Origin of the sequence: Glutamicibacter soli, assembly GCF_003309065.1 — a bacterium.
Classification (GTDB): domain Bacteria; phylum Actinomycetota; class Actinomycetes; order Actinomycetales; family Micrococcaceae; genus Glutamicibacter; species Glutamicibacter soli.
This window is the reverse complement of the sequence record NZ_POAF01000014.1, coordinates 1-42384: the sequence shown is the minus strand read 5'-3', so window position 1 is coordinate 42384 and position 42384 is coordinate 1. Positions and strand designations below refer to the sequence as shown.

The following is a 42384-nucleotide window of genomic DNA, read 5'->3' as shown; positions in this document are numbered from 1 at the left end:
GGGTCTCGATGACGTCGACCTCTTCGCAGCCGCCGTAGTAGCGGCGGCCCGGGTAGCCCTCGGCGTACTTGTTGGTCAGCACCGAACCCTGCGCCTGCATCACGGCCTGGGCCGTGTGGTTTTCCGAGGCGATCATTTCCAGGCCGCGCTGCTGGCGGGCCAGCTCGGCATCGATACGCTGCGCGACCTCTGGATCCAGCTCGGCCAGGGACTGGGTCAGCGATGCCGGTGCCAGTGATTCATAAGTCTTGTTGCTCATTACTCGACGTTTCCACCGTTCGCGCTTGCGTAGTCGGCTGCGGAAAGCAGCGGGCCTTCGGACTCGACCTCGACGGTGAACAGCCAGCCTGCGCCGTATGGATCCTCGTTCAGGATGGCAGGGTTGTCCGCTGCTTCCTGGTTGACCTCGACGATGGTGCCGGTGACCGGCGAGTACAGGTCGGAGACCGACTTGGTGGACTCGACTTCGCCGCAGGTCTCGCCGGCGGTGACGGTGTCGCCGACCTCTGGCAGGTCTACGTAGACAACGTCGCCCAGCGCGTCGGCAGCAATCTGGGTGATGCCGATCTTGGCTGGGGACGATGCGTCGATCCACTCGTGCTCGGCCGAGTAGCGCAACGATGACAGAACTTTACTCACGATTTTTCCTCTCCCAAGGGGAAATAGGGGGCGTTAGGCTATGCCCTCTTTGTTTAACGTTACTTGGCGCGCGTGTAGAACGGCAGTTCCACGACAACAAATGGCAAAGTCTTACCTCGCAGGTCGACTTCCAGCTCGGTGCCCACTTCGCTGAAGGCCGCATCGACGTAGCCCAGGCCGACCGGGTAGCCCAGGGTCGGCGAAGGTTGACCGGAGGTGATCTCTCCGATGACGGCGCCGTCTTTGACGATGGCGTAGCCGCCGCGGCCTGCGCGCTTGCCCAGGCCCTTCAGGCCCACCAGCTTGCGGGCAGGGGTCTGCTCGCGCACTGCCTCCAGCGCGGAGCGGCCGACGAAGTCCTCTTCCTTCTTGAAGGAGACCACCGCGCCGAGGCCCGCGTCGAACGGGGTGCGCTCCAGCGAGAGCTCGTTGCCGTACAGCGGCATGCCGGCTTCCAGGCGCAGCGAGTCGCGTGCGGCCAGGCCGCACGGAACCAGCTCATGGTCCTTGCCGATCTCCACGATGGTGTCCCACAGGCCGGCGGCGTCGGCGTTCTTGATGATCAGCTCGAAGCCATCCTCGCCGGTGTAGCCGGTGCGGGCCAGGATGGCGTCCACCCCGCCGAGCTTCGTGTAGGCGGCCGAGTAGTACTTCATCTCGGTGACGATAGCTGCGCCGGCCTCGTCGGCGGCGAGCTTGGCCACGATGGCCTCGGCGTTCGGTCCCTGGACCGCGATCAGCGATTCATCAGCGGAAGCGTCCTGCACCTGCGCGTCGAAGCCCTCGGCGCGCTTGGCCAGCTCGGCGGCGACCACCGGGGCGTTGCCGGCGTTCGGCACCACCAGGTACTTTTCGTCTTCCATGCGGTAGACGATCAGGTCGTCGATGATCTTGCCGGCTTCGTTCAGGATCAGCGAGTACTTGGCCTTGCCGACCTTCATCAGGGCGAAGTTGCCGGCCAGCGCGGTGTTCAGCGCGCTGGCTGCCTGCGGGCCGGAAACCCAGACCTCGCCCATGTGGGACAGGTCGAACAGGCCCGCGGTGGAGCGCACCGCCTTGTGCTCTGCCAGTTCCGAACCGTACTTCAGCGGCATGTCCCAGCCGCCGAAGTCGGTGAAGCTCGCGCCCAGGGCTTCGTGCTTGCCGTGCAGCGCGGTGTGCTTGGTGATGGTTTCAGTCATTGCGATGTTCCTAGTCTTCGAAGGCTTCTGGAGCAGGGCAGGAGCAGATGAGGTTGCGGTCGCCGCCGGCGCCGTCGATGCGGCCCACCGCAGGGAAGTACTTGTCCACCTTGAGGCTGGCGACCGGGAAGGCTGCCTGCTCGACGGTGTACTTGCGGTCCCAACCACTGTTGACCACTGCCGCCACGGTGTGCGGGGCACGGCGCAGCGGGGATTCGGCCAGCTCGTAGACGCCGGCCAGCACTTCTTCCATTTCCTGGCGGATGGTGATCATGGCTTCGATGAAGCGCTCGATCTCTGCCAGGTCCTCCGACTCCGTCGGCTCCACCATCAGGGTGCCGGCGACCGGGAAAGCCAGGGTCGGTGCGTGGAAGCCGAAGTCGATCAGTCGCTTGGCCACGTCTTCTGCGGTGACGCCGGTCTTGGCGGTGACTTCGCGCAGGTCCAGGATGCACTCGTGCGCAACCAGTTCCTTGTTGCCGGTAAACAGGATCGGGAAGTGCTCATTCAGGCGCTTGGCGATGTAGTTCGCGTTCAAGATCGCGTGCTTGGTGGCGCTGGTCAGGCCCTCGCCGCCCATCATCGCGATGTAGGCCCAGGAGATCGGCAGCACACCGGCCGAGCCGAAGGCGGTGGCGACCACTGGCACGCCGTCGCGCTCGGAGTAGGTGCCCGAGGCGTCGCCCGGCAGGAACGGCACCAGGTGCTCGCCCACGCCGATCGGGCCGACGCCCGGACCGCCGCCGCCGTGCGGGATGCAGAAGGTCTTGTGCAGGTTCAGGTGCGAGACGTCGCCGCCGAACTTGCCCGGCTGGGCGAGACCCACCAGGGCGTTCATGTTCGCGCCGTCGATGTAGACCTGTCCCCCGGCGTCGTGGATCTTGCCGCAGACCTCGCGCACGTCGGCGTCGTACACGCCGTGGGTGGACGGGTAGGTGATCATGATCGCGGCCAGCACGTCCTTGTTGGCCTCGATCTTGGCATCCAGGTCGCCGGCGTCGATGGTGCCGTCGGCTGCGGTCTTGACGACCACAACCTTCATGCCGGCCAGCACTGCCGAGGCGGCGTTGGTGCCGTGGGCCGAGGCGGGGATCAAGCAGACGTTGCGCTGCGACTCGCCGCGCGAAGCATGGTAGTCGGAGATCGCCAGCAGGCCTGCGTACTCGCCCTGGGACCCGGCGTTCGGCTGGATGGAGACGCCGGCGTAGCCGGTGATCGCGGTCAGGCGGCCTTCCAGGTCGGTGATCAGCTCGCGCCAGCCGGCGGTCTGCGCTGCCGGGGCGTACGGGTGGATGGAGGCGAACTCAGGCCAGGTGATGGATTCCATCTCGGCGGCCGAGTTCAGCTTCATGGTGCACGAGCCCAGCGGGATCATGGTGCGGTCCAGGGCCAGGTCGCGGTCCGAGAGGCGGCGCAGGTAGCGCATCATCTGGGTCTCGGAGGAGATGGTGTTGAAGATCGGGTGGGTCAGGTAGGCGCTGGTGCGCACCTGGCCCTCGGGGATCTCGAAGCCTTCCGGTGCTGACAGTTCCACGCCGAAGACGCCGGCCAGGGCCTTGACGGTGGCGGAGGTGGTGGTCTCGTCGGTGGAGATGCCGACCTGGGTGCCGGAGACCTTGCGCAGGTTGATGCCTGCATCGTTGGCCTTGGCAATGACTTCCTCGGCGTCCTTGACGGTCACGACCACGGTGTCGAAGAAGGCCTGCGATGCCAGTTCGAAGCCGCCGGCGACCAGGGAGCTGGCCAGCACGCGGGCGTGGTTGTGGGCGCGGGTGGCGATCTGCTTCAGGCCTGCAGGGCCGTGGTAGACGGCGTACATCGAGGCGCAGATGGCCAGCAGCGCCTGGGCGGTGCAGATGTTGGAGGTGGCCTTCTCGCGGCGGATGTGCTGCTCGCGGGTCTGCAGGGCCAGGCGATAGGCGTTGGTGCCGGCGTCGTCGGTGGAGACACCCACCAGGCGGCCCGGCATGGAACGCTCAAGTCCCTTGGCCACGGCCATGTAGGCGGCGTGCGGGCCGCCGAAGAACAGCGGCACGCCGAAGCGCTGGGTGTTGCCGACCGCGATGTCGGCTCCCTGCTCGCCCGGGGCGGCGATCATGGTCAGCGAGAGCAGGTCGGCGATCACGGTGACCATCGCGCCGGCGGCCTTGGCGGCGGCGATGACCTCGGCGTGGTCGGCGATCGAGCCGTCGTTGCCCGGCTGCTGCAGCACGATGCCCGAGATGTCGCCTTCCGGCAAGCCCGCGGACAGGTCGGCGACCTCGACCTCGAAGCCCAGCGCATCGGCACGGCCCTGCACGACCTTGATGGTCTGCGGGAAGATGTTGGAGTCCAGCACGGTCTTGCCGTTGGACTTCTTCTTGTTGGCGCGGCGCATCATCAGCACGGCTTCGGCGGCGGCGGAGGATTCGTCCAGCAGCGAGGCGTTGGCGATCGGCATGCCGGTCAAGTCCATGACCATGGTCTGGAAGTTCAGCAGGGCTTCGAGGCGGCCCTGGGAGATCTCAGGCTGGTACGGGGTGTAGGCGGTGTACCAGGCCGGGTTCTCGACGATGTTGCGGCGGATGACTGCCGGGGTGATGGTGTCGTAGAAACCCTGGCCGATCATCTGGGTCTTCATGACGTTCTTGGAGGCCAGCTCACGCAGGTGGGCCAGTGCCTCGGTCTCGGTCAGTGCATCCGGGATGTCCAGAGCGGCATCTTGGCGGATGTCGGCGGGAACTGCCGTGTCGATCAGCTCGTCCAGGCTGTTGTAGCCAAGGGTCTGGAGCATGGTCTCGACGTCGGACTGACGCGGGCCGATATGGCGGGACACGAATTCGCTGTTCGTGTTAGCAGAAGTCTGCGTGATGGTCATGGTGCAGGTGTCTCCATGGGGATCTGTCTTGGCGCATGCCAAAGGAAGGTCGCTGTCCCTCCCCATCCCTGTTGCACAACCTGAGAGTTTTACGCAGCCGGCCTACCAAACCGGTTGCTTGCACCTTCGGTGAACCGGAACAGGCCGGTTACTTTCCAGAGTTGCCTCTTGATGGCGGTACGGGTGCCTGAGAGTTTCCTGGGGAGGAATTGCTCCTACGGCGCCCGTCCATGGTGTGAACGGGACTCTCCCGCCATCCTTCTATGGCGTCGGTTGCGGGCCAATGACCCACAACACACCTCCCATGGTACCCGCCCCGGGGCCAACTGCAAACAATCTTTCGGCCCCGGAGCCCCTGCATGACGCGCGCTAGCTGCTTTCCGCGCCCAGCCGGATGTAGTCCGGGTATTTTGCGCTCAGGCTGTCCCCCGAGGAAGTGCCTGTCAGGCGGCGTTTGACCCATGGAGCCAGGTATTCCCGGGCCCAGCCGAGGTCCTGGCGCAGCTTCTGACCGCGGGCGTTCACCGCAGCCGCTGGCAGCACCGGAACTTCGATGTCGGAGGACCAATTGCCCTCGGTGACGCCATGGGTTCCGAGCACGTCCAGCACCTTGGCGGCCATGAGCGTGTGGCCGGCGGTGCCCATGTGCAGGCGGTCCACGGCCCAGTAGCGCACGTCCGAGAATTCGCGCCAACGCCAGTAGTCGGCGACCAGCGTGTTGTAGCGGTCGGCGATCTCGCGCACCTTTTCGTTGTAGATCGCGGTCCGCGGGCGGGTCTTGGAGAACAGCGGCGAGTCGACGGTGTCGAAGCCGGTGAACAGCAGCACGGTGATCCCGGCATCGGCGAAGCGCTTGACCATGCTGTCGTAGCTGCGCATCAGCGCCTCGAGGTCGGCCTTGGGCCGCAGGATGTCGTTGCCGCCGGCGTAGAGGGAGACCACGTCGGGCTTCATGGACAGCGCCTGGTCCATCTGCTGGTTGATCACCTGCCCGATCTTCTTGCCGCGGATCGCGAGGTTCGCGTATTCCCAGTCGCCGCGGGCGCACAGCACCTCGGCCACCCGGTCCGCCCAGCCGCGCACCTGGTTGGGGCGCAGCGGATCGTCGTCGCCAACGCCTTCGGTGAAGGAGTCCCCCATTGCCAGAAACTTTGCCATGCTCTTCCTCCTAGCCCTTGGCCTGCATCATTTTGCCGATAACCACCTGGCGCGCCAGCTGGCTGAGCTGCACGCCCGTGGAAATGCTCTTCTCGCCCTCGTTGCGCGACGGAATGTAGGCGAAGCCGAGCTGGTAGGCCGGATCGGCGAAGGCCAGCGAGGAGTTCGCCCCGTCATGGCCGTAGGCGAAGATCGAACCATAGTCGTTGCGGGCGGTGGCCTTCATGAATCCCAGGGCAAAGGCCTGGAGCAGCCCGTTGGTGCGGTCGTGCCCGTAGACGAGCTCCGCGGATACCCGGGACCAGGTGTCCTCGCTCAGGAACCCCCGGGCGGCGCCAAGTGAGGGCACCGGGCCGAAGGAGGCCGCGTAGATGGCCGCCAGCGACTGGGCATCGGCGACGCCGCCCATGGAGGCCGGGCCGAGCCTGCGGACCTGCCGGGAGTTGGCCAGCTCGTGCCAGTTGTAGACCGGACCGCTGTCCAGCGCGAACCCGGAGGCCGAGTTGACTGCCAGGCCTGCCGGGGAGAAGGGGTCGAAGAATGCCGGTTCGGCCGGGGCGGCGGGGAGCACGTCACGGTAGCGCGGTTCCAGCGAGTCGTCCTGCCCGATATACGCGTCCACGCCCAGGGGCTTGCGGATGCGTTCCTCGAAGACCTCTTTCAGCTCTTTGCCGGTGACCCGGCGGACCAGTTCCTCCATGAGCACACCCATGGTGATGGCGTGGTAGCCCACGATGTTCTGGCCCAGCGGCCAGATGCTCGGCATGGTGGCGAGGATCTTGGCATATTCCGAGGAGTTCAGCAACACCTGACTGGGCACCCCGCCGGGGACGCCCAGCACTCCGGCCTGGTGGCTGAGCACTTCCCCGACGCTCAGTTTGCCCTTGCCGTGGGTGCCGAATTCGGGCCAGTAGTCGGTGATCGGGGCGACCGGATCGATCAGCCCGTCCTGGACCAGCAGGGCGATGACCAGTGCGCTGAGCCCTTTGGTGCAGGAGAACACGCAGGTGAGCGCATCCCCCGAAAGGTGCTCCCCCACGCTGTGGCTCAACACCAGGGCGCCGCGGTGGTACACGGCCAGCTGCGCCGAGTAGCCGTCCTCCACTGCGGCACGGTCCTGCAGCGCCTGCGCGAGCGGGGCAAAGTCGTCAGTTATGACCGATTCCATCTAAATCCTTCGAAAGCATGTCTCTTTGCAACTAACACTAGTAGCCGCAGCGGAAATTCGCGTTCTCCGGCGAAATCACGCCTGAACCATAAGTTCCTCAAAAAGCCATTCTCAATAAACGGAGGAATAACCTCCGAAAAAGGCCGGAACGACAAGCATTTATTGCTGTTAGCATAGTGATCGATTTCGCCCATTGAATAGACGACGACAAAATATGTCGCATTCTTCAGCTCGAATCGAAGATTGGAAAGGCTCATCCGCCTATGACTGCAACCCGAGAAGACTCAACTCCAGGCGGACAACCCGCCGAACTCAAGCGGGTCATCGGCCCCAAACTCCTGATGTTCCTCATCATCGGCGACATCATCGGCGCAGGCATCTTCGCGATCACCGGCAAGGTCGCCGGACAGGTCGGCGGCGCCGCCTGGCTGCCGTTCCTGATCGCCTTCGCCATTGCGACGCTGACCGCCTTCAGCTACATGGAGCTGGTCACCAAGTATCCTCACGCGGCGGGCGCTGCTTTGTATATTCACAAGGCCTTCGGCATCCATTTCGTCACCTTTCTGGTGGCCTTCACGGTGGCCTGCTCCGGCATCACCAGCGCCGCGACCTCGGCCACCCTGGTTGGGCAGAACCTGCTGATCGGCTTCGGCCAATTCATCGAGGGCGTGCCGACCACACCCGAAGCCGGTATGTTCGCCGCCATCGCGATCATCGTGATCCTGGCCCTGATCAACCTGCGCGGCGTCGGGGAATCGGTCAAGTTCAACATGGTGCTCACGGTGATCTCCCTGGGCATCATGGCAGTGATCATCTCCATCGGCATCGGCGCCATCGCCAGCGGCCACGGCGACATCAGCCGACTGGTGGTCTTCGAGGCCCCCGAGGACCGCAGCCTGTTCGCAGCGGTCACCATGGGCACCGCCATCGCGTTCTTCGCGATGGTCGGCTTCGAGGATTCGGTGAATCTGGTCGAGGAAACCAAGAACCCCAACAAGACCTTCCCGCGCATCATGCTCATCAGCCTGGGCATCTGCGCCGTGATCTACATGCTCGTCGCGGTCACCATCATCATGGTGATCCCCACCGGCGACCTGCTGAACCCGAAGAATCCTGACGCGGGCATCCTGCTCGATGTCGTGCGCATCGGCGCCCCGGGCCTGCCGGTGGACGCGATCTTCCCGTTCCTGACGGTCTTCGCCGTGGTCAACACCGCCTTGATGAACATGCTCATGGCCAGCCGCCTGCTCTACGGCATGGCCCGCCAGGGTGTGCTGCCGCAGGTGCTGGGCAAGGTGCATTCCAAGCGTCGCACCCCGACGCTATCGATCATCTTCACCACGCTGCTGGCCATCGCGCTGGTGGTCTACGTGAACCTGGATACCGAAAGCGGGATCGTCGGCTCGCTCGGCGGCACCACCGCCCTGTTGCTGCTGGTGGTCTTCACGATGGTCAATATCGCACTACTGGTGCTGCGCCGCGACAAGGCGCCGGAGGATTCCTTCCGCGCACCGACGATCATCCCGATCCTCGGCGCCGCCACCAGCGCTTTCCTGATCGGGCCATGGGCCCGCTCGCGCGCGGACTGGGTGCAGTATGAGATTGCGGGGCTGCTGCTGGCCCTTGGCGTCGCGCTCTGGGCGGTCAACTGGCTGGCCAACCGCATCAACTACAAAAAGGGCAACATCTCCTCGGGGCACTTCTAGCAATCCGCCCCGGCAAAACGGCAAAGGCACGAACCGTGCGGGGTTCGTGCCTTCGCCGTTTGGGGCGGGATGCCCATCGCCTTGCGGCTACTGCTGGACGGTTTCCTGGCGGAAGCGCAGCTTCCAGCCGCTCTCGGTGCGCTGCCACCATGAGGAGACCACGAGGATCGTCGAGCCCTCGACCTTCATGCGGTAGGCCAGCAGGGCCAGATCCCTGTCGACCTCGCGGGCGGTGAGCACCTGCACCTCGCCGGTGGCAGGCAGCTGCGCCCCGGCTTCGAGCTGGGTGCGCACCGTGGCGACATCCAGCAGCCCGCCACCGCGGGTGACTTCCTGGTATCCCGGATGCAGGAAATCGCTCAGCTCGGCGAAGCTGGTGCGGATCTGCGGGTCGAGGAAGCCCAGTTCAAGTTCATAGATCGTGGCAGCCGTATCCTGGGCGGACTTGGGAGCGGTTGCTTCAGCGGGGGCGGCAGGGGCTGCGGTGGAAGCTGCCGCGGCAGATGCCGCTCCGGCGGTGTAACCGGGGCCCGGGTCCGGCGCAGTGCCTTGCTGGTGCGCGGTGGCGGCGGCACGGGCACGGTCGTCGGCAGCTTCGTTCAGGTCATGCCCGGCGTGGCCCTTGACCCATTCAAAGGTGTACTTGCGGTCCTTGATCGCCGCATCCAATTCCTTGAGGATCTCCTGGTTCAGCACCGGTTTGCCGTCGGCCTTTTTCCAGCCGCGCTTTTTCCATCCCGGCATCCACTTGCTGATGCAGTTGATGGCGTACTGGGAGTCGCACAGGATCTTCAGTTCCTGCTCCGGGTACTGGGCGGTGGCGCGGAAGAGTTCGAGGACCGCCTGCAGCTCGCCCATGTTGTTGGTTCCATGGTCCCAGCCGCCGGAGGCCCAGTTCGCCTCGTCGATGTACCAGGCCCAGCCTGCCGGGCCGGGGTTTCCTAGGGCTGATCCGTCTGCCGCTGCGGTGATCGTCATGGCTTTAATCCTGCCACCTGACCTCCCCCGCCGCCTAAAGAGACGTGCGAAGGCTCCGGAGTCCTTGCGCCGCGCCAACGCCGCGGCGCTGGCGATGGTCCGTAGGATGGTGAACTGTGAAAAAGATTCTGCCGCTCCTCGTTGTTGCGACCCTGGGCCTGGCCGCCTGCTCGGGTCCGTCGCCCGACGACCTGCGCCGCAGCGATCCCGAGGGCAGCACCGCGTGCATCCACTACGGCGGCAGCCTGACCGCCCCGGGCGATATCGGGCAGACGAATCGGCAAAAGGCCGCCGAGCATGGCTCGGCGGCCTCCACCGATTCGATCCGCAACGCGGTATCGACAGATGCATCAGGTCAGCCCGTGATCACCGACGACGAGGCGTTTGCCGCGGCGTGCGAGCAGCAGGGCTTCGACTTCAAGAGGTAGCCCGACCGCTGCCGGCTATTTTCCTTCCAGCGGGTACAGCGGGTTGTGGCCTGCTGCGACGCGTTCCTCGGTGCGGACTTCGCCCGGAGCGGTGCCGCCCAGGAATGGGCCGTTGTCCGCCAGCTCGTCGCGGTTATGGGATTCGAGCCAGTTGGACAGGTCCGGGCCTTTGGGCACGATCTGCGTTGGATTGATGTCCTCGTGGACCTTGTAGTAGTGGTCCTTGATCTGCTCGAAGTCCACGGTGTCGCCGAAGCCCGGGGTCTGGAACAGGTCGCGGGCGTAGCCCCAGAGGTTCGGCATCTCGATCAGCTTGTTGCGGTTGGCCTTGAAGTGTCCGTGGTAGACCGGGTCGAAGCGGATCAGCGTGGTGAACAGGCGCACGTCGGCTTCGGAGATGTAGTCGCCCATGAGGAAGCGGCGGGTGGCCAGGCGTTCTTCGAGGTAGTCGAGGGTGGTGAAGATCCGGTCGTAGGCGTCCTCATAGGCGGCCTGCGTACCGGCGAAGCCCGCACGGTAGACGCCGTTGTTGACCTCGGTGAAGATGCGCTTGATCAGCGGGAGCATCTCGTCGAGCTGGTCCTCCATGACCAGGTCCGGGGCTCCTTCGCGGTGGAACTGCTTCCACTGCGTGGAGAAGTCCCAGGTGATCTGCGGGTAGTCGTTGGTGACCACCGCGCCGCTGGGGATGTCCACGATGGCCGGGACGGTGATGCCACGGGGATAGTCGGCGAAGCGCTTGAAGTAGTTCTCCTGCAGGCGTTCGGTGCCCAGCACCGGGTCCTTGCCGCCCTCGTCCAGATCAAACCGCCAGCTGCGCACGTCGTGGGTCGGACCTGGCAGGCCCACCGAAATCGCATCCTCCAGGCCCAGCAGGCGGCGCACGATCAGCGTGCGGTTGGCCCACGGGCAGGCGCGGGCGGCCACCAAGCGGTAGCGCCCTGCTTCGACCTGCCAGAGCTGGGCGCCTTCGCCCAGGGCCGCATTCGGGTGCCCGATCTTGCTTACCGGCTCCCCGTGGGAGAACGCCTCCGGCCGCGGATCGGCAACGATGCGGTCCTGGATGTAGTTGGTATCGCGCGTGAATTCACTGCCCGTGACGTACGCGCCCTTGGTTGAATAGTCCTGCGACATGCTCGATCCTCCACAATCTTTGGCTTGGTTGCCCGCTCTGGGGCAAGTTCTCGGGTGATACGGCAAACGGCGGGAAGGCCTGGTACAAGCTTCCCGCCGTTTGCACTTGAACGCTAGGCCGTTCAGGCAGCGTGCAATTAGGCGCTGACGGATGCGGCGGCGCGCACCGAATTCATGGCTTCGGTCCAGGCCAGCAGCTGCTCGAACATCGGCTGCACCGAAGCGGCGCCCTCCGCGGTCGGCTTGAAGTTCGAGAAGTTCTCGAAGTCGGTGAACAGGGAGAACAGGCCGGTCTTCTGCACGTGGGCTACCTGCAGCTCGGAGAGGATGCCGCGCAGGTGCTCGATGGAGCGGGCGCCCAGGGCCGAACCGTAGCCCACCAGGCCGGCGGCCTTGTTGTTCAGCTCGACGTTGATGTAGCTCAGCGCGTTGGCCAGCGCAGGGGAGACCGAGTGGTTGTACTCCGGGGTGACGAAGATGTAGCCGTCGAACTCGTTCATCTTGGCGGCCCAGGCCTTGGCATGCTCGCCCTGGTAGTTCTGGTAGGCGGCCGGGAAGGCTTCGTCCAGCACCGGCAGGTTGAAGTCCGCGATGTCTACAAGCTCGAAGTCGGCGCCGCCAAATGCCTGCGCCTGCTCCAGCACCCACTGGGCAACGCTGATGTTGTTGCGGCCTGGACGAGTAGAACCGGTAACGATGGCGATCTTCGACATAGTATTTTCTCCTTGGGGAAGTTCGTGCGCCGAACTCTTTAGTTGATGCGTCATCAACTCTTGCTAAATCCAACAATACCAGAGATAATTGATACGTCAACAAATGAGCGCGGACCCGCAGCATGCCGGGTACGCCACGTAGAGAAGGAGCGCCCACGGATGGCTGCCGATGAGACCCGCTGGCTCGATGACAAGGAACAGGCCCTCTGGCGGATTATCCGCGAGTTCCTGTGGCAGTTCCCCAGCGCCATGGACCGCCAGTTGAGCGTGGATTCGAGCATGCAGACCGGCGAGTACTCGGTGCTCGCGGTGCTCTCCGAAGGACCCGCCACCTCCCTGCGCCCGGCGGACATCGCCGACAACCTGCGCTGGGACCGCTCGCGGCTGTCCCACCTGCTGCGCCGCATGGAAGCCAAGGGCATGATCACCCGCTGCTCGGATTCAACCGACCGCCGCGGGCAGCAGATCGAACTGACAGAGGCCGGATGGAAGACCATCCGCGAAGCCGCCCCGAGCCACGTCACCTTCATCCGCGAAAAGCTGTTCGACTCGCTGGACCAGCACGAACGCGCAGCGCTCGAAACCGCGCTGCCCAAGATCCTCGGCGCCCTGGAGACTTGCGAGTCCGACCCGTCCTGCAAGGCGTCCGTCCCCGGCGGCCCGCAGGACTGCGAAGAGGACTAGCCGACCCTGTCGGCGAACTCGCTGTTCGCCACGAGCCGGGCGAAGCGCCCGCCCTGCTCCACCAGCTCGGCGAAGGTTCCGGATTCGACAATCCGCCCGCTATCGAGCACCACGATGCGGTCGGCCCGCAGCACCGTGCTCAGCCGGTGCGCGATCAGCAGCGTAGTGCGCCCGACCGCCAGCTCGTCCAGCGCCTGCTGCACCAGCGCCTCGGTGACGGTATCCAGCGCACTGGTCGCCTCGTCGAGGACCAGCACCTTGGGCCGGCGCAGCATGGTGCGCGCGATGGCAAGGCGCTGCTGTTCCCCGCCGGAGAAGCGGTGTCCGCGCTGGCCCACCGCGGTTTCCAGCCCGTCGGGCAGCGAGCGGATCAGCTCGGCGATCTGCGCCGCTTCCAGCGCCTGCCACAGCTCGGCCTCGCTGGCCCCCGGCGCCGCCCACAACAGGTTCTCCCGCACCGTGGTGTGCAGCAGGTAGCTTTCCTGCGCCACCACCGACACCGCCCGGGAAACCTGCTCGGGGTCCAGCTCGCGCAGGTCGACCCCGTCGAGCAGCACCCGCCCCGAGGTCGGATCCAGCAGCCGCGGAAGCAGCGAGCCCATGGTGGATTTGCCCGACCCGGTCGCCCCGACCACCGCTGTCATGGTTCCCGGCTCCAGCACCAGGTCCAGCGCCTCCAGCGTCGGCGCGGCAGCCCCGGGGTAGCGGAAACCTACCCGCTCCAGCACCACTTCCCCGCGCATCGCCGCGGGATCCAGCCGGCGCGGATGCTCGGGCAGCGGCAGCGCCTGGTCGGTATCCAGGTATTCGAAGACCCTGCCGAACAGCGCCATCGCGGAGATCCACTGCACCGAGATCTGCATCAGCCCCATGACAGGCCGGAAGATGCCTGCCTGCAGCCCGGTGAAGGCCACCAGCGTGCCGATGCTCATCCCGTCGCCGGTGGCCGGCAGCCCCGCCACCAGGTACAGGACCGCGGGAATCACCGCGAAGATGATGCTCATGGCCGCCATGCGCCACCGTCCGGCCAGCGCGCTTTTCATTTCAAGGTCGATCAGCCGGTGGCTGGACTGCGCAAAAGCCGACGCGTCGGCGGCGCCGGTGCCCATGATCTTGGACAGCCGCACCCCGGAGATGCTCAGGCGTTCCTCGATCAGCGAGGTCAGGTTCGACATTTCACGCTGGCGCCGGCCCGTGACGGCGCGGCGCAGCCGGGCGGTCTGCCGGGCCAGGATGATCGCCGGCGGCAGCACCACCAGGGAGATCAGGCTCAGTTTCCAGGAGATCGCGACCATGGCGCAGGCCGTGGCGACCACGGTGGTCAGGTTGGAGGCGATGCTGGTCGCCGAGTTCGTGATCACCGACTGCATCTGGCCAACGTCGTTGATAAGCCGCGACTGCACGTCGCCGGATTTGGAGTTGGTGAAGAATCCCAGCGACTGCTTCTGCAGGTGGGTGAAGAGCCCAGTGCGCAGCCCGTGCATGACCCTCTGCCCCATCAGGGTGGCGCGCCAGGTCTGGACCACCTCCAGCACCGAGGAGACCAGGGCGATCAGCACCAGTCCCCCGGCGCCGGCGAGCAGCAAGTCCACCTCCCGGTTCGGGATGGCGACGTCGATCAGCTCGCGGATGATGAAGGGCTGGGCCAGTCCGATGAGCGAGGAGGCGACGATCAGCAGCACCACCACGATGACCGTGCCCAGATGCGGGCGGAAGAGCGCGGCGATGCGCTTGACGGAGACCGGGTGCTCAGCCAGCCACTTCTTGTCGTCGGCGCTGCGCGCCGCCGAAGCCGGCGGCCTTCCGCCGCCCATTGGCGCCATCGGGTGCATGGGTGCTCCCTTCCACTGGTTGTTCCACTGTGGATTACAGAATAGCAGAGGTTACCTCACTATGTGGTTACATCTTGAAACTGTTCGGGAAAACACACTATCCTTGACCCTATGCACACCGATGAGTCCAAGCCTGACTTGACCGATCTATTCCTGCAGGCGTCCCGGACCATCCGCGGCCGCTGGCGCGACAGCCTGATCCCCGCGGGCGTCACCCCGCACCAGTCCCGGGTGCTGTCCATCCTGGGCCGCGCCGAGGAGCAGGGGCTACGCAACTCCCAGCTGGCTGAGCGCCTGCACATCGCTGCGCGTTCGACCACCGAGGTGGTGGACCAGCTCGCGGCCAAGTCACTGGTGCTCCGCACCCCGGATCCGGGCGACCGCCGCGCTACCTTGATTGTGCTCAGCGACGCCGGCCGGGAGCTGCTCGGCGAGCTCTCGGCGCTGCGCAAGAGCAGCATGGACGGCTACTTCGACAAGCTCGGCGCCGAGGACCGCGAGGAGCTCACCCGCCTGCTGGGCATCCTGAACCGAGAGAACCCCCGCCCTCCGCGCGCCGGGACCTGCAAGCCGGGCACCGCAGACCGGACCGCCAACTGACCCCGTCCCGGCGTGGAATGCGCAGAGGCCCCCGCCTGCCGGCGATGTTTCCGGCGGGCGGGAGCCCCTTCCAGCGTGCGGAGGAAGGCTAGTTCTCCTGCTTGCCCCGGCGCCAGTAGCCCATGAACGCCACCTGCTTGCGGTCGATGCCCGCGTCGCGCACCAGGTAGCGGCGCAGCTCCTTCACGGTGCCAGCCTCCCCGGCGATCCAGGCGTAGAACGGGGCGGACTGGGCCTGGCCGGTTTCCCACAGGATGTCCTCGTCCACGTTGATGTCCTCCGGGTCCGCGGTGGTCTGCACCACGCCGGCGCCCGGGATGGCCACGGCGCCGCGGACCGCGTCGCGCAGCAGCGAGCCGTGCTCCGCGGTGCCGCGCGTCAGCCACTGCACGGAAATGCCCGAGCGGGTGGTGGTGCCCAGGATGTCGGTGGTTTCCGGCACCTCGATCAACGCGTGACCGGTGACGTTGGCCGGCAGCGATTCAAGGATCGCGCAGATGGCCGGGGCCGCGGTCTCGTCGCCGGCCAGCACGATGCGGGACGCGGCACCCGGGCGGAATTCGATGCCGCCATAGCTGTCGTCGGTCAACGCCTTGTTCGGACCCAGCAGCAGCAGCGGGTCGCCCGGCTGCGCGCGGTCGCCGAACTCGGTGGCAGGACCGCCCTGCAGCCGCCCGTCCACCACCTTACCGTGCAGCACGAAGTCGATGTCCAGCTCCGGGGTCGTCCCCAGGTTGTCGCGGTGCCCGGCTTCGCGGAACGCGCGCACGGTGTAGGTGCGCATGTAGCCGCGCTGCGCGGGGTCGATGGCCAGCCAACGCTGGTACCAGCCCAGCTGCTCGGCTGGGCTGGTCAGCGCATCCGGGCGCAGGCTGGCGATTTCGCTGTTCGGCCCGAAGCCTGCCTCCGGGGGCAGCAGCAGCTTGATGCGCATGTCCAGCGGGTGGCTGTTGGTGCCGAAGTCCTCCAGGTCCGCGCCGCCCACGGTGAGCCGGCGGAAGGACGGGGATAGCTGCTGGCTGCGCAGGACCGTGGTCTGGAAGGCCAGGGTCTGCAGATGCTCGCGCGCCGGGCGGGCGAGGTTCGGGTCCGCCTCGGCGACGGCCCGGGTGGCGGCCTGCGCCTCCTCCTCGATCACCGCGGAGTCCTGCTCCAGGCCTTCGGCCAGCGCCCGCGGCTCGTTGACCGGCGCGTCGCCGCGGAAGATGCCGTTGGCGGCGAGCACCGATTCGGTGCGCAGCACACGCTGGCGGCCGATGGGCAGCACCAGCGGGGTGCCTGCCACCGGGTCCGGGATGACGCGGCTGGGCATGCCGAACACCGCCTTGACCGTCTTCTCCGTGACCACCTCGGTGGGGTGCCCGGCGGCGTAGATCTTGCCGTCCTTCAGCGCCACCAGGTAGTCGGCGTAGCGGGCTGCCAGGTTCAGATCGTGCAGCACGATGACCACGGTGATGCCGCGGGTGCGGTTCAGCTCGCTGACCACGTCCAGCACTTCCAGCTGGTGGGCCACGTCCAGGAAGGTGGTGGGCTCGTCAAGCAGCAGCAGGTCGGTTTCCTGGGCCAGGGCCATGGCGATCCATACGCGCTGGCGCTGGCCGCCGGAGAGCTCGTCCACCGGGCGGTCGGCCAGGCCGGCGGTGCCGGTCAGCTCCATGGCGCGGTTCACCGCCGCCTCGTCCTCGGCCGAGAAGCGCTTGAACAGGCCCTGGTGCGGGTAGCGGCCGCGGCTGATCAATTCGCGGGAGGTGATCCCGTCCGGGGCGGTGGGCGACTGCGGCAGCAGGCCCAGGGTCTTGGCGACCTCCTTGGCCGGCTTGGAGTGGATGTCCGCACCGTCCAGCAGCACCTGTCCCCCGGCCGGCTTCAGCAGCCGGGACAGGGCGCGCAGCAGCGTGGACTTGCCGCAGCCGTTGGCCCCGACCACGATGCTCACCTGCCCGGCGGGGATGTCCAGTGACAATTCATCGACGATGGTGACCTTGTCGTAGGCCAAGGTCAGCCCGCTAGCCTGCAAAGTGGCCATGGGTTATCCCCCGTTTCCAGTAGAGTTGGCGCGCACCAGCACCCAAATCAGGAACGGTGCGCCGAATGCGCCGGTGATAACGCCCACCGGCAGGTTGATCTGCGCGAACAGGTTCGCGGCAAAGAAATTGGCGACCACTACCAGTGTCGCACCGGTCAGCCCGGCCAGCGGCACATGGATCGCAGAGCGGGACAGCGCGGCGGTGATCGGACCGGCCAGGAAGGCAACGAAGGCCAGCGGCCCGGTGACGGCGATGGGGATCGCACCCAGGGCCACCGCGGTGAAGACCAGCAGCACGCGGGCCCGTCCCACGTGCAAGCCCAGCGCCGCCGCGGCGTCCTCGCCCAGCTCCAGCAGCTTCAGCTGCCTCAGCACCACCGGCAGCAGGAAGATTCCCGCCGCGCCGAGGCCGATGCCCAGCACCGCCGCGCGTTCCCAGGTGCTGGCGGACAGCGAACCGGTCAGCCAGCGCATCGCGTCGCTGGCGGTGTTCACCTCAGTCTGGGTCAGCAGGAACTGGATCAGCGCCTGCAGCATGGCCCCGATGGCCAGGCCGGCCAGGATCAGCCGAGAACCGGTGCGCTGGCCCGAGGCCGACAGCCAGTAGATCACCGCGGCCACGGCCAGGCCCCCGGCGAGCGCGAAGGCGCTCAGCTTCCAGTCGTTCACGCCGAAGACGATCATCGCGGCGATCGCGGCGGCCGAGGCGCCGAAGCCCACGCCGATCACGTCGGGGCTGGCCAGCGGATTGCCCAGCCAGCGCTGGAAGAGCGCGCCGGAGATGCCCAGCCCGGCCCCGGCCAGCGCCCCGACCACCAGCCGCGGCAGCCGGTCCTCCATGAGGATGAAGCTGGTGCCGGGCACGCTCGCCCCGCCCAGCACCTGCAGGACCTCGTCCACCGGGAGCCGGTCGCGGCCCCAGAAGATGTAGGCGGCGGCGGTGGCCAGCAGCACCAGGAGCATCCACAGCGCCGCGATGCGCACCCGTGCGGAGCGGCGGGCCGCGACGCCGGTGGGCCGCCCCGGCTCGTGCCGCCGCGTGGACTGCTCGATGGCGCTCATAGCTTCACCGACTTCATGCCGCTGCGCATCATGATGATGAAGATCGGCCCGCCGAGCATGGCGCACATGACACCGACCTGGATCTCGCTTGGCGGGAGGACCAGCCGTCCGGCGGTGTCCGCGAGCAGCAGCAGGATCGGCCCTGCAAGCAGGCTGGCGGGCATGATCCAGCGGTAGTCCCCGCCCACCAGCAGGCGCACCGCATGCGGGATCATCAGGCCGACGAAGGCGATGGGCCCGGCCACGGCGGTGGCGGTGCCGGCCAGCAGCACCACGCCGACCGAGCCGAGCAGGCGCGCACGGTTCACGTTGATGCCCAGGGCGATCGCGGTGTCCTCGCCCATGGCCACGGCGTTGCAGGCGCGGGCGGTGGACAGCACAACCAGCGCGCCGACGGCGATGACCGGCACTGCCAGCAGGTAGGTTTCTAGGCTTCCGCCGGACAGCGAGCCGATCTGCCACATGCGGAATTCATCCAGCGTGGACTTGGAGATCATCAGAATGGTGTTGGTGATCGAGCCGACGCCCACGGCCAGCGCCGCACCGCCCAGGGCGAGCTTGATCGGGGTGGCGCCCTCGCGCCCCACGCTGGCGACCACGTAGACCAGCGTCATGACCAGCGCCGCGCCGAGGAAGGCCGCCGCCATGACCAGCGGCAGCGAGGCCGCCCCGGCGAGCGCGACCACAACCACCACGGCCAGCGAGGAGCCGGCGTTCAGGCCCAGGATCCCGGTGTCCGCCAGCGGGTTGCGGGTCAGCCCCTGCAACCCGGCGCCGGCCAGGCCCAGGGCGGCGCCCACCACGATGGCCCCGACGGTGCGCGCCATTCGTGATTGCACCACCACTTGGTCCCCGTCTGCGGGGTCGACATTGGACAACGCGGCCAGCACGCTGTCCAGGCCGACGTTGCGGGCCCCGAGCAGCAGCGAAGCGAGGACGGCAGCTGCCAGCACCAGCACCAGCAGCGCGAGGGCACCGAGTTTGCCTCCCAGCCCGGGGCCGGAACGTTGCGCTGCGGGGCGCAATGTACTTTCGGTTGCGGTCATTGCTTCCTACACTCGTTGTCATGGATCATGTTTCTGCGCCCACAGTTCTGGCGCCCGGCATTGCCGTGCTGCGTGCCGACAACCCTTCGGAAATGACGCTCGACGGGACCAATACCTATCTGCTGTTCGCCCCCGAGGCGAGCCTTGCGCCCGGGACCCCGGTGATCGTGATCGATCCCGGCCCCGAGCTGGAGCCGCACCTGCAGGCGCTGGCCACCTACGACGTGCAGCTGGTGCTGATCACGCACCGCCATCCGGACCACACCGAGGGCATCGACCGCTTGAGCGAACTGACCGGGGCCCCGGTGCGTGCCTTCCTGGAGCAGTTCTGCCGCGGGGCCGAGGTGTTCGCGGACCGGGAGGCCATCGAGGCTGCCGGCACCGCGGTGCGGGTGGAATTCACTCCCGGGCACACCTCGGACTCGGTCTGCTTTGTGCGCATCGGCGCCGAGGAGCACCTGTTCACCGGGGATACCGTGCTGGGCCGGGGCACCACCATCCTGGAGCACCCCGATGGAACGCTGTACGACTACCTGTCCTCGCTGGAGCGCCTGCTGGAGCTGCCGGACATGCCGCTGCATCCCGCCCACGGCGAGCAGCACCGGCAATCCCACCCGCTGCTGGAGGGATACCTGGCGCACCGGGAGGACCGACTGAACCAGGTGCGCGCCGCGCTGGAGAAGCTCGGCAAGGCCGGGGCGGACGCAAAGCCAGCAGAGCTGCTGGATCTGGTCTACCCCGACCTTGACCCGCGCCTGGCCGGCGCGGCGAGTCATTCCCTTGAGGCGCAATTGCACTACTTGTCGCGAACTGCCTAAGGGCTACTTGGCGGCCGCCGCGTTCTCGGCGGCCTTCACGATATTCGGCACCACGTGCTCCAGCGCCCATTCGATGGACAGCGGGGAGGCCGCGGAGATGGACAAGGTGGCCTGGTCGGTACCCGGCAGGGCCACCGCGTCATTCTTCACAGCGGGGATCTGGCCGTACAGCGGCTGAGCCTTGACGATGTCGTCCACGGAGTTTCCTGCCACGGCGGAGGCGAAGACGACGTCCGCGTCCCATTCGTTGACCTTTTCCGGGGAAACGGTGAAGTAGAAGGCGTCCTTGGCGGCGTTCTCATCCACATACGGCGCCTGCTTCATGCCCAGCGCGGTCAGGAATCGCGGACGGGTGTCCCCGGTGGAGTACACGTAGGAGGTCTCCGGCGAGGAGAGGTCGGCCGCGATGAAGGTGGAATCCTTCAGCACCGGGTTCTGGTCCCCCACGGCCGCCATCTTGCCCTCGATCTCCGAGATCAAGGCGGTGGCCTGGTCCTGCTTGCCCAGCATCTGGCCCGCCGCTTCGGTGGCGTCCTGCCAGCTAGTGGTGTAGTTGGCTTCGATCGGCCCGACGACCTTGGCGATCTTTTCCAGCTTTTCGTATTCTTCCTGCGTCATGCCCGAGTACGGGGCGAAGATGACGTCCGGCTTGAGCTCGGCGATGCCGGTGAAGTCGATGCCGTCGGCGATGTCGAACTGCTTCGGGGCCTTCTCGGAGCCGATGGACGCGCCCAGCTCGGCCAGCGCGGCGTCCTTCCAGTCCGTGGAGTTGTTGGCGTTCTGCCCGTAGGTGTCGGTGTCCATGCCGGCCGGCACGGTGTCCAGTGCCAGCAGGGTGTCGGCGTTGACCCAGGAGATGGTCGCGATGGTTTCCGGCACCTCGGTGATTTCGGTTTCCCCGTAGATGTTCTTGATGGTCACCGGGCTGAAGTCTGCCGAGGCCGACGGCACGGCCGAGGAATTGGCGCCGGGTTCGGCGCTGGAGCCGCAGGCGGTCAGGCTCAGGGCGAGGATGGCGGCGGAGGCGGCGAAGATGCCGGTGCGGCGCGAGATATTCATGGGCGGGGTTATCCAGACTATGCGAGGTTCCGTGAACTGTGAATTCGAATAGGTAAGGCATGCCTACCCGAACCACAGGTCACAATACGCGTTTTCGTCCGCATTACGCAACACGGTTAATCCCTAATCGGAGAAAATCTGGGCTTTTCGGGTATCCGTCCCCTACCTTGGAGCCCCGGAAATACCTGCTAGACGCGCTCGGCGAGCAGCCGGCGGGGGTTGGCCACGCTGATGGCCGCGCGGATCAGCACCAGGCCCAGCACCACGGCCAGGATGACCACCAGCACCGTCAGCGGCTTGATCAGCACCGCAACGCCGGCCAGCGGCAGGACCAGCACCACCGAGGCGTTGGCAAAGCCGATCGAAGCGGTCAGCGCCGGGATCATCAGCGATTTGGTACGGGCCGCATTCATCACCTCGTAGCCCATGCCCAGCTTGTGCAGTCCGTCGTAGAGGTCCGCGCGGTCCAGGGTGCTGGCGCTCTGCGAAATCGAGGCCGACGCGGCCACGCAAACAAAAGTAATAACCAGGGTCAGCAGCACCCCGGTGAGGATGTCCTGCGGCAGGTAGTCGAACCAGGTGCCGGTCGACTCCTGACCGTTGCCCATGCTCATCAGCGCCGCCCCGCTGCCGCCGACCACGGCGACGAAGGAGGCCATCGCGACGCCTGACACCTGGCGCCAGGATTCGCCGGGGTTCTCCAGGATCATGCGGGCCGCCAGCAGCTGCTCCGGCTTGACCGCCTTCTTCAGCTTGCTCCGCCCGACCGTGGCCACCAGCCACGGCCCTGCCAGGTTCAGCACCAGCAGGCCGAAGCCGAAGCCCAGGATGATCACCGCGATGATGGTGCCGAATTCCTGGCTCACCACACCGATGTTGGTGAAGACGAAGTAGAGCAGCGCCACCGAGCCCAGCGTGACCAGCACCCGGATCCAGCTGGGCACCGGCACGCTTTGCCGGGTGGCCACGGCCAGCGGGGTGATGATGAGCTTGCGCAGCCCGGCCAGCGAGCTGATCACCGCCAGCAGCACGATGACCACCACCGCGATGGCCACCGCCCACCAGGGCAGGTAGATGGCGTCACCCAGCGGCGCGCCCTGGAAGCGGATCATCGCCACCAGCGGCGAGGAGGCCAGGTACAGCACCACGCCCGCCAAGGCCCCGGCCAAGGCGGTGCCGGCGGCCTGCAGCAGCGAGACGCTGCGGATCTGGCCGCCGGTCGCGCCCAGCAGCCGCAGAGAGGACAACGCGCGGTCCTGCGTGCGCGCCGACAGCCGGGCAGCGGCCGAGCCGAGCACCATCAGCGGCACGGCCAGCAGCACCACCGCGAATCCCGCCAGCGGCAGGTAGGTCGCCTGGGCTTCGCGTTCGAAGCTGGTGAACGAGTAGGCGCCGCCCAGCACGATCAGCAGCATCGCGCTGACCATGGCGTAGGCGCTGACGGTCAGGATCTGCGACGAGCTGCGCGTCGAGGAGGGACGGCCCAGCATCCAGGCCAGGTGCACCGAATTCATGACCAGGCTCCTGCCTGGCGCTCCTGGCGCGCCGTGCCGTCCAGCAACCGGCCGTCGCTCAGGTGCACGATCCGGTCGCAGCGTTCGGCCACCGTGCGGTCGTGGGTGACCATGACCAGCGACTTGCCGGCGCCGACGGTGCAGTCCAGCAGGGTTTCCAGCACCTCGGCGCCGGTGGCCGAGTCCAGCGCTCCGGTCGGCTCGTCGGCGAAGACCACGCTGGCACCGGTCACCTGGGCGCGGGCGATGGCCACACGCTGCTGCTGGCCGCCGGAGAGCTGCCCGATGCGGCGCTCCTCCATGCCCGCCAGCCCCAGCTGCGCCAGCGCCCGGGCGGCGCGGTCCATCGCGTTGGAACGCGGCACAGCGTTGATCATCAACGCCATGGCCACGTTCTCAATGGCTGTCAGCTCCGGGATCAGCAGCCCGGATTGGAATACGAAGCCGAAGGCCTCGCGGCGCAGCTTGGTGCGGGGCTTGTCCTTGAGCGATTCGATCTGCACCGGGGCGCTCCCCGGCAAATTCAGCGTGATCTGCCCGGAGTCCGGCAGGTCGATTCCGGCCAGCGCGTGCAGCAGGGTGGACTTGCCGGATCCCGACGGGCCCATGATGGCCAGCGACTGGCCCAGCTGGATGTCGAGGTTCACGTTGTCCAGGGCAGCGGTGCTGCCGAAGTTGCGGTACAGGCCGCGGGCGGAGATGACTGCCGGGCGTCCCAAGGAATTTTCTAGCATGCTTCCATGTTTTCAATGTCGGCGGCCGGGCGCATCGTCTCGGGGAGCGAAACCGGCCGGCCCGGGCACATACCCTGGTATGAGGCCCGCACCTCGCGCTCCATCCCCCGGCAGGAGGAACACCGGATCCATGAAGCTGGAACTGTACTCGCAGCCGTTCTGCGCGCCCTGCGTCAGCACCAGGTCGCTGGTCCGCCGCGTCCAGCGGCTGCTGCCGGACCTGGAGGTCGAGGAAATCAACGTGGTCGAGCAGGTGCGGCGCGGCGAGGAGCTGGGCATCACTTCGACCCCGGTGATCCGCCTGCTGGTCGACGGGCAGGAGCGGTTCCGCGGCGGGCAGCCGCCCACCCTGAACCAGCTGCTGGCCGCCATCGCCCGCGCCAGCGACTAGCCTCACGCGGGATTGGATGCGCAGATGCACGGTTGCGCCCCTTTTGTGGGGGAGAATAGAGCACGTGATTACAGTGCCCGGTGTCAGCCATGAATGCTTCGAACGAGTTCTCGCCGATTCGTCCAACCGCATCGAGTGGCTCCGGGCCCGGTCGCAGGGCATCACCGCGACCGACGTGGCCAAGCTTTCCACCGAGAAGTCGATCAAGAACGCCGCATGGGACAAGCTCTACGGCAACGGCTTCTCCGGGAACCCCTACACGGACCACGGCCGCAAGCGCGAGCCGGTGATCGCCGCCTGGGTCCAGGAGAACTTCAACATCTTCCCTTCCACCCAGCTGTTCCACGCCCAGCACTCCCGACTGCACTTGGCCACCCCCGACGGCCTCGGGTTCGACGCGGCAGGGGTGCCGGTGCTCGCGGAAATCAAGACCACCAACAAGCCGTTCAAGAAGATCCCGAAGAACTACCTGCGCCAGGTGCTCTGGCAGCAGCACGTCATCGGTGCCGAGCGCACCCTGTTCGTCTGGGAGGAGCACGACAACTTCGTCCCGCTGCGCGACACCCCGGAGTACCTGTGGGTCGAACGCGATGACGACCTCATCCGGGACCTGATCGACAAGGCCGAGTCGCTGATCTCGGCCCTGCGCGACGCCACCGCCCGGCAGCAGCGCTACAACGACTACGGGCCGGCCGCGCTACGGCTCTAGTCCAGGCCGGCCGCCTCAGCCGTCCTCGTAGCCGCAATGGCCCCGTGGAACGCACCGCAGAAGCGGCGGTTCCACGGGGCCATCTGCATATATCGCTACACGGTCGGGGCGTTTGGCAGCGTGCGCGGATCCGGCAGGCATTCGGGATAGCTCTGCACCAGTTCGCCCAGCAGCTTCTCGCGGACCATGTTGCGCAGCTCCCACAGGTCCGAGGGGTTGCGCGCCGATAAAAATATGGTCAATGTCTGCAGGCCGCCCTGGACGTCGGTCACGTTTAGGGCATTGGTGCGGCCGTCCCACCAATCGGAGGATTCAAGCAGTTCGGTGGTGCGCTGGCGCAGGTACTCGATCGGGGCGTTCAGCTTCAGCTGCAGCACCACATTGCCGGAGATCTCGCTGCTGCGGCGCGACCAGTTCTCGAACGGGGTGGTGGTGAAGTAGGTGGAAGGCAGGATCATGCGACGCCCGTCCAGCAGCAGCACCACCACGTAGGACAGGGTGATTTCCTCGACCGTGCCGCGTTCTTCTTCCACCACCACGGTGTCCTCCACGCGGATCGAATCGGTGAACGCGATCTGGATGCCGGCGAAGACATTGGCCAACGTGGACTGCACGGCCAGGCCGACAACCACCGAAGCCAGGCCGGCGGAGGCGAGAATACCGGCGCCCAGCGCCCTGACCTGCTCGATGGACAGGAGCACCGCCCCGATCGCCAGCACGCACAGCACCGCGGTCAGCACCCGGCGCAGCAGGCCCACCTGGGTGCGTACCTTGGCCAGCTTGCGTCCCGGACCGAACCTGACTTCCACCCGGGTCAGCACCGAGGTCTCGATGACCTTGACGACGCTGATGATGAACCAGGTGAGGAAGAAGATCAGCAAGGCGAGGATGACAAACTGCCAGGCGTTGTACCAGGGCCTGTCCCGGTAGAAGATCGAGAACACCGATTTGACGACGATCGAGGTCATCGTGGCGAAGAACGGAGTCCTGGTCGGTTTCACGGTCCCGGCCGGAATGCCCATGCGCGAAAGGATGCGGCGCGCGACGCCGCTGAAGACGACCGTCAGGATCCCGGCAACGACTGCACCAATAGCTATAACCACCCAGAATTGCAACGATTCGGGTAGGAAGCTTGAGGCCTGAATGACATCTTCAACAGTTTCGTCGATGGGTGCGGTAGGTGTTGGAGTCATCCTTAAAGCATGTCATAGGGCTCTGGCCGGGAGCTGTGTAGCCGCTTGTGTCATTCCGAACTTCTCGGCCTCCGTCACAGATCAATATCGGTATCGTTCCGTTTTCTCCAGACTCTTGCCTTTTCCCCGGCCGCGGCGCTTTAGTAGTGTGACCGGCCACGTGAATCGGCCGGCTGGCGCAACCACAGAAAGCCGGTGATCACCGTGCGCCGAACAAAATTCGGAATCGTCGCCGCCACGGCGACGGCAGCCATGCTGGCAATGACGCCCGCAGCAGTAGCAGTACCCACCTCCACCGCAGCCTCGACCTGCGCAACCGTTTACTGGGGTTCCTTGGCCAAGACCAAGACCTTGTCCACCACGTCCGCCCTGACCAACGTGCGCACCGGCCAGCACACGTGCTACGACCGCATGGTCATCGACCTGAAGTCCAAGCCGGCCGGCTACACCGTGAAGTACGTCGACAAGTTCGTCGGCATCGCTTCCGGAATTGAAGTGAAGACCACCGGCGGGGCGAAGCTGCAGATCCAGCTCCATGCCCCGGCAAGCACCTCGTACAATCTAGGTGCCCAGGTCAAGACCCTGAACTACAAGACGTTCAAGCAGCAGGTCTGGCTGGGAAGCTTCGAAGGGGAAACCCTGCTCGGCGTCTCCACCCGGGCACGGCTTCCGATGCGTGCATTCCTGCTCAACGGCCCGGGGACATCCTCCCGGCTCGTGATCGACGTCGCCCACCAGTGGTGACCGCAAAAAATATTCGGTGCGGTTCGGCACTTTTTGCATGACGTTCCGCGTAACACCCCGTCAACCTGCTGACGAATGTGCCACGATGCTATGTATGAGCAGCACATTTGCCTATCAGCAGGTTGACGTTTTTGCGGCCACCGAATTCAACGGCAACGGCTTGGCCGTGGTCTTCGACGCCGACCATCTCAGCGACGACCAGATGCAGCGTTTCGCCAAGTGGGTCAATATGGCCGAGACCGTGTTCTTCGTCGAGCCGACCGAGGAGGAGGCTGACTACGCGATCCGCATTTTCACCCCGACGACGGAGCTGCCCTTCGCCGGCCATCCCACGCTCGGGGCCGCCCACGCTTGGCTGGAATCCGGCGGCGAACCGGGCCCCAGCGGCTCCCTGATCCAGGAGTGCCGCAGCGGCTTGATCCGGCTGCGCGTCGAGCGGAAAGGCACCGCCGAGCACTCCCAGCGCATCGCCTTCCTCGCTCCCCCGCTGACCCGTTCGGGCCCGCTGGAGCCCGACGTCCTGCAGTGGGCAATCTCCGGCCTGGGCCTGCAGCCCGAGGACGTCATCGACCATTCCTGGCTGGTCAACGGCCCCCAGCCGGCAGGCCTGGTGCTGCGCGACGCCGACGTGGTGCTGGCCATCGAACCGGATTTCGACGCCTTGGAAGGCCTCGAAGTCGGAGTCATCGGCCCGTACACCGCATCCAGCGTCTCCAACGGCAGCTGGCAACCGCGCCAGTCGGTCCTGCCGCGCCTGGCAGGCACCCGCGAGGAGCTGCTACCGCTGGACTCCTCGGACCTCGAACGCTCCGAGGAACGGTTCGGCTCCGTGGTGATGCAGCCGCCGGCGGATTTCGAGGTCCGCAACTTCGTTCCCGGCGAAGCCGTCCCCGAGGACCCCGCCACCGGCAGCCTGAACGCCGCCTTCGGCGTCTGGCTGACCGAGACCGGCTACGCCCCGCAGCGCTACACGGTGCGCCAGGGCACCCGGGTGGGACGCGATGCGATCCTGCACGTCGAGGCCGACGACCAGGGCGTCTGGGTCAGCGGCGACGTGGTGACCAGGGTCTGCGGAACTGTGAGCTTCGACTGATTCAGCTTCAATAGTCTTCCTATTTATTTCGCATTGCGCCCGAACGCACTAGTCTTGACCAGTGCCACAAACAGCGAACACCCCCACTGAATTCAACAAGAAAGCCGCGTGGAACGCCCTCTGGGCGCTGGTCATCGGCTTCTTCATGATCCTTCTCGACACCACCATCGTCCATACGGCCATGCCGGCGATCATGGAGGACCTGGACTCCGACATCTCCAGCATCCTGTGGATCAACAGCGCCTACCTGCTGACCTTTGCGGTGCCGCTGCTGGTCACCGGGCGGCTGGGCGACCGCTTCGGCCCGCGCAACATCTACCTGCTGGGCATGGTCATCTTCACCATCGCCTCGCTGTGGAGCGGCCTGTCCACGTCGCTGGCCTCACTGATCCTGGCCCGCGCCGTCCAGGGGCTGGGCGCCGCCCTGATCTCGCCGCAGTCCATGACCATGATCACCCGCCTGTTCCCCTATGCCCACCGCGGAGCGGCCATGGGAGTGTGGGGCGCGGTGGCCGGCATCGCCTCGCTGGTCGGACCGATCGCCGGCGGCCTGCTGGTCGACTCGGCCGGCTGGGAATGGATCTTCTTCATCAACATCCCGATCGCCGTGGTCAGCATCGCCATGGTGTTAAAGTTCGTGCCCAAGCTCAAGCCGCAGGCGCACTCCTTCGACTGGATCGGCGTGGCGCTGTCCGCCATCGGCATGTTCAGCCTCGTCTACGGCATCCAGGAAGGCGACGCGACCAACTGGGAGCCGTTCATCGGCCCGATCAGCGCCTGGCACCTGATCATCTTCGGCATCCTGATGATGGCGCTGTTCGTCTGGTGGCAGTCCAAGACCAAGGCCGAGCCGCTGGTCCCGCTGCGCCTGTTCACGGTGCGCAACTTCTCGCTGGCGAATATCGCGATCACCTTCATGGGCCTGGCGATCGCCACCATCAGCCTGCCCATGGTGTTCTTCCTCCAGGAAGTCCGCGGACTGACCCCGACCGAGTCCGCGCTGATGATCTCCCCCATGGCCGTGGTAGGCATCATCATGGCGCCGATGATCGGCAAGCACATCAACAAGTTCAACCCGCGTACCTTCGCCCTGCCAGGCTTCTTCCTGATGGGCGGCGGGACCATCGCCTACGCGTTGATGATGCACGCCGATATTCCGCTATGGCTGCTGCTGATTCCTTCCGCGATCCAGGGCTTCGGCTCGGCCATGATCTGGCCTTCGCTCTCGCTGGCCGCCACCCGGGACCTGACCGCCGTCGATGCGGGCGCAGGCTCCGGCATCTACAACACGACCAGGCAGATCGGTTCGGTGCTGGGATCGGCGCTGATCGCGTTCATGATGGATTCGAGGATCACCGCGCAGATCGGTGAACTGAATCAGCCCGCCGACCAGTCCGCGATCTTCGAAGCCACCTCGGTCGGGCTGGGCCAGGCGCTGATGCTGCCTGGCATCGTGGCACTGGCCGCGATCTTCTCGGTGCTCTTCTTCAAGTCGCATCCGTCGGAGAGGAAGCTGCGCGGATAACGCCCCCGCTGGCTAAACCTCGCTTCACGCACACCGCCCCTGGACACGAGTTCGTACTCGTGGCCAGGGGCAGTATGTTCTGCTCGATTCCTGATCAAAAAATTTGATCAGGACAATGCCGAAAAACAGGTTCAGGCTTCGCCGTTCGGCTTGTTGCCGCCCTTGAATTCCTCGACCTTCTCGCCGATCTTCTCCTGCGCGTCGGCGGCGAACTCCTTGACGTTCTCGGTGGCGCCGGCGGCGAACTCCTTGACATTTTCCGTCGCGTCCTCGGCGAACTCCTTCACGTTCTCCGCAGCGTCCTCCGCGAATTCCTTCACGTTCTCGACGGCCTCGCCCAGCTTCTTCTTCGCATCATCCAAGAAACCCATGCAACTCTCCTCATCACTAGAATCGGTTGTGACCACGGAAAATTAGTAGCCCAAGTATCAACTTATGCTGTCGCTCCGGGGCACCCAAGAACTTTGGCGAATTACTTCTTCTTGTTCTTGGCCTTCTTGGTCGAACGACGCCCGAAAATCAGCGCCACTGCCATGCCCGCAAGCCAGACGTCCTTGGCGAGGGCCGTGCCGTCCTGGGTCGGGCGGATGCCGTCGGATTCGGTGAGCCCCGGGGTGCGCAGATAGGAAGCCAGGATGACTCCGGAGAACGCTCCCAGCCCCAGGCCGGCGAGCCGCGAAGGAATCAGGGGCAACAGCAGCGCGCTGCCCAGCGAGATCTCTCCGATCGAGAGCATCTTGCCAAAGGCCGCCGGCTCCATTTCGCCCAGCTGCGGGACGCCGTTGGCCGCCATCTGCTGCAGGCCTGCGGCGCTGGCCTCGTCCAGACGCAGCTTGTTGATGCCGCTATTGAGAATGAATGCGCCACTGACCAAACGTAGCGCTGCGTTTGCGATCGAGATTCCCATGGGGCCTCATTCCTTAGGTTCGTCATTGGCCGCCCGAACGGGTTGCCTTGTTGCTCAGCGTAGTCATCGACTTGGGTGTTCACAATCTTTTGCGTGTCGTTTTCAGCCAAGGGCAAGAATCCCGCTGCGGGAATCATGCTAGATTTTTGAATCATGATCCCCTCCTCCGCCGTGCCTTCCGCCGCCCTGAATCTGCTGATCACCCAAGGCTTCGATGCCACGAGTGTCGACGAGTTGGCGACCGCGGCGGGAATCTCGCGTTCAACCTTTTTCCGCCGTTTCGGCTCCAAGGAGAACATGGTGTTCGCGGATCAGGAAATGATCATCACGCATGTCGAAACGACCCTTGCCGCGTCCTCCGTGGATGCCACGCAGACGCTGATCGATGCCGCGCACGTGGTTTTCGACCAGTACACGGCCAATCCGGAGGCCGCCCAATTGCGCCACAAGCTGCTGTCCTCGGTGCCTTCGCTGCGCGAGCGCGAACTGGTATCCACGCATCGCTACGAACGGGCGTTCTACCAGTTCCTGGCCCGCCGCGATCTGGTGTCCACCCCGGCCGCCCATGCCCTGGGACTGGGGATCAGCGCCGGCCTGGTGGCGATCCACAACGACCACCTGCGCATGTGGCTGCGCGAGCCGCACAGCACCGACCGCACGAAGCTCGCCCACGACGTTTTGATCTTCCTTGAACGCTTCTCCGACGTGCTCAATCCGAACGACGAATTGCGCAAACCAGCCAGCGCCGCCCCGAGCGTGGTGGTTTCAGTGCTGCCCGCCGGCGCGGACGAGCAGTCGATCCTGGACGCCGTCGCCAAGGCGCTGCGAGAACGCCAGCACTGACCTCGTCTCCGACGCAACACACCACATTTGAAACCTAGTATCTTGACATGACACTGCGTTCCACTACGCTTGAGGTAGAACATTTTCTCCCAGGCCCCTAAGGAGCGCCCACATGACCCAGCAGCAGACCGGTTTCGCCTTCCCTTCCGGAGTCACCGAGCCGCAATACGACCTGTGGTCAGACGGGGTCAACATCGATCCCACCGGCATCTTCTCCGAGCTGTCCGAGGCTGACGCGGCCTGGCGCGCCAAGGCCCGCAAGTTCGTGCTCGACGAGGTCAAGGACGACATCCACGAGTACTGGGACAAGGCCGACTACCCGCTGCACCTGGTCAAGAAGCTGGGCGACGCCGATCTGCTGCGCGACGGCCTGGCGATCGAGGGCCGCCAGGAGATGAGCCCGCTGGCCGCTGGCCTGATCAATATGGAGATGGCCCGCGGCGACGGCTCGGTGGCCACGATCATCGGCGTGCAGGGCGGCCTGGCCCTGCGTTCGGTCATCTACTGCGGCAGCCCGGAGCAGATCGCCAAGTACGGCATGCCGATGCTCGCCGGCGAGCTGCCCGGCGCCTTCGCGCTGACCGAGCCGACCCATGGTTCGGACTCGGTGTCGCTGGAGACCGCAGCGCGCAAGGTCGAGGGCGGCTACGCCCTGAGCGGCGAAAAGAAGTGGATCGGCAACGGCTCCATCGGCGGGGTGTCCATCGTGTGGGCCCGCGACGAGGAGGGCAAGGTCCGCGGCTTCATTGTCCACCAGGAGGCCGAGGGATACCAGGCCGCCAACATCGAGAACAAGCTCTCTCTGCGCGCCATCTGGCAGGCGCACATCCGCATGGACGAGGTCTTCGTCCCCGACGAGGACGTGCTGCCCGAGGCCAAGAGCTTCAAGGACACCTCGCGCGTGCTGTTCGCGACCCGCCTGGGTGTCGCCTGGGCCGCCGTGGGGCACGCCACGGCCTGCTACGAAAGCGCGGTGAACTACGCCAAGCAGCGCATCCAGTTCGGCCGCCCGCTGGCCGCCAGCCAGATCGTGCAGGAGCGCCTGGCGCGCATGCAGTCCGAGCTGGCCACCATCCAGCTGCTGGTCATGCAGGCCACCAAGCGCGAAGCATCCGGCGAGCTGACCGGCCCGCAGGCTTCGCTGGCCAAATACACCGCGACCCGCACCGCGCGATCGATCGCCTCCAACGCCCGGGACCTGCTGGGCGGCAACGGCATCCTGACCAGCAACCGCGTGGCGCGCCACTTCGCCGATGTGGAGGCAATCCACACCTACGAAGGCACCGAGACCGTCCAGGCCCTGATCATGGGCCGCGACATCACCGGCATCTCCGCCTTCGCCTAAGTCGCCTACGGCACACCGGTTTCCGGGCTCCGCGCACCTCGCGCGGGGCCCGGCTCGCTTTAAGCGTTGCCTCCGGCCTCGCGCTTCAGCCTGTTCTTGGTCGACGCGGTCGCCACGTGCTCCCAGGGGTTCTCCGGCCAGGGGTGGCGCGGATAGCGCCCACGCATTTCGGAGCGGACCTGCGCATAGGGGCCGTTGAAGAAGCTGACCAGGTCGTCGGTGACCGCCAGCGGCCGTCCCGCGGGCGAGAGCAGGTGGAACTGCACCGGCAGCTTCTGGCGCACCAGCTTGGGCGAATTCTCCATCCCGAAGCATTCCTGCAGCTTCACCGAGACCACCGCCGGTCCGGCGTCGCCCACCGGCGGGTAGGCCACGGTGATCCGCGATCCGGAGGGCACCTGCAGGCGCTGCGGCACCAGCTCATCGAAGTCGTGGGCGTGCTCCCAGGGCAACAGCGTGCGCAGCGCGGAATGCAGCTCGATCTTCGCCGCGCTTTTGCCGGCGGCCAGCTGGCGCAGCGCCGGGGTCAGCCAGTCCTCGGCGCGGGCGATCAGCGAGGCCTCGTCCATCGGGACGAAGGGCTCGCCCAGCAGCCGGTGCGCCACCGCCATCCGGCGGCGCAGCGCCTCGAAACCTTCTTGCGTCCCGAACACCGCCAGGCCCTGTTCGGCGAGCGCTGCCTGCGCCGCCTGCAGCCCCAGCTCCCCGGTTACCTTGATCGGCTTGGAAGACAGTTCGATCTCGCCGAAGGACTCGATCCTGCGGGCGCTGATCCTGCCGTCGAGCAGCTGCGCGGTGTCGCGGATCCGGTGCATTTGCGGCAGCAGCTCGCAGGCCGTATCGAAGTCGATGCCCGCGGCCTTGCGGATCATCGCTCCCCCGCCGGTGCGGGAGACCTCGGCCACCGCCAGGTATTCGAAATGCTCCAGATGGCTGCCGCGCGGCAGCGAGGCCCTGGTGCCGGAGGCCAGCAGGTATTCGGCCGGCCCCATGCGGCGCGCGATCCACTGCGGATAGGCCAGTGCGCAGATCCCAGCCACGGCGTCCGCCGCCGCCTGCGGCCGGGCCGCGTTGCCGTCTTTCCCTGCCGGGGCCAGCGCGGCCAGCCGCTTGGCCTCCCGGGCCCAACTGCGGTGCCCGGGGTGGGAGGTGCGCCGCAGCGCCGCGAGCAGCTCGCCGAGGTCGGCGCTGGCCACCCGTTCGGATCCCGCCAGCATCGCGACCACCTCTGCGGCGGCCTTCGCGCCGAAGCGCGCGGTGCCTTCCAGCAGCGCCCTGGCGGTACGGGGATCGGTGGGGATCTTGGACATGCGTTCGCCCAGCGCGGTGATCCGGCCGGATTCGTCCACGGCGTCCAGCGCGTGGAGCACCTGCTGGTCGGCGCGCATGGTCGCGGCCGGAGGTTGCTCCCACATGGACAGTCCTTCCCCGCGTGGAGCTCCCCAGGCGGCCAGGGTCAGCCCGGCGTCCACCAGGTCCGCGGTGCGGATCTCGGGGGTCGAGTGCGCCGGGGCCGCGGCGAAGGACTTCGCATCCAGGGTGCGCACCACCGTGCCGGGTCCCAGGCGTCCGGCGCGGCCGGCCCGTTGGGTGGCGGCGGCACGGCTTGACACCACGGTGACCAGGCCGCTGAAACCGCGGCCTTCGTCACGGCGCGGTTCCCGGGAGTAGCCTGCATCCACCACCAGGTGCACCCGCGGCACGGTCACCGAGGATTCGGCGATGGAGGTGGACACGATGATGCGCGCAGGTTCCGCAGCGTCGGGGACGCCGAGGATTGAGTCTTGCTCGCGGGAGGAGATCTGCGAGTGCAGCGCGAAGCTGCGCGCGCCGGAGGCTTCGAGGTACGAGCAGACCCGCTGCACCTCCCCGGCGCCGGGCAGGAACACCAAGGTGTCCACCGGCTGCCCGGCAACGCGGTTGGCCAGCTCGGAATGCTTGAGCGCGCTGCGGGCCACATGCCTCAGGTAGTCGTGGGAGAGCCCGCGCTCGGTATTGCGCTGGCCGGAGAAGCTATCGAACAGTTCCTGGACCGGGAACTGGGCGCTCTGGGCGCTGAGCACCGGCGCCGGGGCGTCCCGGGCGAGCAGCTGGGAGAGCTCCTGCGCGTGCAGGGTGGCGCTCATGACCACCAAGCTCAGGTCGTCGCGCAGTTCGGAGACCTGGTTGGCCATGGCCAGCAGCAGGTCTGTGTCAATGGAGCGCTCGTGGACCTCGTCGATGATCAGCGCGCTGACGCCATCCAGGTCCGGGTCCGCCAGCAAGCGGCGCAGCATCAGGCCCGCGGTGGCGAATTCGACCTTGGTGCGGTCGCTGAGCATGCGTTCGCCGCGCACGGAGAAGCCCACCCGGTCCCCGAGCTTGGAGCCGTCGAGCTGCGCCAGGCGCCGGGCCGCGGCGCGTGCTGCCACGCGGCGCGGCTGGGTGACGACGACCCGTCCATCAAGCCCGCGGCCTGCCAGCGCATTGGCCACGGTGGGCGGCACGATGGTCGTTTTGCCGGATCCCGGCGGTGCCTGGATCACCAGCGGCTGGGCCGGGTCGGCCTTGACGCTGTTGAACAGCTCGTGGCGGCTCGGCCCGAAGGCCAGGCCGCGGGAGACCGCGTCGAGGTCGAACAGCGCGGAACTCATCGCCGGCGGCCGTTCCAGAAGGACTCGATGGCCTGGACCACCGGTTCGATGGGGAACAGCGTGCTGCCGTGGGTGCGCCCGGGCAGCGCGACCATGCGCGCGTTAGGCAACGTGTGGGCCATGATCTTGTTCTGGTCGAAGCGCGGCTGGTCGCGGGTGCCGATCAGCAGCAGCGTCGGGACGCGGATCTGGGCCAGCTCGGCCAGCTCGACGTTCTGGACCGTTTCCGCCGCCTCGTAGTAGGCGGCCAGGGCCAGCGGGTCGTTGGACTTGAACGCCATCCGGGTGGCGGGATCCAGGCGTCCGCGCGTTTCCTGGCCGGTGACGAAGCCTTCAATATCCCCGTCGCGCAGCACCTGGAGGTAGCCGGGGAAAAAGAGCTTGCCGATTTCGCCCGGGGTGATTTCGAAGGTGCCGCCGAGCATGATCAACGACAGCACCGAGGCCGGAGAGGTCATCGCCAGATGCAGCCCGGTGCGCGCGCCGAACGAGTACCCGACCACGTGGACGGATTCCAGGCCGAGATGGCCCAGGAGCGCATGGATGTCCCCCATAACCTTTTCCATCGTGTAGTCGGCGACGTCGTGGGACTTGGAGGAGCGGCCGTGGCCGCGCAGGTCCATCCGGATGTTGCGATGACCCGCGCCCAAGGTCTTGGTGTAGCCCAGACCGCGCCAGATGGATCGCGAAAGGGCGGAACCGTGCAGGTACAGGATCGGCTCGCCATCGGAAGCATCGTCGTCGAAGAAGATTTCTGCACCGTCAGCGGGGTTCTTGATCATCGGCATACCCTCGATTAAATCCCTTCCTTTCCTCTGAAGGAAATCGCCTGTCCTTCCCAGCCCTCGACAACCTGGGCTAGAAGGAGAACACTGAGGTTACAGTGGCTTGGCCATTTGCCGGCCACGCGTTGAGAGCTATGAAAGGGGAATGACATGAGCGAGCAACCCAATGGAGAGGATCTCGAGAAGAAGCTGCACGACGAGCATGACGAGCAGCTGGTCGAGGAATGGGAAGACGAGTCATTCCCGGCCTCCGACCCACCCTCGAATTACTAGGCACCAATCGTTCAAGCTGTCGCACACGCGACTCTCAGGTTATCTCAAGCCTTCGCTCCTAGTCTTGGTACTACCTTCTCAAGGTGCGAGTGATCTGGAAGAACCGATCTGCGCAGGCGTTACCTCCTTGGCCTGACAGATCGGTTCTTCATTTAATCCGGCAACCAGCCCCGAACCAATAGCCAACTGGTTAGAATCATCGGTCCACCAGCCACTCTTGGTTGTCATAAAGCCCTAGCTGATCTGCACAAAGATAGACTTCAAGAACCGGCTAAGCCGGCCGTGGCTGCATGGTACCCCCATAAACCATGCAGTTGCGGGATACGGAAGCACCCCCAAGCTTTCGTATCGCAGGGCCCATCGCATGCCACGCGCAGGCGGTGGGTCCGCTCATCTCCACATTCCTTCCGAGCGATTCGGTTTCCACCCAGAAATGTCTCAAAAATCTGACATATGGTGGAGCAGAGAGATTTTTCCATCGCACTGATCGGCTTCAGCCGGCAGAAAGGTTTTTCATGGAATACGAGATCGTCAACCCCGTGAACGACACCCACCGCCCCTATGTGGCCGCGGCTGACCGCTACGAGCACTTCGGATACCGCCGCGTCGGCGATTCGGGCCTCATGCTCCCACCCCTCTCCCTCGGTCTGTGGTGGAACTTCGGCGACAACCGGACTTTTGATTCGCAGCGCGAGATCCTGCGTCATGCGTTCGACCACGGAATCACGCACTTCGACCTGGCCAATAACTACGGTCCGCCGGCGGGGGCTGCCGAGGAGAACTTCGGACGCATGCTGCGCAAGGACTTCAAGCCTTACCGCAACGAACTGGTCATCTCTTCCAAGGCCGGTTGGGACATGTGGGCCGGCCCCTTCGGAACCCTGGGATCACGCAAGTACCTGATCGCCTCCTGCGACGCCTCGCTGGAGAAACTGGGTCTGGACTACGTGGATATCTTCTATTCCCACCGCTTCGATCCGAAGACGCCACTTGAGGAAACCATCGGGGCGCTGGATACGCTGGTACGTTCCGGCAAAGCGCTGTACGTCGGCATTTCGTCCTACTCGGCCGAGCGCACGGCCCAGGCCAAGGCGATCGCGAAGGATCTGGGGACCCCGCTAGTGATCCACCAGCCGTCCTACAACATCCTGAACCCATGGGTGGAGCACGGTCTGCTGCAAACGCTGGCAGAAGAGAACATGGGAGCCATCGCCTTCACCCCGCTGGCGCAGGGGCTGCTGACCGACAAGTACCTGACCACGACCGACGTCGAGCGCCAAGGCGGCCGCCGGGCGCTGACCGAGCAGCTGACCGATGAGAACCTGACCAAGATCCGCCGCCTGAACGACGTGGCGCAGCGCCGCGGCCAGTCGCTGGCCCAGATGGCCATCGCCTGGCTGCTGCGCGACGGAGCCGCGACCTCGGTGCTGATCGGAGCTTCCTCCACCAAGCAGCTGGACGAGAACCTCGGCGCATTGAAGAACGTCGATTTCACGCAGGCCGAGCTGGACGAAATCGCGCAGATCGCGCAGGGCGATGCAGGCATCGACTGGTGGCGCAGCTCCGCCATCGGCTAAATGAGGACTGCGCGAACCCGCATGGTGATCTGAAAGTGTCGCACTGGTCTGGAGAATTTTCCAGGCAGTGCGGCATTTTCTGTCTCTCCAACACTTCCTAGTGAAAGTTCGTTTAGCGCAGCGATTCCATGCTGGCAGATTCTGCATTGTATGGATAAGCTCAGAGTGGACGCGATATGAAGTGAATTACATTCATTTATTGGTTATAGTTCAATAACAACCAGCTACGTTCGCGTAAAACCGACCAACATGCACAAAGACAGGAGCATCGATGAGCGCCCCAACCTACAAGGTCTTGAACCCGGCGACCGGCGAGGTAGTCGAGGAATTCGACGTTGCCACCGATGAGCAGATCGAGCAGGCACTAGCCTCCGCGCAGTCCGCATACGAGTCCTGGCAGGACGTTGACATCAACGAGCGCGCCAAGATCGTTTCCAAGGTCGGTGCGCTCTTCGCCGAGCGCGCGGAGGAACTGGGCAAGATCATGACCACCGAGATGGGCAAGCCACTGTCCGAGGCAGTGGGCGAGGCCCAGTTCTGCCAGGAGATCTTCGAATACTTCGCTTCCGAGGGCCCGACCCTCGCGGCGGACCAGGAGATCAAGTCCTTCTCCGGCGGCAAGGCCATCGTCCAGAAGCTGCCCGTAGGCCCGCTGCTGGGCATCATGCCATGGAACTTCCCGCTGTACCAGGTCGCACGCTTCGCCGCTCCGAACCTGATGCTGGGCAACACCATTCTGCTGAAGCACGCAGAGTCCTGCCCACGTTCAGCTCTGGCCATCCAGGAAATCATGGATGAAGCAGGCGTTCCGGCAGGCGTGTACAACAACGTGTTCGCCACCCACGACCAGATCTCCACCATCATCGCCGACAGCCGTATCCAGGGTGTTTCCCTGACCGGTTCGGAGCGCGCAGGCGCCATCATCGGCGAGCAGGCAGGCCGCAACCTGAAGAAGGCAGTGCTGGAGCTCGGTGGTTCGGATCCATTCGTGGTTCTGGATTCGGATGACGTGTCCGGGATCGCCGAAGCCGCATGGAGCTTCCGCATCGACAACACCGGCCAGGCATGCAATTCGAACAAGCGCATGATCGTCATGGATGACATCTACGACGAGTTCGTCTCCGAGCTGACCAAGCATGCCGAGGGCCTGAAGCCCGGTGACCCGATGAAGGAAGAGGACGGCTCGTTCGCGCCGATGTCCTCGCGCAAGGCCGCAGAAGACCTGCACGCACAGGTTCAGGACGCAGTTTCCAAGGGCGCAACCCTGCATGCCGGCGGTGTGCTGCATGACGGTCCTTCGGCGTACTACTCCCCTGCCGTGCTCACCGGTGTCACCAAGGAAATGCGCGCCTACTACGAGGAGCTGTTCGGCCCGGTCGCAGTGGTCTACAAAGTCACCAGCGACGAGGAAGCTGCGGAGCTGGCCAACGACACCATCTACGGCCTGGGCGGCTCGGTGCACTCCACCGACGAAGCCCGCGCCGCAAAGGTTGCCCAGAAGCTTCAAGTCGGCATGTCCAACGTCAATGCCGCCAGCGCAGAAGGCGCTGAAATGCCATTCGGCGGAGTCAAGCGGTCGGGCTTCGGCCGCGAGCTTGGCCCGCTGGGCATGGAAGAGTTCGTCAACAAGCGTCTGTTCTACGTAGGCGAGTAGCCCGTTCTACATAGGCTGATATTCGCCTAACGGCCACTAAATAGAAGGTGCGCTCCTGACGAGGAGCGCACCTTCTGCCTATTCGGTCATTCAAGCTGAAACAGGTATCTTCGCTGTTTCTAATTCATCCTGCTTTGTTTCTCCGGTTTGAATTTGTTCCGGCATAGGGCGTCGACCCCCGAATACCTTTCTCCAGCAGCCTGCCAGCCAAGCCTGCACGGTAAGCCATGAAGTGCTGGATACCAATACTGCGTCGGCGGACGCCATGATTCCGGAGAAGAACGGCAGTCCCATGACGACCGCAATACCGAGGTGCATCCCCAAGACCAGCACTAGTGCGATACGCCGACTGAGCTTGTTAAAAAGCATGAAGGGAAAAGCAATCTGGATGATAACGGTCATGTAGGTAATCAGCACTACGACCCATGCATTCCACGTGATCAGCGAGCTTAGCCACGGAAATACGCCGTAGGCTTCCGAGCTGATCGGATAGTACATAGCCGTGCCTTCTTGCCATAGCGCACCCTGAACCTTGTACATCCCGGCTTCGAAGTACACAATGCATAACTGGGCAACCACAAGACACAGCGACAAGTTATGGAGAATCGTCGCGAATTCACGCTCACGCTTCTTTTTTGCCTTTCGATTCGTAAGCCATGAATCGAGTGACCAACGCTTAGATAAGTCCGCGAAGATCAGATAAATGAGCATGATTCGGATAAAGTAGTTCCCTCCATCTGAAATGGGCGTGTTTTGAGCATTGATGGCGGTATAGAAGACAAAGAGCAACGGCGTGACAAACCGAGTCTTCCAGCCAATCATGAACGCCACAGCCAGCAGGATCGCTGCAACATACCAGGTTACGAACAGCCCCATGCTTGCATCTCGAAGAATGTCCAAGGGCCATGGGTAACCCAGCACTGAACGGTATGGTTCCATATAGGCTGATCCGGGACCCCAGATCTTGGCAGCGACCGGCGCATTTACCAATAGCCAACCGAGAATCAAGGCACCAGAAACCATTCGCATTACGGCCAGCCCATACGAGGCTTTCCGATCGACCGAGAACCAATCATAAATCCACTTCAAGCCATCGGTTGGTAGTCCTCGATGGCTCTTGATCCATGCAAGAACTGATGGATACTGATTCGGTGTATTATTCATTTCCATACCGCCAGAGTCTGCTCGTCGAATTCTTTCGCATCGCGCCAACCGATGTACACCTCTGAGACCTTGTTTTTATGCCCTTCCTCGTGGCGCAGGTTAAAAGGTGTCACGGACTCGCGCCGCAATTTAATTTCGACCATCGAGGCTCCGCCCCATTGCTCTTGCGCATAGAGCGTCGCGAACCCAACAGCGGTGTCTTCCATGCGTTTGTATGCACGGAGGCTAGTCCGCTCAGATGCCGAATATTTCTGGGCCGCTTCGCCAGAATCTAGGTCCGTTCCGAATACGGGGACACCGAGTACAAAGGGTTTCTCGATTTCTTTCTTCGCTTCAGAGCTGAGATCGGAAACTGCACCCCACAATCGTCCGTGGATTGCTTTTGATTGCTTGGCTTCTCTATTCGAAAACACGTTCCCTGCTCGGGACACCATTTCTTCAGCAGTGACATCCCTCCACTCGGTGAATTCAGCACCGTTCTTTGCGCCTGCCGCACAGGTTTTCCCATCCGACACGCAAGCTCGCATGGTGAAGTATTCGTCTTGGGAGTATGGCCCTGGAGCGAACAAGCTCCATCCTTGATCGAGTGGACCCAGAAAGTACTTGTTGAGCTCGGGTTGCAGCGAACTCTTAATAGGAGTCGAGGGGCCCGTAAACGCGAGTGTTGCACCGATGTGTGCCATCGCCAATAATCCAGCAATCAGCAGCACAGCCATAGATAGGATCTTCGGTTTATTTTTTCTTTGCCGCATGGGGCCCTTCTTTGTTACAAACATTCACACAAAAGTCGTGAACACTCGAGGAGTAAACTGCGAAGCGGAAGGGGCATCCGAAGATGCCCCTTCCTCTTACTGACTAATTCCTAATGCCCTATGCCTTTCGCTTGCGGGCCAATAGGCGAGCTGCAACCCCTAGGAGAACCAGCAAGAGAGCTCCTGCTCCAAGGACAAGTGCCCCGTTGGAACCAGTGTTCGCAAGTTGGTCGCCCTTAGCGTCGTTATCCTTAGAACCATTTCCGTTCTCGGAAGCATTCTCACCCGCGTTATCCGCAGTGTTCACATCGGTGTTCTCAACCGCGTTATCCGCAGTATTCACGTCCGTGTTCGCATCGGTGTTCGCATCGGTGTTCGCAGCCGCGTTATCCGCAGTATTCACATCCGTGTTCTCAACCGCGTTATCCGCAGTATTCACGTCCGTGTTCGCATCGGTGTTCGCATCGGTGTTCTCAACCGCGTTATCCGCAGTATTCACGTCCGTGTTCGCATCGGTGTTCGCATCGGTGTTCTCAACCGCGTTATCCGCAGTATTCACGTCCGTGTTCGCATCGGTGTTCGCATCGGTGTTCTCAACCGCGTTATCCGCAGTATTCACGTCCGTGTTCGCATCGGTGTTCGCATCGGTGTTCTCAACCGCGTTATCCGCAGTATTCACATCGGCGTTCTCAACCGCGTTATCCGCAGTGTTGTCAGCGCCGCTCTCGGCTTCCACGACGCTGAACGTGGTGAAAGCATACGAGCCAGTTTCCACGTCCGTAAGAATCAAGATGTAATTGCCTAACTCGATATCAGCGGTATCCACCATGAAGGAGATATCGCCAGCATCATCGGCAGTTATTTCTGGTGGCAGTGCTGCGGCCATGGCCTTAGTCATTGAGGTTTCGGTTGCACCAAGAGCACTCTGCTGGATGCTCACACTTCCGCCAGGCGTAAAGCCCTTGGCCGTCACTTCGCCCGACTCGCCCTTGATCAAGCGGTTCGGTGTAATGTCTACGGCGACATCAAGTGGTGCTTCATCCGACAGCTTGACTTCGAAGTATTCGTTGTAGGTTTTGCCAGTTTCAGGATCGGTGACTTCAATGATGTAGATTCCTTCTGGCAGTCCTTCGGTGCTGAAGTTGTGCTTGAAGTGTCCCTTGCCATCAGCTGAGAGCCTGAGGTCCAGGACAGGATCGCCCTCACCATTGACATTCTTTACCTTGAGTTCCACTGGGGCATCCGGAGCGAATTTGTCACCGATGAAGGTCACGTCATCCCCTGCTTCGACACTGTTTGGCAGCACAGTAAGTGTCGGATGCTCCGTATTATCCGCGGTGTTGTCTGCGGTGTTCGCATCGGTGTTCTCAGCCGCGTTATCCGCAGTGTTCACATCCGTGTTCGCATCGGTGTTCGCAGCCGCGTTATCCGCAGTGTTCACATCCGTGTTCGCATCGGT

At 64.8% G+C, this 42384-nt stretch carries 38 protein-coding genes, 1 pseudogene and 1 riboswitch; of the genes and pseudogenes, 15 read left to right on the top strand and 24 right to left on the bottom strand.

All coding sequences use genetic code 11. The features are described 5' to 3' along the window. From C1H84_RS17680 to C1H84_RS17655, 6 genes and pseudogenes are all read right to left on the bottom strand, one after another. Window positions 1–259 (bottom strand): annotated as a pseudogene (locus C1H84_RS17680) (serine hydroxymethyltransferase); the annotation flags it as partial. Continuing rightward, a complete protein-coding gene (gcvH, locus tag C1H84_RS17675; protein WP_113608166.1) occupies window positions 259–639 on the bottom strand; it encodes a glycine cleavage system protein GcvH in 381 nt (126 codons plus the stop codon). The gene gcvH and the pseudogene C1H84_RS17680, both read right to left, overlap by 1 nt. 59 nt (window positions 640–698) lie before the next feature. Next, entirely contained in the window at window positions 699–1820 is a 1122-nt protein-coding gene (gcvT, locus tag C1H84_RS17670; RefSeq protein ID WP_047119949.1) for a glycine cleavage system aminomethyltransferase GcvT, read from the bottom strand. A gap of 10 nt (window positions 1821–1830) precedes the next feature. Then, a complete protein-coding gene (gcvP, locus tag C1H84_RS17665) occupies window positions 1831–4677 on the bottom strand; it encodes an aminomethyl-transferring glycine dehydrogenase (RefSeq protein WP_181728198.1) in 2847 nt (948 codons plus the stop codon). Between the two features lie 165 nt (window positions 4678–4842). Continuing rightward, window positions 4843–4940, bottom strand: a riboswitch (glycine riboswitch). Between the two features lie 106 nt (window positions 4941–5046). Further along, complete coding sequence (locus tag C1H84_RS17660) at window positions 5047–5835, bottom strand: SGNH/GDSL hydrolase family protein (RefSeq protein WP_053798675.1); 789 nt, start codon at window positions 5833–5835, stop codon at window positions 5047–5049. Window positions 5836–5845: 10 nt separating this feature from the next. Next, window positions 5846–7003, bottom strand: coding sequence for a serine hydrolase domain-containing protein (locus C1H84_RS17655; protein WP_047119951.1), 1158 nt, complete (start codon window positions 7001–7003; stop codon window positions 5846–5848). 263 nt (window positions 7004–7266) lie between these two features. On the opposite strand from C1H84_RS17655, the gene C1H84_RS17650 reads away from it, so the two are divergent. After that, window positions 7267–8709 (top strand): APC family permease, encoded by a 1443-nt coding sequence (locus C1H84_RS17650; RefSeq protein WP_047119952.1) that lies wholly within the window; start codon window positions 7267–7269, stop codon window positions 8707–8709. Window positions 8710–8796: 87 nt separating this feature from the next. On the opposite strand, the gene C1H84_RS17645 is transcribed toward C1H84_RS17650, so the two are convergent. Continuing rightward, window positions 8797–9687, bottom strand: a complete 891-nt coding sequence (locus tag C1H84_RS17645; RefSeq protein ID WP_113608165.1) for an RNase H family protein — start codon at window positions 9685–9687, stop codon at window positions 8797–8799. Between the two features lie 116 nt (window positions 9688–9803). Here C1H84_RS17645 and C1H84_RS17640 point away from each other — a divergent pair, with 116 nt between their 5' ends. Beyond that, window positions 9804–10115 (top strand): putative periplasmic lipoprotein, encoded by a 312-nt coding sequence (locus C1H84_RS17640; protein WP_047119954.1) that lies wholly within the window; start codon window positions 9804–9806, stop codon window positions 10113–10115. Window positions 10116–10130: 15 nt separating this feature from the next. Here C1H84_RS17640 and C1H84_RS17635 read toward each other — a convergent pair whose 3' ends face one another. Both C1H84_RS17635 and C1H84_RS17630 read right to left on the bottom strand, forming a co-directional pair. Continuing rightward, window positions 10131–11249 (bottom strand): glutathione S-transferase family protein, encoded by a 1119-nt coding sequence (locus tag C1H84_RS17635; protein WP_113608164.1) that lies wholly within the window; start codon window positions 11247–11249, stop codon window positions 10131–10133. Window positions 11250–11386: 137 nt separating this feature from the next. Then, window positions 11387–11962, bottom strand: a complete 576-nt coding sequence (locus C1H84_RS17630) for an NADPH-dependent FMN reductase (RefSeq protein WP_053798680.1) — start codon at window positions 11960–11962, stop codon at window positions 11387–11389. A gap of 159 nt (window positions 11963–12121) precedes the next feature. Between C1H84_RS17630 and C1H84_RS17625 the strand changes: the two genes are divergently transcribed. Continuing rightward, on the top strand, window positions 12122–12646 hold the full coding sequence (locus tag C1H84_RS17625; RefSeq protein ID WP_047119957.1) for a MarR family winged helix-turn-helix transcriptional regulator: 525 nt from the start codon (window positions 12122–12124) through the stop codon (window positions 12644–12646). Here the strand turns inward: C1H84_RS17625 and C1H84_RS17620 are convergent. Further along, a complete protein-coding gene (locus C1H84_RS17620) occupies window positions 12643–14478 on the bottom strand; it encodes an ABC transporter ATP-binding protein (RefSeq protein ID WP_113608163.1) in 1836 nt (611 codons plus the stop codon). The two genes, C1H84_RS17625 and C1H84_RS17620, sit on opposite strands and share 4 nt — an antisense overlap. Before the next feature lie 111 nt (window positions 14479–14589). On the opposite strand from C1H84_RS17620, the gene C1H84_RS17615 reads away from it, so the two are divergent. Next, a complete protein-coding gene (locus tag C1H84_RS17615) occupies window positions 14590–15078 on the top strand; it encodes a MarR family winged helix-turn-helix transcriptional regulator (protein ID WP_047119959.1) in 489 nt (162 codons plus the stop codon). 88 nt (window positions 15079–15166) lie between these two features. Here the strand turns inward: C1H84_RS17615 and C1H84_RS17610 are convergent, their stop codons facing one another. Genes C1H84_RS17610 through C1H84_RS17600 form a run of 3 tightly spaced genes read right to left on the bottom strand, consistent with a single transcriptional unit; the run spans window position 15167 to window position 19212 of the window. Next, window positions 15167–17104, bottom strand: coding sequence for an SIP domain-containing protein (locus C1H84_RS17610; protein WP_113608162.1), 1938 nt, complete (start codon window positions 17102–17104; stop codon window positions 15167–15169). Window positions 17105–17107: 3 nt separating this feature from the next. Beyond that, window positions 17108–18166 carry a FecCD family ABC transporter permease gene (locus C1H84_RS17605; RefSeq protein WP_113608161.1) on the bottom strand — a complete coding sequence of 353 codons (1059 nt, stop codon included), beginning with the start codon at window positions 18164–18166 and terminating at the stop codon, window positions 17108–17110. After that, on the bottom strand, window positions 18163–19212 hold the full coding sequence (locus C1H84_RS17600; protein ID WP_047119961.1) for a FecCD family ABC transporter permease: 1050 nt from the start codon (window positions 19210–19212) through the stop codon (window positions 18163–18165). The genes C1H84_RS17605 and C1H84_RS17600 overlap by 4 nt, the downstream gene beginning before the upstream one ends. A 20-nt stretch (window positions 19213–19232) precedes the next feature. Here C1H84_RS17600 and C1H84_RS17595 point away from each other — a divergent pair, with 20 nt between their 5' ends. Continuing rightward, on the top strand, window positions 19233–20030 hold the full coding sequence (locus C1H84_RS17595) for an MBL fold metallo-hydrolase (protein WP_113608160.1): 798 nt from the start codon (window positions 19233–19235) through the stop codon (window positions 20028–20030). Between the two features lie 3 nt (window positions 20031–20033). On the opposite strand, the gene C1H84_RS17590 is transcribed toward C1H84_RS17595, so the two are convergent. From C1H84_RS17590 to C1H84_RS17580, 3 genes are all read right to left on the bottom strand, one after another. Further along, window positions 20034–21089, bottom strand: coding sequence for an ABC transporter substrate-binding protein (locus C1H84_RS17590; protein ID WP_113608159.1), 1056 nt, complete (start codon window positions 21087–21089; stop codon window positions 20034–20036). Between the two features lie 188 nt (window positions 21090–21277). After that, a complete protein-coding gene (locus C1H84_RS17585) occupies window positions 21278–22603 on the bottom strand; it encodes an FtsX-like permease family protein (protein WP_113608158.1) in 1326 nt (441 codons plus the stop codon). Further along, on the bottom strand, window positions 22600–23337 hold the full coding sequence (locus tag C1H84_RS17580) for an ABC transporter ATP-binding protein (protein WP_047119965.1): 738 nt from the start codon (window positions 23335–23337) through the stop codon (window positions 22600–22602). The genes C1H84_RS17585 and C1H84_RS17580 overlap by 4 nt, the downstream gene beginning before the upstream one ends. Window positions 23338–23467: 130 nt before the next feature. Between C1H84_RS17580 and C1H84_RS17575 the strand changes: the two genes are divergently transcribed. Both C1H84_RS17575 and C1H84_RS17570 read left to right on the top strand, forming a co-directional pair. Continuing rightward, the gene (locus C1H84_RS17575; protein WP_052772476.1) at window positions 23468–23728 is read left to right on the top strand and encodes a glutaredoxin family protein; all 261 of its coding nucleotides are present in this window, start codon (window positions 23468–23470) and stop codon (window positions 23726–23728) included. A 64-nt stretch (window positions 23729–23792) separates the two neighbouring features. Then, on the top strand, window positions 23793–24437 hold the full coding sequence (locus tag C1H84_RS17570; protein WP_231735906.1) for a YqaJ viral recombinase family protein: 645 nt from the start codon (window positions 23793–23795) through the stop codon (window positions 24435–24437). Window positions 24438–24532: 95 nt separating this feature from the next. On the opposite strand, the gene C1H84_RS17565 is transcribed toward C1H84_RS17570, so the two are convergent. After that, window positions 24533–25630 carry a mechanosensitive ion channel family protein gene (locus C1H84_RS17565; protein ID WP_052772477.1) on the bottom strand — a complete coding sequence of 366 codons (1098 nt, stop codon included), beginning with the start codon at window positions 25628–25630 and terminating at the stop codon, window positions 24533–24535. Between the two features lie 204 nt (window positions 25631–25834). Between C1H84_RS17565 and C1H84_RS17560 the strand changes: the two genes are divergently transcribed. From C1H84_RS17560 to C1H84_RS17550, 3 genes are all read left to right on the top strand, one after another. Beyond that, window positions 25835–26374, top strand: coding sequence for an AMIN-like domain-containing (lipo)protein (locus tag C1H84_RS17560; RefSeq protein ID WP_244910941.1), 540 nt, complete (start codon window positions 25835–25837; stop codon window positions 26372–26374). A 94-nt stretch (window positions 26375–26468) separates the two neighbouring features. Next, window positions 26469–27467, top strand: a complete 999-nt coding sequence (locus tag C1H84_RS17555) for a PhzF family phenazine biosynthesis protein (RefSeq protein WP_231735905.1) — start codon at window positions 26469–26471, stop codon at window positions 27465–27467. Window positions 27468–27528: 61 nt separating this feature from the next. Continuing rightward, entirely contained in the window at window positions 27529–28992 is a 1464-nt protein-coding gene (locus tag C1H84_RS17550; protein ID WP_113608157.1) for an MFS transporter, read from the top strand. Between the two features lie 131 nt (window positions 28993–29123). Here C1H84_RS17550 and C1H84_RS17545 read toward each other — a convergent pair whose 3' ends face one another. Together C1H84_RS17545 and C1H84_RS17540 are read right to left on the bottom strand one after the other, a co-directional pair. Beyond that, the gene (locus tag C1H84_RS17545; protein WP_053798690.1) at window positions 29124–29363 is read right to left on the bottom strand and encodes a hypothetical protein; all 240 of its coding nucleotides are present in this window, start codon (window positions 29361–29363) and stop codon (window positions 29124–29126) included. A 101-nt stretch (window positions 29364–29464) separates the two neighbouring features. Beyond that, complete coding sequence (locus C1H84_RS17540; protein WP_113608156.1) at window positions 29465–29899, bottom strand: hypothetical protein; 435 nt, start codon at window positions 29897–29899, stop codon at window positions 29465–29467. Window positions 29900–30052: 153 nt separating this feature from the next. Here C1H84_RS17540 and C1H84_RS17535 point away from each other — a divergent pair, with 153 nt between their 5' ends. Then, on the top strand, window positions 30053–30742 hold the full coding sequence (locus C1H84_RS17535) for a TetR family transcriptional regulator (RefSeq protein WP_047119972.1): 690 nt from the start codon (window positions 30053–30055) through the stop codon (window positions 30740–30742). Window positions 30743–30854: 112 nt separating this feature from the next. Further along, window positions 30855–32087, top strand: a complete 1233-nt coding sequence (locus C1H84_RS17530; protein WP_053798692.1) for an acyl-CoA dehydrogenase family protein — start codon at window positions 30855–30857, stop codon at window positions 32085–32087. 59 nt (window positions 32088–32146) lie between these two features. Here the strand turns inward: C1H84_RS17530 and hrpB are convergent, their stop codons facing one another. Beyond that, entirely contained in the window at window positions 32147–34720 is a 2574-nt protein-coding gene (gene hrpB, locus C1H84_RS17525; RefSeq protein ID WP_113608155.1) for an ATP-dependent helicase HrpB, read from the bottom strand. Beyond that, window positions 34717–35502 (bottom strand): alpha/beta fold hydrolase, encoded by a 786-nt coding sequence (locus C1H84_RS17520; RefSeq protein ID WP_113608167.1) that lies wholly within the window; start codon window positions 35500–35502, stop codon window positions 34717–34719. The genes hrpB and C1H84_RS17520 overlap by 4 nt, the downstream gene beginning before the upstream one ends. Before the next feature lie 153 nt (window positions 35503–35655). Between C1H84_RS17520 and C1H84_RS18660 the strand changes: the two genes are divergently transcribed. The 3 genes from C1H84_RS18660 (at window position 35656) to C1H84_RS17510 (ending at window position 39009) form a co-directional block, all read left to right on the top strand. Further along, a complete protein-coding gene (locus C1H84_RS18660; protein ID WP_272926234.1) occupies window positions 35656–35778 on the top strand; it encodes a hypothetical protein in 123 nt (40 codons plus the stop codon). 515 nt (window positions 35779–36293) lie between these two features. After that, window positions 36294–37355 carry an L-glyceraldehyde 3-phosphate reductase gene (gene mgrA, locus C1H84_RS17515; RefSeq protein WP_113608154.1) on the top strand — a complete coding sequence of 354 codons (1062 nt, stop codon included), beginning with the start codon at window positions 36294–36296 and terminating at the stop codon, window positions 37353–37355. A 271-nt stretch (window positions 37356–37626) separates the two neighbouring features. After that, window positions 37627–39009 carry an NAD-dependent succinate-semialdehyde dehydrogenase gene (locus C1H84_RS17510; protein WP_113608153.1) on the top strand — a complete coding sequence of 461 codons (1383 nt, stop codon included), beginning with the start codon at window positions 37627–37629 and terminating at the stop codon, window positions 39007–39009. A gap of 90 nt (window positions 39010–39099) precedes the next feature. On the opposite strand, the gene C1H84_RS17505 is transcribed toward C1H84_RS17510, so the two are convergent. From C1H84_RS17505 to C1H84_RS18360, 3 genes are all read right to left on the bottom strand, one after another. Further along, the gene (locus tag C1H84_RS17505) at window positions 39100–40179 is read right to left on the bottom strand and encodes an HTTM domain-containing protein (RefSeq protein ID WP_113608152.1); all 1080 of its coding nucleotides are present in this window, start codon (window positions 40177–40179) and stop codon (window positions 39100–39102) included. Beyond that, window positions 40170–40889 carry a DUF5819 family protein gene (locus C1H84_RS17500; protein WP_053798697.1) on the bottom strand — a complete coding sequence of 240 codons (720 nt, stop codon included), beginning with the start codon at window positions 40887–40889 and terminating at the stop codon, window positions 40170–40172. Before C1H84_RS17500 ends, C1H84_RS17505 begins: the two co-directional genes overlap by 10 nt. 154 nt (window positions 40890–41043) lie before the next feature. Beyond that, window positions 41044–42384 (bottom strand): hypothetical protein (locus tag C1H84_RS18360; RefSeq protein ID WP_181728197.1); only part of this gene is annotated, 1341 nt, incomplete at its 5' end.

What these genes read in the sequence shown, in the direction of transcription:
- gcvT (WP_047119949.1), bottom strand. Translation starts at nt 1,820, where the DNA reads ATGACTGAAACCATCACCAAGCACACCGCGCTGCACGGCAAGCACGAA.
- gcvP (WP_181728198.1), bottom strand. Translation starts at nt 4,677, where the DNA reads ATGACCATCACGCAGACTTCTGCTAACACGAACAGCGAATTCGTGTCC.
- C1H84_RS17660 (WP_053798675.1), bottom strand. Translation starts at nt 5,835, where the DNA reads ATGGCAAAGTTTCTGGCAATGGGGGACTCCTTCACCGAAGGCGTTGGC.
- C1H84_RS17655 (WP_047119951.1), bottom strand. Translation starts at nt 7,003, where the DNA reads ATGGAATCGGTCATAACTGACGACTTTGCCCCGCTCGCGCAGGCGCTG.
- C1H84_RS17650 (WP_047119952.1), top strand. Translation starts at nt 7,267, where the DNA reads ATGACTGCAACCCGAGAAGACTCAACTCCAGGCGGACAACCCGCCGAA.
- C1H84_RS17645 (WP_113608165.1), bottom strand. Translation starts at nt 9,687, where the DNA reads ATGACGATCACCGCAGCGGCAGACGGATCAGCCCTAGGAAACCCCGGC.
- C1H84_RS17635 (WP_113608164.1), bottom strand. Translation starts at nt 11,249, where the DNA reads ATGTCGCAGGACTATTCAACCAAGGGCGCGTACGTCACGGGCAGTGAA.
- C1H84_RS17630 (WP_053798680.1), bottom strand. Translation starts at nt 11,962, where the DNA reads ATGTCGAAGATCGCCATCGTTACCGGTTCTACTCGTCCAGGCCGCAAC.
- C1H84_RS17625 (WP_047119957.1), top strand. Translation starts at nt 12,122, where the DNA reads ATGGCTGCCGATGAGACCCGCTGGCTCGATGACAAGGAACAGGCCCTC.
- C1H84_RS17620 (WP_113608163.1), bottom strand. Translation starts at nt 14,478, where the DNA reads ATGCACCCGATGGCGCCAATGGGCGGCGGAAGGCCGCCGGCTTCGGCG.
- C1H84_RS17615 (WP_047119959.1), top strand. Translation starts at nt 14,590, where the DNA reads ATGCACACCGATGAGTCCAAGCCTGACTTGACCGATCTATTCCTGCAG.
- C1H84_RS17610 (WP_113608162.1), bottom strand. Translation starts at nt 17,104, where the DNA reads ATGGCCACTTTGCAGGCTAGCGGGCTGACCTTGGCCTACGACAAGGTC.
- C1H84_RS17605 (WP_113608161.1), bottom strand. Translation starts at nt 18,166, where the DNA reads ATGAGCGCCATCGAGCAGTCCACGCGGCGGCACGAGCCGGGGCGGCCC.
- C1H84_RS17600 (WP_047119961.1), bottom strand. Translation starts at nt 19,212, where the DNA reads ATGACCGCAACCGAAAGTACATTGCGCCCCGCAGCGCAACGTTCCGGC.
- C1H84_RS17595 (WP_113608160.1), top strand. Translation starts at nt 19,233, where the DNA reads ATGGATCATGTTTCTGCGCCCACAGTTCTGGCGCCCGGCATTGCCGTG.
- C1H84_RS17590 (WP_113608159.1), bottom strand. Translation starts at nt 21,089, where the DNA reads ATGAATATCTCGCGCCGCACCGGCATCTTCGCCGCCTCCGCCGCCATC.
- C1H84_RS17585 (WP_113608158.1), bottom strand. Translation starts at nt 22,603, where the DNA reads ATGAATTCGGTGCACCTGGCCTGGATGCTGGGCCGTCCCTCCTCGACG.
- C1H84_RS17580 (WP_047119965.1), bottom strand. Translation starts at nt 23,337, where the DNA reads ATGCTAGAAAATTCCTTGGGACGCCCGGCAGTCATCTCCGCCCGCGGC.
- C1H84_RS17575 (WP_052772476.1), top strand. Translation starts at nt 23,468, where the DNA reads ATGAAGCTGGAACTGTACTCGCAGCCGTTCTGCGCGCCCTGCGTCAGC.
- C1H84_RS17565 (WP_052772477.1), bottom strand. Translation starts at nt 25,630, where the DNA reads ATGACTCCAACACCTACCGCACCCATCGACGAAACTGTTGAAGATGTC.
- C1H84_RS17555 (WP_231735905.1), top strand. Translation starts at nt 26,469, where the DNA reads ATGAGCAGCACATTTGCCTATCAGCAGGTTGACGTTTTTGCGGCCACC.
- C1H84_RS17545 (WP_053798690.1), bottom strand. Translation starts at nt 29,363, where the DNA reads ATGGGTTTCTTGGATGATGCGAAGAAGAAGCTGGGCGAGGCCGTCGAG.
- C1H84_RS17540 (WP_113608156.1), bottom strand. Translation starts at nt 29,899, where the DNA reads ATGGGAATCTCGATCGCAAACGCAGCGCTACGTTTGGTCAGTGGCGCA.
- C1H84_RS17535 (WP_047119972.1), top strand. Translation starts at nt 30,053, where the DNA reads ATGATCCCCTCCTCCGCCGTGCCTTCCGCCGCCCTGAATCTGCTGATC.
- C1H84_RS17530 (WP_053798692.1), top strand. Translation starts at nt 30,855, where the DNA reads ATGACCCAGCAGCAGACCGGTTTCGCCTTCCCTTCCGGAGTCACCGAG.
- hrpB (WP_113608155.1), bottom strand. Translation starts at nt 34,720, where the DNA reads ATGAGTTCCGCGCTGTTCGACCTCGACGCGGTCTCCCGCGGCCTGGCC.
- C1H84_RS17520 (WP_113608167.1), bottom strand. Translation starts at nt 35,502, where the DNA reads ATGATCAAGAACCCCGCTGACGGTGCAGAAATCTTCTTCGACGACGAT.
- C1H84_RS18660 (WP_272926234.1), top strand. Translation starts at nt 35,656, where the DNA reads ATGAGCGAGCAACCCAATGGAGAGGATCTCGAGAAGAAGCTGCACGAC.
- mgrA (WP_113608154.1), top strand. Translation starts at nt 36,294, where the DNA reads ATGGAATACGAGATCGTCAACCCCGTGAACGACACCCACCGCCCCTAT.
- C1H84_RS17510 (WP_113608153.1), top strand. Translation starts at nt 37,627, where the DNA reads ATGAGCGCCCCAACCTACAAGGTCTTGAACCCGGCGACCGGCGAGGTA.
- C1H84_RS17505 (WP_113608152.1), bottom strand. Translation starts at nt 40,179, where the DNA reads ATGGAAATGAATAATACACCGAATCAGTATCCATCAGTTCTTGCATGG.
- C1H84_RS17500 (WP_053798697.1), bottom strand. Translation starts at nt 40,889, where the DNA reads ATGGCTGTGCTGCTGATTGCTGGATTATTGGCGATGGCACACATCGGT.